Below are 57,671 nucleotides of genomic sequence, written 5' to 3'. Positions count from 1 at the left end.
CCTGCTCGACGAGGATCTGCCATACCATCCCAACGCCATGAGCTTGCACGCCATGCGGGACGAGGTCTGCCTGTTCAGCCAGACCTACTACTCGATTGGCGGCGGGTTCATCGTCGAACAGGCCGAGATCGATGCTCCGGTCAGCAATGAGGGAGCGGTGCGCTTGCCCTATGAGTTTTCCAGTGGTGCCGAACTGCTGGAGCTCTGCAAGGCGCACGGCCTGAGCGTCAGTCAGTTGATGCTGGCCAACGAGTGCGCCTGGCGCCCTGAGGCCGAGGTACGCGAGGGGCTGCTGCGTATCTGGGCGGCGATGAAGGAGTGCGTGGTCAATGGCCTGCGTAACGAAGGCGTGTTGCCGGGTGGGTTGCAGGTCAAGCGCCGTGCCGCGCGTCTGCACCGTAGCTTGCAAGAGCTGGGTAAACCGAACGTGATCGGTTCGACCCTGAGCGCCATGGAATGGGTGAACCTGTATGCCCTGGCGGTCAACGAAGAAAACGCCGCTGGCGGGCGCATGGTCACTGCGCCCACCAACGGGGCTGCCGGTATCATCCCGGCGGTGTTGCACTATTACATGAAGTTCAACGACCAGGCCTGTGACGACGATGTCGTCGCCTTCCTGCTCGCGGCAGCGGCGGTGGGCATTCTGTGCAAGAAGAACGCCTCCATCTCCGGTGCAGAGGTGGGCTGCCAGGGTGAAGTGGGGTCGGCTTGCTCCATGGCGGCTGCGGGGCTTGCCGAGGTCCTGGGCGCTACCCCGGCGCAGTTGGAGAATGCCGCGGAGATTGCCCTGGAGCACAACCTGGGGTTGACTTGCGACCCTGTTGGCGGGTTGGTCCAGGTGCCGTGCATCGAGCGCAATGCGATAGCTGCTGTGAAGGCGATCAACGCGGTGCAGATGGCCCTGCGGGGCGATGGCGAGCACTTCATCTCCCTCGATCGGGTGATTCGTACGATGCGTGACACGGGTGCGGATATGCATGCCAACTACAAGGAAACCTCGCGCGGGGGGCTGGCGGTGGCGTTCGTCGAGTGCTGAAAACAGGGCTGCCGTAGCAGCCCTGTTGGCGACAGTGACTCAGCGCGCCTTGCTCCTGAGCGCGACGAAGCTGTTGCGCATGTCACGCGCCCAGCCATCGAGCACCGGCTTGACGTCGTTCAGCGTCAACTTCTGGGTGTCGTTTTCCAACGCTTTGCCGCTGCCCTTGCGCACCACCTGGGCCAGCACCTTCTGCGTGGCGCCATCGAGGAAGGCGGCCTCTACCGCCACATCCACTTCCTGGTCACGGCCGCCAGAGGCGGTGTTGACCGCCGCCGCCACCAGGGCGATAGGGATCACCTCATAGGGCTTGAGACCCTCGTTGCTGGTGGATACGGCGGTGATCGCCGGGCGTACCACGATGGTCTTCGGCCCCGGCGATTTGACCAGCGTCAGCACGCCACCCAACTCGCGACGCAGGGCGTCGTTGAAGTAGCGGGTGATTTCCTGCAGGGTCTGCGCCGGAATCACCTCGGTGGGCTGTGGCTTGGGATAGAACTGGCTGGGCTCGATGAATACCTCGGTGTACTGGCTGGCCTTGATGCCAGGGTCGATCCAGCGCATCACCGGGGCGCCAGAGGCGCTCTTGGCGGGTTGTAGTCGACTGTAGTCCTTCAGAAAACCGGAATAGTCCTTGGGGTCGACCTGGTGGCTGGAGCAAGCGGCCAGGGCGAGCAATGCGGCGCACAGCAAAGTGATGCGAGGCAGTGGTTTCATGATCTGCAAGCGTCCATGAAGGGGTGGCCTGAACAACGCTAGCAGGCGTCTGGCGCTTGGCAGTTGCTGGCTTGAAAGTCAATTTAATGGCGAACTTTGCCGAGTGAACAGTGGATGGCGGCCGGTCGTCGTTTTATTGACTGATGGTCATGGCGGGCTTATCTCATGAACGCTACACCTAGTGGATGGCACTTTGCCTTGCCGGCATCCAGACGAAGGATTCGTTCCCATGCGCCAGGACAGTTACCGTTCCGACATCGATGGCTTGCGGGCCATCGCGGTGCTTGCCGTGTTCCTGCATCACCTGAGCCCCGGTTGGCTACCCGGTGGCTTCGTCGGTGTGGACATCTTCTTCGTGATTTCTGGCTACCTGATCACCTCCCAGGTGTTCCAGGAGCTGCGCGAAGGGCGTTTTTCGCTCAAGGGCTTTTACCAGCGCCGCATCAACCGCATCGTTCCAGCCTTGCTCACGGTGCTCCTGGCCTGCGTGCTGGTAGGAAGCGTGCTGCTGTCTCCGGTCGATCTGGTGCGCCTCTACAACAATGCATTGTTCGCGCTGCTAGGGGTGTCGAACCTGTTCATCTGGCTCAAGTACGGCAACTACTTCGCCGCCGATGCCAGTGAAGCTCCTTTGTTGCATACCTGGTCGCTGGGCGTCGAGGAGCAGTTCTATCTGGTCTGGCCGTTGATGGTGTTGCTGGTGTACCGCTTTGCACCGCGTTACCTGCTGTGGCTGCTGGGCATGGGTGTGGTGATGGCGGTGGGTTTTTCCGAATACGCCACCGGCAATTTCGCCACCGCCGCCTACTATCTGCTGCCGACCCGCTTCTTCGAGTTGATGCTCGGCGGCTGGTTGGCGATCTGGCATGTGCAGCACCGGCCGAACGTGGGGGCAGGGCAGTCGTTCATCTGCACCGTGCTGGGCTACCTGGCGATCGTCGTCCCCCTGTGGATGCTGAACGAGGAGGCGACTTTTCCAGGGTTGAACGCACTGTGGCCGTGCCTGGGCACGTTGCTGCTGATCCAGGCGGGCAGCAACGGTGCCCGCTCGCCATTGCTGGCCAGCCGGCCAATGGTGTTCGTCGGCCTGGTGTCGTATTCGCTGTACCTGTGGCACTGGCCGCTCATTGCCTACCTGAACTACCTGGAAGTGCCGATGAGCGCTGGTCTTGCAGTGCTGGTAATGGCGCTGGCGTTGCTGTTGGCCTGGCTGTCCTGGCGCTACGTGGAAAAACCCTTCCGTCGCTCGGGCCTGCAGTTGTCGTTCGCACGGGTGTTTTTCCGCCGTTTCGCCGCGCCGGTGTTGGGGCTGGCCGTGCTGGCGGGCGCCGGTCAGGCGCTGGATGGTTTTCCCGCTCGGTTCAGCCCACAGGTAAACGCCCTCGAGGCCATGACGCTGGACAAGCCGGCACAGAACCGCCGCGGCTGCCATGTGCCCAATGCCTTGTATCGCACCGAGCCGGATGCCGCCTGCCGCCTGGGAGCACAGAAGGAGGCGCTGGACGGCATCATGGTCGGCGACTCGTTCGCCAATCACTTCACCGGCATGGTCGACCTGCTGGCCAGGCCCGATAACATCAGCCTGATGGACTACACGCTTGATTCGTGTCCGCCGATCCTCGGCTACCGCGACCGCATGCCGGCGGTCTATGCAGACCACTGCGCGGTACGCAACCAGCGGGTCTTCGAGTTGATCGAACGCAACCATTACCCCTACGTGGTGCTAGCCGGCAACTGGCCGCCGGACGAAGCGTCGCAAGGGCTGGTCGAGGCCAGCCTGGAGAAGGCTGTGGCGGCCAGCGGCGAGGTCATCGTCATTCTCGACAACCCGCTGATCGAGAAGGCCGCGACCTGCCCGATCCGCCAACTGATGTTCGGCCTGGCGCGCGATTGCGCGGTCGCCCAGCGTAACCGGCCGCAGTACTGGGCCCAGGTGCGTGAACGCTTCCCGCAGATCCATTTCATCGATCCCGATGAGGTCATCTGCAAGGGTGGCAATTGTTCGCCGATGATCGATGGCAAGCTGCTGTATCTGGATCGTGCGCACCTCAATGGCGTCGGGTCGCGGTTCATTGGGCAGGCCTTGCTGGCGCGCGGATACTCCCTACTGAATGATCCTCGTAAAAAATCCATGCAGGACAATGGTTTGAAGGCCGCTCTTTAGCGCTTGTGTAATCTTTTCCGCAACTTGATGTGGATTGTTAAGAGATGCAAAAAAAACCATAAAATACAAAAGGTTGAGATTATATTCTCAAGTAGATTGTTCGGTATTAACCAAGCGCTTCCTTCAGCCGATACCACAGCATTCCCAGCGCCAACAGCGGTGACCGCAAGGCCCGGCCACCCGGAAACGTCAGGTGCGGAACGGCACTGAACACATCCAGTCCCTTGCTCTGGCCGACGGCGATCGCCTCGGCCAGCAGCTTCGCCGTCCAGTGGGTGACGTTCAACCCATGCCCAGAGTAACCCTGGGCGTAATACACGTTGGGGTGCTGGCGCAGTCGTCCAACCTGGGGGAAGCGGTTGGCGGTGATGCCGATCAGGCCGCCCCATTGGTAGTCGATGCGCACATCGGCCAGTTGCGGGAAAACCTTGAGGACCTTGGGCCGCATGTAGGCACCGATGTCCTTTGGGTCGCGGCCCGAATAGTGACAGGCGCCACCGAACAGCAAGCGGCGATCGGCGGTGAGGCGGTAATAGTCCAGCCCGACCTTCTGGTCACACAGCGCCATGTTGCGCGGGATCAACGCACTGGCGAGCGCTTCGGGCAACGGCTCGGTGGCTACCACGTAACTGCCGGCGGGGAGCACCTTGCCACTCAGACGCGGCTCAAGTTCGTCGAGATGGGCATTGCAGCCCAGCACCAGGCTTTGCGCACGCACCTTGCCGCTTGCAGTGTGCAGCGTGACGTTGGAGCCGTGCTCGATGCGCAGCACTGGGCTCTGTTCGAAGATGCGTACACCTAGGCCCTGCGCTACCCGCGCTTCACCTTGCACCAGGTCGAGCGGGTGCAGGTGGCCCGACCCCATGTCCACTAGCCCGCCGGCATACAATTCACTGGCTACCACCTCGTGCAGGCGCTCAGGGGGGACCAGTTGGGTTGCATGACGGTAGCCAAGGGCCGCCAGTTCCTCCTGCTCATGGCGCATCGCGTCGAATTGCGCAGGGGTATTGGCCAGCTCGCAGAAGCCCCAGCGCAGGTCGCAGGCGATGTCGTACTGGGCGATACGCCGGGCGACCAGGGCCACCGACTCGATGCCGGCCTGCTTCAGGTAAGCCACGCCGTCCTGCCCCACGTGCCGGGCGAAGCCGCTGACATCATGGCCGATGCCACGGATCAGTTGGCCGCCGTTGCGCCCGCTGGCACCCCAGCCGATGCGCCGGCCTTCCAGCAGCACCACCGAAAGCCCGCGCTCGGCCAGTTCAAGCGCGGTATTCACTCCGGTGAGGCCGCCACCGACCACGCACACGTCGGCCGTCAGCTCGCTGTCCAGGCTGGGGTAGGGGGAGGCGTCACGCGCACTGGCGGCATAGTAGGACGCGGTGTGTTGAGTAGCGTGGGGCATGGTGGCTCACTCGGCTCAGCGGTTGGACTTGATCTTGCTCCAGGAACGGGTCATCACCCGCATGATCTTCGGGCTCGGGGTGCTGGAGATGTACAGTTTGTCGAGTACGTCCTGAGGCGGGTAGATCTCGGGGTTGTTCACCAGCGAGGCATCCATGTAGGCCTGTGCATCGGGGTTGGCATTGGCATAGCCGACGGTGGCGCTGACCTTGGCGATCACGTGCGGGTCGAGCAGGTAGTTGATGAACGCCAGGGCCTGCTCGGGGTTGTTGGCGTCCTTGGGGATGGCCAGCAGGTCGAACCACAGATTGCTGCCTTCCTTGGGAATGCTGTACGCGACCTTGATGCCATTGTTGGCCTCGACCGCCCGGTTGGCGGCCTGGAAAACGTCGCCGGAGTAGCCGAAGGCAATGCAGACGTTGCCGTTGGCCAGGTCGGACACGTACTTGGAGGAATGGAAGTAGGTCACATAGGGACGCAGTTCGAGCAGGCGTGCCTCGGCCTTGGCGTAGTCGGCAGGGTTTTCGCTGCGTGGATCGAGCCCGAGGTAGTTGAGCATCGCCGGGAACAACTCGTCCGGTGAATCCATGAAGGCCACGCCGCATTGCTTGAGTTTCTTCAGGTTTTCCGGCTCGAACAGCACCGCCCAGGAGTCGATGCGATCGATACCCAATGCGGCCTTGACCTTTTCGACGTTGTAGCCGATGCCATTGGTGCCCCACAGATAGGGCACGGCATAGCGATTGCCGGGATCGTTCTGTTCAAGCTGCTTGAGCAGCTTGGGGTCCAGGTGCTTCCAGTTCGGCAGCTTACTGCGATCCAGCGGCATGAAGGCGCCGGCTTGCGCCTGGCGACCGAGGAAGTGGTTGGAGGGCACCACCACGTCGTAGCCGGTACGTCCGGCCAGCAGCTTGCCTTCCAGGGTTTCGTTGGAATCGAACACGTCGTACACCACCTTGATACCGCTGCTGGCCTGGAAATCTGCCAGGGTCGTGTCGCCGATGTAGTCGGTCCAGTTGTACACGCTGACGCTCGGCGCAGCCTGGGCGGCGGCTCCGAACAGCAGGGTGAATGCAGCGGGAATCAGGGCTTGCAGTTGACGCATGACGACACCTCGTTTGGTCTTGTTCTGGATGTACTGTGGCGATGGGCGGCGATCAGACACTGAGCAGAAGGAACTCACGCTCCCAGGAGCTGATCACCCGTTTGAAGTTCTCGTGTTCGGCGCGCTTGACCGCCACGTAGCCCTCGACGAACTGATGCCCGAGGTACTGGCGCACCACCTCGCAATCCTCCATGTGCTGCAAGGCATCCTCGATGGTGATCGGCAGGCGCAGGTTGCGCCGCTCGTAGGCACGACCTTGCACCGGCGCGCTGGGCTGTTGCTTCTCGACCATGCCCAGGTAGCCACACAGCAGGCTCGCGGCGATCGCCAGGTACGGGTTGGCATCGGCGCCGGGCAGGCGGTTCTCCACGCGCATCGACTCGGGGCTGGAGGTCGGCACCCGCAGGCCGGCGGTGCGGTTCTCCTCACCCCATTCGACGTTCACTGGCGCCGAGGTGTCGGGCAGGAAGCGGCGGAACGAGTTGACGTTGGGCGCGAACATCGGCAACAGCTTGGGGATGTACTTCTGCAGGCCACCGATGTGGTGCAGGAACAGCTCGCTCATGCTGCCATCGGCGTTGGCGAAGATCGGCTGGCCACTGGCGATGTCGACCACGCTCTGGTGCAGGTGCATGGCGCTGCCCGGCTCGTCGGTGATCGGCTTGGCCATGAAGGTGGCGGTGACGTTGTGCTTGAGCGCCGCTTCGCGCATGGTGCGCTTGAACACGGTGATCTGGTCGGCAAGGTCCAGCGCGTCGCCATGGCGGAAGTTGATCTCCATCTGCGCCGGGCCGTCTTCGTGGATCAGCGTGTCGAGGTCAAGGCCCTGCAACTCGCACCAGTCGTAGACATCCTCGAATAGCGGGTCGAATTCGTTGGCGGCATCGATGGAGAACGACTGACGGCCACTTTCCGCGCGGCCCGAGCGGCCCAGCGGCACTTGCAGCGGCAGGTCTGGGTCTTCACAGCGTTGGGTCAGGTAGAACTCCATCTCGGGCGCGACGATGGGCTGCCAGCCCCTGTCGGCATACAGCTTGAGCACCTTTTTCAGCACGTTGCGTGGCGACAGCGCGATCGGGTTGCCGTGTTTGTCGAAGGTGTCGTGGATGACGATCGCGGTCGGCTCGATGGCCCATGGGATCTGGTACACAGCAGCCGGGTCGGGCGGCAGACCATGTCGATGTCGGCAGCGTCGAGCAGGCCGTAGTAGATGTCGTCGTCGACGTAGTCGCCAGTGACCGTCTGCAGCAGCACGCTTTCAGGCAAGCGCATGCCTCGTTCGTGAAGGAATTTGGCGGTAGGGGCGATCTTGCCGCGGGCGATGCCGGTCAGGTCGCTGATCACGCATTCGACTTCGGTGATCCGGTGTTCTTTCAGCCAGGCGGACAGCTGATCGAAGGGGGCGTTCATACAAACCTCTTGATGTGGGTTCAGGGGCGCGGTGGGGGCGGTGGCTTCCCAGCGGACGCGCTGGAGACTATCTTGGGCGTAGCTCGCCGAAGCGATCTATCCACTTTCTCCGGATCATCAATGCACCAAAAGAGTGCAAATAGGACAGCGCGTGACAACGTCCCAGGCTTTGCAGGTCCAGGCTTTCCACACCACAGATGTGACTGAACAGATGCGTGCCACGCCCGGTTGGCAGCAGCACTATCGGCAGATGTCGCCAGGCCATTTCAGCGGCGAACTGCGCTGCTTGGGGCTCGATGGCGTGGAAGTGTACGAAGAGCGCCTGAATACCCGTGTGGAGCAATTCTTCCGCGCGCCAACAGGTTCGTTGGCGTTCTGTTTCGACCGGATCGACAACAGCCTCTACCTGCTCAACGAGCAGAGCCGCAATATCTGGATCACCCCGGAGAACTACCAGGAGGTGGCGGTGGTGTTCGACCAGGCTTTCCTGGCTCGCCATGGCCTTGACCCGCAGCGGCTCGAAGGCCTGTTCATGGTGCCGCTGGGCAGTGGGCAGAATGCCTTGTTCGGCAGCTGGCTCAGCGCCACGCTGACACGTCTGGCCCAGGCCGACAGCTCCTTGCAGGGGCAGGCGCTGGCGGAGCAGTTGCTGGAAGATTGCCTGTTCATCCTCGACAACGCCTGCCAGCGCCTGGAGGGCGGGGCCATGGGCCGGCGCGGGGAGGAGCGGGCGATCATGCAGCGGGTCAGCGAGTGGGCGGCGGACTGCCCCGAGGAAACGCTTAACCTGGCGGAGCTGGCGCAGGTGGCCGGGGTATCCCTGCGCCAGCTGCAGCAGGCGTTCAAGGCCTTTACCGGGATGCCGCCGGCACATTGGCTGCGTTTGCGCAGGCTCAACGGCGCGCGGCGCGACCTGCTGCGTGGCGGGGCGACGGTGGCAGAGGTGGCCATGCGTTGGTCGTTCTGGCATTTGGGGAGGTTTTCAGAGAGTTACCGGCAGTTGTTCAAGGAGTTTCCGAGTCAGACGCTAAGGCGTGTCAGGGGTTGATGCTTGCTGCGGGGCGAGCGGCCCTTTCGCGGGTAAACCCGCTCCTACAGGTGCGTCGCTGTCCGTGTAGGAGCGGGTTTACCCGCGAAAGGGCCCGTCCAGCCTACACTCGCCAACCATTCCCCGCGGAAAATTGCTAACCTGCCCGGCAGTTTCTACCCGAGGTCCCGATGTTCTACCTGCCTTTGCCCAGCGACCAGGCCGACCGCCTGGCCAGCGAGCCCGAATCCTGCGATTTCTTCGCCACCGCCAGCCTGCTGCAAGCGGCGGCGCTGTTGTTCGTGCAGAACCTGCCCCGCCAGCCGGCCACCGCGTCGGCCGACGCCCAGGAGCGCCGTTTCGCCGAGATCGTGCGGATCGCCCAGGAGGTCGAAAGCGCAGCGCCCGGGCGCTTCCAGGGCCAGGTGGCGCAACACTTCGACCGCGAAGCGTTCGCCATGGGCCTGGGCATGCTCGGCGAGAACGGGATTGGACTGCTCGCGGCCGAGGTCGAGTACCCGGCCGATGAACTGCTAGACGACGAAGGCCAGTGGAATTTCCTGTTCGCTCAGAGCTACCGCCAGCGTGTAACGCCCTTGCATGCGGCCTACGTGCCGGCGCTGGCCAGCGACCTGATGCTCAGCGACCAGCAGAACCGGTTGCTGCGCGAGTTTCTTTCAGGCGCCGATGAGTCGGTGGCGGTGCAGGGCTTCGCCGGCACTGGCAAGACGTTCCTGATTCACCAGTTCGCCCGCTTGCTCGACCCCCAGCGCACGCTGTTGCTGGCCCTCACCGAAGGCCAGTTGCGGGCGCTGCAGGCGCGGGTCAAGGATGCCGCGGCCTACACCGCACTGACGTTCGGCCAGTTGGCCGACGAAATCCTCAACCGCGACCTCACCAGCAACGGCTGGCGCCTGCGCGACCCGTACCGCACCAAGCTGTCGTGGCGCCCGCAGGAGGCGCAGGTAGTGAAGTGGCTGGGTATCCCCGACGTCGGTCCGCTGGCGGCGCGGGATGTGGTAGGCCTGTGCATCAAGGCCGTGCGCAGCTTTTGCCGCAGCGGCGACAGCCAGGTGCAGTTGCACCATCTGCCGTGGGCCGGTCCCGGTACTACGCCACTGGACCAGGAAGTGCTGCTGGAAAAGGCCCGCCTGTACTGGCAGGAGCTGATTCGTCCGTCCGCCCGGGAGATCCAGTTGCCGGTGCGCGACTACCATCGGGTCAAGCTGTTGTCGCTGACGTCGGAGGTGATCGACGGCCGCTATTTCCACGTCATCGTCGACGAAGCCCACGAGCTGTCGGCACCAATGTTGGCGGTGCTCGACCGCAGCCCGCAGTCGGTCATCGCCTTGGGCGACGAGCTGCAGAACCTCAATGGCCTGAGCCCGCACCATGGCAGTTTCATCCGCCAGCGCTACATCGACCACTCGTTACGTGCAGGGCCAGCCATGGACGGCGTACTGAATCCGTTGATCCAGGCGCATCCAGCCTCGATCCAGGCAGCTTTCAGCGGCAGCGCCGAGCATTACACGCGCGTCAGTTTCTTCGACACGGTGACGGTGCCCGAGCAGCCAACGGCGCTCATCGTCGATGATGAATGGGGCCTGTTCGGCTGGTTCCAGCGCCTGACTCACCAGGGTGTACCGTTCGTGCTGCTGAAAAGCGCGCGCAAGGATTTCGAACTGTTCGTCGAGGACTGCATCGAGCTGTACCGCTACGGCACCCGGCCGCGCCACCCGATGTTGTTCCGCTATGCCAGCTGGCAGGCGCTGGAGCAGGACAAGGGCGATGACAAGGCGTTCGTTGCCGTGGCCAACATGCTGCGCAAGGGCTACACCCCGGAGCACTTCGCCAAGGCCAAGAGCCGCTATCGCTGGGACAAGGCGCCCAAACTGTTCCTGGGCCGGGTGCGGGACGTGAAGAACATGGAGTTCGCCCGGGTGATGGTGTCGCCAGAGCTGATGGTGGCGCCGGTGGCTGCGGGCAATCGCAACGAGCGGGCGCGGATGTTGGCGGGGTTGTATACCGCCTGTTCGCGGGCGCGGCATGAGTTGATCGTGCCGGGGGGGATGCTCGACTGGGTCAAGGACCAGGTTCGCGATTGAAGCACCTAGGGCCGCAATACGCGGCCCCAGGTCAGCCGATCAGTTGCGATCCAGCCACACCGTCTGGGCATTGGTGAACTCACGCACGCCAAAGTGCGACAGCTCACGGCCGAAACCACTCTTCTTCACGCCGCCGAAGGCCACGCGAGGGTCGGAGGCGCAGTAACCGTTGATGAACACACCGCCAGTGTCCAGGGCCGCAGTCATGCGCTCGGCCAAGGCGTAGTCGGCCGTGTAGATGGTCGAGGCCAGGCCGAACTCGCTGTCGTTGGCCAGCTCCACCGCATGGTCGGCGTCACGTGCGGTGATGATCGCCGCCACGGGGCCAAACAGCTCCTGCTTGAATGCAGTCATTTGCGGGGTGACGTTGGCGAACACGGTCGGCGCATAGAAGTTGCCTACACCTTCGATCTTGTTGCCGCCCAGCAGCAGGGTAGCGCCTTCGGCGAGGGTCGCCTGAACCTGCCCATCGAGCTCGTCACGCAGGTCGTAGCGGGCCATTGGCCCGATGTAGGTGTCGTCCTCCAGTGGGTTGCCGACTTTCAGCTGGCGCGTTGCTTCGACGAACTTGCTGGTGAATGCCTCGACGATGCTTTGCTCGACGATCAGGCGCTTGGCCGCCGCGCAGACCTGGCCGGTGTTCTGATAACGGCCAATGACCGCCGCTTGCACTGCAGCGTCCAGGTCGGCGTCGGCGAGCACGATGAACGGGTCGGAGCCGCCCAGTTCGAGCACGCACTTCTTCAACGCTGCACCGGCTTGGGCGCCGATGGCCATGCCGGCGCGTACGCTGCCGGTGAGGGTCACGGCGGCGATGCGTGGGTCGTTGATGGCACGGGTGACGCCTTCCGGTGTCACGTTCAGCACCTCGAACACGCCTTGTGGCAAGCCGGCATCCTTGAACAGCTCACCCAGCAGGTAGGCGCTGCCCATGACGTTCGGTGCGTGCTTGAGCACGTAGGTGTTGCCGGCCAGGATCGCCGGGACCGCGCCGCGCAGTACCTGCCAGATCGGGAAGTTCCAAGGCATCACAGCCAGGATCGGGCCGAGCGGACGGTATTCGATGCGGGCCTTTTCCACCTGGGTCGGCTCGGCGGCGAGCATCGCCGGACCATGCTCGGCGTACCAACGGCACAGGCCAACGCACTTGGCGACTTCGCCGCGGGCCTGGCTGATGGGTTTGCCGATTTCGCGGCTGATCATCTGCGCGAAGGCTTCGGCCTTGGTTTCAAGGGTGCTGGCCAAGGCGAGCAGGGCTTCGCTGCGCTGCCCCAGCGACACTTGGCGCCACTGGCGATAGCCGGCCTTGGCGCGTTGCAGCGCCGCTTCCAGTGCGGCGTCGGTGTCGAAGGGGTAGCTGCCGATCTGCTCGCCGCTATGCGGGTCGACGGAGATGGCGTGGGTCAGGCTGCTGATCTCGCTCATGGCTGGGCACTCATTGTTGTCGATTCGTGAGGCCAGACTAGTGGGCTATGGCTTTATTGAAAACTGAATAATAATGAGCGAAACATTCACGTTTGGAGAATGATCGTGGACCTCGTGCAGTTGGAGATCTTCAAGGCCGTGGCAGAGCAGGGCAGCATCAGCGCCGCTGCCCTGCACATCCACCGGGTGCCGTCGAACCTCACCACCCGTATCAAGCAGCTCGAGGAAGACCTTGGCGTCGAGCTGTTCATTCGCGAGAAAAGCCGCCTGCGGCTGTCGCCGGCGGGCTGGAACTTCCTCGAGTACACCCGGCGCATTCTCGATCTGGTGCATGAGGCGCGGCTGACGGTGGCGGGCGAGGATCCGCAGGGTACCTTCGCCCTCGGCTCGCTGGAGAGCACCGCCGCTGTGCGCATTCCAGGCCTGCTGGCGGCTTACAACCAGCGCTACCCGAAGGTCGACCTGGACCTGTCCACCGGCCCGTCGGGGACCATGCTCGAGGGTGTGTTGTCCGGGCGGTTGGTGGCAGCGTTCGTCGATGGTCCGGTGTTGCATCCGACCCTTGAGGGCATGCCGGTGTTCGAGGAGGAAATGGTGGTGATCTCGCCGCTCAACCACCCGCCGGTGACCCGTGCCCAGGACGTCAACGGCGCGAGCATCTATGCGTTTCGCGCCAATTGCTCGTACCGCCACCATTTCGAGAACTGGTTCGTCCAGGACCAGGCCGTGCCGGGCAAGATCCACGAGATGGAGTCGTACCACGGCATGCTCGCCTGCGTCAGCGCCGGGGCGGGCCTGGCCATGCTGCCGCGCAGCATGCTCGACAACATGCCCGGCTGCAGCACCGTCAGCGTTTGGCCGATGTCCGAGGACTTCCGTTACCTGAAGACCTGGCTGGTGTGGCGTCGCGGCACCGTTTCGCGCAGCCTGAGCATGTTCGTCAAGCTGCTCGAGGAATGCCGCGCGGCATAGGCTTTCGACCATGTGTCCGGGCGAACACCAGCGTCAACAGGGCGTCAGATAATAGGTAAGCCATCCCCACACGGAGGGGCGAACCATGCGTAATCATCAATATGCGCTGGGCGCGGCGTTGCTGCTGACCCTGGCGCTGCCCTGGTCGCTGGCGGCCGCCGCCGACCTCGATGCACCCATCGACATGCAGGCCGTGCAGTTGCAACCCCAGGAGCAGAACGGCATCCGCTACCTGGAAGGCGGCATCGGCCAGGACGAGGCCAATGCCCTGCGCAAGACGCCTGGCTATGACCTGCACATCGAGCTCTCCACCGGGCCAGAAGGCAAGTTCCAGAGCGGTGCCTCGGTCGATATCCAGAATGCCCAGGGCCAGTCGGTGCTGAGCGTGCAGGATGCCGGACCGCTGCTGTATGTACAGCTGCGACCCGGGCACTACAAGGTGATCGGCAATGCACAGGGCACGACGGTGCAGCAGCCGGTCGTGGTGGACGGCAAAGGCCCGGCGACAGTCAATCTCAACTGGCGCTGATTGGCTGACGGCCGCCTGGAGTACATTTGTACTCAAAGCTCTGAGGAGCATATCGCCATGGGGCTGGACACGCAGTTGCAAGCGCTGGAAGAGCAGGGCTATGTGCTGCTACCCGGTGTACTGGAACCCTTGCGCATCGCGTTGCTGCGGTGCGCCATCGATGACCTGCAGCCGATCCACTGGGATTACCAGGGGCTGCTGGAGCACTACAAGTGCGTCTTCAATCGCAATCCGCTGTGGTTGCCGTTTCTCGATTTGCCACCGCTGATCGAACTGGCGGAGGCGACGCTAGGCCGCGATTGCCATGTCATCGGCCAAACTGCCTGGCGCAGCCACCCGGGCTACGTGGGGACCGCTCTGCACCTCGATCACTTGCCCATGGAGCTACCGGCATGGCTCAGGGAGCGGGGCGATTTCAGCCCGCCAGCGCAGATTCTCACGGCTCAGTTGTACCTGAGCGATATTGACCACAGCATTGGGCCGACCTGGGTGGTCCCAGGCAGCCATCGCGCGGGGCGGGCACCGCACCCTGGCGAAGACAACTGGCGCGGTCAGGACGCTCATGCCGTGCTGTGCCAGGCGGGAGATGCGCTGGTGCTGCGCAGCGATGTCTGGCACCGCGGCGGTGCCAACTGCAGTGCCGCCCGAGCGCGGGACATGCTGCAGGTGCATTACGGGCGGCGGATGGTCGCGCAGAAGTTTTCACCCTATCTCGACTGGCGCTTCAACCCGCAAGTGCTCGAAGAGGCCACGCCCCGGCAACGGCGGTTGCTGGGCGACCACGAGGAGGCGGAATACGACTGATCCGACGGCGTCGGGTGGGCACGGTAGCAATAAGGTGGCAAAACGTTTTAACTTTCTGATTATTTGGACAATAATCAGAAAAGTATTACAACGTGTGGCCGATGGGATGCAACGGTCCGCGAAGAACACGAGGGGCTCGAGCCCCCACTTGCCCTGCAGGCTCTTTCCCTGCGACGGCCTGCCCGTGACCATCAGGAGATGTCATCGATGAAAATCCGTCTTGCCGCTTCGCTGGCCGCTGTCGTACTGGCCTTCGGTGGTACCAGCCTGGCCCAGGCTGCACAAGTGTCCGGCGCCATTGGCGCCACTGGCCAGGGCGATATGACCTACCGCCTCGGCATGTCGTTCGACTGGGATACGAAATGGCTGCAAAGCGATACCGGCTATGTGACTGGCTACTGGGATGCCGGGTACACCTACTGGGAAGGCGGTGAGGCCAGCGGCGCCCACTCGCTGTCGTTCAGCCCGGTGTTCACCTATGAGTTCAGCGGCTTCACCTATACCCCTTACATCGAGGCGGGCATCGGCTTGGCTGCGTTTTCCAAGACCGATGTGGGCGACCAGCGCTTGGGCTCGGCGGTCAACTTCGAAGACCGTATCGGGTTCGGCCTGAAACTGCCGGGCGACCAGAAGATTGGGCTGCGGGCGATGCACTACTCCAATGCCGGGCTGAAGCAGCCCAACGATGGGATCGAGTCGTACTCGCTGTTCTACAGCCGAGGGTTCTGACCTTCACGGCCCATCGCCGGCAAGCCGGCTCCTACTACGGCTGAGCCATGCCTGTAGGAGCCGGCTTGCCGGCGATGGGCTGCGTGGCAGCCCCCCCATCAAAACGTGTAGGAAACCCCAGCCTGCACCGTACGTGGCGCACCCGGATACACGTAGGTATTGAACGCGCCTTCGTCATAGCCTTTGTTGAACACGTTCTTCACGTCCAGGTTCAGGCGTACGTGCTCGTTGACCTTGTAGAAGCTCAGCAGGTCGACGACGCTGTAGCTGTCCATGTCATAGGTCGACGTTGCGGTCTGGCCTGCGCGGTCATCCACATACTTGACGCCAACCCCCAGGCCCAAGCCCTTGGCCAAGCCGTCCTGGAACTCGTAGGTGTTCAGCAGGCTGAAGCTGTTGCGCGGAATGTTCGCCAGGCGGGTGCCTTTGGCCAGGGTGGTGTCCTGGGTGACCTCCGCGTCCACGTAGGCGTAACCGCCAATCACTCGCCACGCGGGGGTGAGGTTGCCGGCGATGTTGATATCCAGGCCACGGCTGCGTACTTCCCCGGCGGCGATCTTGTAGGCGTCGTCGGCGGGATCGACGGTGAGTACGTTCTCCTTGACGATGTGATAGATCGCCGCGTCGATGGCCAGCTGGCGGTCCAGCGCCTGCCATTTCACGCCCAGCTCGTACGACTTGCCTTTTTCCGGATCGAACCCCTGGTTGAGGCGGCTGGCGCCGCTATTGGGTTTGAACGAGCGCGCCGTGTTGGCGTACACCGCGACCGTGTCGGTCAGGTCGTAGATCAGCCCGAAGCGTGGCGTGACCGCATTGTCCGCGGCATCCCAGCCCTGGGCGCCGGGCAGGTAGTTTTCGTAGTGGTGTTCGAAGCGCTCAAGGCGCACGCCGACCAAGGCCTTGAGGCGCTCGGTCAGGGCCACTTGGTCCTGCACGAAGGCGGCCCAGGTCTTGAGGTTTTCCCGGTCGTCGGTCGTGGTGCGGGTGAGGGCAGGGCGCGGTTGGCCAAGCACCGGATCGAAAAGGTCGATGGGGTAGGCGCTTGCGCCGTTGGCCGAACGACGGATGAACGAGGTGTAGTGGTAGTTCTCGTACTCGATGCCGGTCAGCAGGGTATGGGCCAGGCCACCGGTGTCGAAATGGCCAGTGAGGTTGAGCTGGTAGTCGCGGTCGGTCCATTCCAGCTTGCGGTAGTTGAAGTTGCGTCCCAGGGTGCGACCATCGGCCTGCAGGGCGTTGGCCTCGACGGCGTTGCCCTTGAGCGAGCCATCGAGCCACTGCATGCCGCCGCCCAGGGTCCAGTCGGCGTTGAGCATGTGCTCGAAGCGCAACTGGGCCATGTTGTTGTCGTTGTGCAGCAGGTTGTCGCTGCCTTTCTCCCAGATGTTGGTGTCGCGCGAGGCGCTGCCACGTTGGCCGGGCAACCGGGTCAGGCCACGGTCCAGCGGATGGTTGTTGCGCATGAAGTCGCCTTCGAAGATGACCTTCGTCGTCTCGTTGACGTGCCAGCTGACTACCGGGGCGACGTCATAGCGCTCGCTCTGGACGTCGTCGCGGAAACTGTCGCCGCCTTCGCCCAGCACGTTCAGGCGATAGGCAAGCGAGCCGTCGGCATTCAAAGGGCCAGTGGCGTCGAGCGTGGCACGGTGCATACCCTGGTCGTCGAACTGGCTGCCCAGGGTGACTTGGCGCTCGGCCAGCGGCTGCTTGCTGACGACGTTGAAGGTACCTCCGGGGTCGCCACGGCCGTAGAGGCTGGTGGCCGGGCCGCGGATCACCTCGAGGCGCTCGACGGTGTTGGCGTCGGGGGCATTCGGGTAGCCACGGTTGATCGGGAAGCCGTTGCGGTAGAACTCGCCGGTGGTGAAGCCGCGCACGGTGAAGGTGGTCAGCCCCTGGCCGCCAAAATTGTTGGCGCGGCCGACACCTCCGGCGTAGTCCAGGCCATCCTGCAGGCGTGTGGCGCTGGTGTCTTCGAGCACATCCTTGGGGACCACGCTGATCGATTGTGGGGTGTCGTGCAGCGCGGTGTCGGTGCGCGTGGCGCTGGCGGAGCGGGTGGCCCTGTAGCCGTCGACCGGGCCGTCGGCGCGTTCGCTGTCGGCGCTGCTGGTGATGCTCAAGGCCTGGAGTTCGATGGAGTTACTGGAGGTTTCGGGCTCGGCCCAAGCCAGCGGGGAGACAGCATGAAGCACACAAAGCGAGACGAATGTGCGACGCATTGACGATACGATCCTGGGAAATATGCGCTAAGGGAGGGTAGAAAGCGGCTGGAAAATACTACGAATCATTATCAAATGCATTATTTTTAAATGGAGCTTGCGTGCCAGATTTGCGGGGCGGCTGATGGCCTCTTCGCGGGCAAGCCCGCTCCTACAGGATTTGTGCCGCTGCCATTAGCGGCGCCGTATCTGTAGGAGCGGGCTTGCCCGCGAAGAGGCCCGCACAGACAACGAAAATCTCAGCGCAACGCCTTGATCGCCAAGACGTTGCACAGCGGATGCTCGACCACATGCGCCGTGGTCCCGCCAAGGAAGGTGTGCAGCGCATCATGGCGATGGCTACCCATCACGATCACATCCACCCGGCTGTGGCTGACGAACTGGGCAATGGCCCGGGTCGCCGGACCTTCCAGAAAATGCCGGCGCTCGAGCGGCACCTGATGGCGATCGCCGAGGTGGTTGAAAGCCGTGCGCTGGGCCGTGCGCACACTGCCATCGAAACCTGGCATGGTGACTGTGCCGGCACCGAAGTCGGCAATGTGGGTCTTCGCCGCGTCGCACACATGCAACAGGTGCAGTTCGGCATTGCACTGCAAGGCCAGGGCATGGGCGCTGGCGATGACCTGGTCGTCCAGGTGCTCGCCATCACCGAGACTGTGCAGGTCTACCGCCGCCGCGATCTGCCGGGGCAAGGGCAGGCGGATCTCGCTGACCAGGTGGACCGCGACGGGGCTGTCCTTGAGCAGTTGCCAGTCCAGGGGGGTGACCAGCAGGCGTTTGAGTACGGGTTCGTGTTGCACATCCTTGACCAGCAAGTCGCAGCCCAATTGCTCGACTTGCTCGAGCACGCTGGCCAGGGGGTCGCGGGTCAGGCGCATCTCGGTGGAGACGTCGAGGCCGTCGTTACGCAACTGCTCCGCCTCGTCGGCCAGCCACTGACGATTGTATTCGAGCAGGCGCTCACGCTCGCGGCCATCGCCCATCAGGCCAAAGGTGTCGACATCGTCGACGAACACATTCAGGTCGAGCAGTGCGCCGCTGGTCTGGGCCAGCGCGGCAGCGCGCTGCAGGGCGGGCGTATGGCGCATCTGCGGGCCGAGCATGACGAACAAACGCTTGAACTGGCTCATCTCACACCTCCACGTGCGGCAGCCCCCCGGTTCGTTACCTGTCTGTTCAGTCTAGAGCCTGCATCGCGGGTTGTCGGGTATGATGCCTGCCTCCTCACCCATACGAGACCTGTTCCATGCCCTTGAGTGCTGTCCAGATCGGCGAATTCCGCGCCTTCGCCGAGCAACTGGCCGATGCCGCCGCCCAGGCGATCGAGCCGTATTTCCGTGCCAGCCTGGACGTCGAAGACAAGGGCGGGCGGCTTTACGACCCAGTCACCGTGGCCGACAAGGCCGCCGAGGACGCCATGCGCGAACTGATCCAGGCCCGTTACCCTGAGCACGGCATCCTGGGTGAGGAAGCCGGCGTGGCGCTGGGCAGCAGCCCGTTGACCTGGGTGCTGGACCCCATCGACGGCACCCGCGCCTTCATTACCGGCCTGCCACTGTGGGGCACGCTGATCGCCCTCAACGATGGCGAGCGCCCGGTGGTCGGGGTGATGAACCAGCCGTTCACCGGCGAACGCTTCATCGGCACGCCGCAAGGTGCCTGGCGTGGCACCACGGCGCTGAAGACTCGCGGCTGCACCGAACTGTCGGCGGCGACGCTGATGTGCACCACGCCGGACATGTTCGATACTCCGGCACGCAAGGCGGCCTTCGAGGCGGTCGCGGGTCAGGCGCGGCTGATGCGCTACGGTGGCGATTGCTATGCCTACTGCATGCTGGCGTCCGGGTTCGTCGACGTGATCGTCGAGGCGAGCCTGCAACCGTATGACGTGCAAGCGCTGATGCCGATCATCGAAGGTGCTGGCGGGGTCATCACTGCCTGGGACGGCAGCTCGGCACAGAATGGCGGGTGCGTGGTGGCCTGTGGCGACCCGGTGTTGCACGCCAAGGTGGTGCAGATGCTGCGCGACGCCATGTAGGCGATGAGACCGAAACGGTCGAACGCCTACTGTCATCGCACTTTTTTGAATTTCCGGGCTCTATGAATGGCCAGGCTGCGCCGACTCCCAGCGCAGCCGCCGATTTCGACCCGGATCAATGGTTGCAAGCAAGTCAGTCATTTCATGCCGCCTGGTCCTGGCGGCCACGCTTCTTTGCCTCGGGGCCTGCACCCAGGAGCAGGGCCGCGACATCGTCAACCAGTTCGGCAACGGCAAGCCCAGCGAACTGTTCCAGACCAGTGTCGATCGCATGGCCACCCTGGCCATGCGTGACAATCTGCAGAGCCTGTATCTGCTGATGAACAAGCTGTACCTGCGCAATCCCAATCAGTGGAAGCTTTCCGGCTTCCTCGATGCGACCACCGCCGAACGTCAGATCCGCCTGGCCATCGAACAGCAGCACCCGCTGCCACAACTCGGCGATCGCCGCGACCTCGCTGCCTTGAGCTACGCCTTGAGCCCGGAGTTCCGCGGCGACCGCGTCGGCGCCTTCATCTATGCCATCGGCAGCATGCTCGTCACCGCTCATGGCGGGCGCACCGAGTTCTACATGACCGACACCCTCGATCCACTGTTCATCAACAATGCCGCCCGCAATATCGAAAAGGCCACCTGGATGCTCAGCCAACGCCAGGACGCCAATGGCGTGTTGCTGCTGTTCTCCAACGAAATATCGGAGGAGGGCAGCAACCTGAGTTTTGCGGTGGAGTTCGGCAAGATCGTCGCGCGGCTGGACCTGTTGGCCGAGTTGCTGGATGAGCGTTACCGGCGTATCGGACTCAACTATGCGCAAAGCCTGTTGTTGATGAACTTCCTGCCAGTGCAGTGAAGAGGCTACGCAGTGGCCCAGCGACTACAGCAGGGCCTGGATCGCCTGACGATAGCGGCGCCCGCCCAGGCTCATGCTGTTGTTGTGGGTCGCGCCAGGCACCAGCAGCAGGGTCTTGGGCTCCTGGGCCGCATCGAACAGTTGCTGGCTGAACTGTGACGGCACGTAGCGATCGTTCAGGCCATGCACCAACAGCACCGGCAACCCGACTTGCTTGATCTTGCCCAGGGAGTCGAACTTTTGTGACAGCAACCAGCGTACCGGCAAGCGGGTATCGGTCAGCACGGCGGCGACGTCGCCCAGGGAGGTAAAGGTCGACTCCAGGATCAAGCCGCGTGCCGGTGCCGGGTTGCCATCGGCCTTGGCCTGGCGGCTGAGTTCGGCGGCCAGGTCCACTGCCACGGCACCGCCCAGGGAATGGCCGAAGATCAGGCGCTTTCCGGGCGCCGGTTGGAGTTGCGCAAAACGCTCCCAGGCGACGCGTGCATCCTCATAGACCGTGGCTTCCGACGGCAGGTCGCCGCGGCTCTGGCCGAATCCGCGGTAGTCCACGGCCAGTACCGAATAGCCCATGGCGTGCAGCTGCTGGATGCGGAACAACTGCCCGGTGAGGTTCCAGCGCACCCCATGCAGGTAGAGGATGGCCGGCGCATCGGCGCGCTGCGCCGGCCACCACCAGGCATGCAGGCTCTGGTTTTCGGCAAAATTGCGCGGGCGCAGGTCGAGTTCCTGCACGCCACTGGGCAGGCCATGGAACCAGCTGGCCTGGCCCGGCTCGATGCGAAACACCAGCTCGCGCTCCTTGCGCTGCAGCACGGCGCAGCCTGCCGGCAGGCCAATGACCAACAGCAGGGCGCACAGCCAGGTGAGCCAACGACGGCGCAGGTGGATGAGGAATGGGGTAAGCATGGCCAGCTTTTAGCAAATTCAGCAGCGTTGATGTCAGAAAAATTACCGAGCGGGCGCCTGCGATGGTTGCAAACTGTGTCTCAAGTCCTCCAGCAACGGCTCGAATTCATCCAGCAGCCACTCGCGCAGCCGACGGCAACTGGAGTCGTGCTCCTTGTCATCGTTGAAGGCAAGGAAGTGAAAGGTGTCCTTGAGCACCAGTTGCTGCTCGACCGGGCGCACCAGCAGGCCCTGGCTGACCAGTGGCTGCACCAGGTGGTGCCAGCCCAGTGCGACGCCACGGCCGGTGAGGGCAAATTGCACCAGCAGGTTGTAGTCGTTGGCGTTGAAGAAGTGTGGCGCGCTGCTCGCGCGGCTTTTCAGGTCGACGTCGTGGAAGGCCAGCCAGACGTTCCAGTCTACGTGCTCGGACACCTGGGAACGGCCATAGGGGCTGAGGTTGAGCAACGAGGCGTCGCGCAGGCCTTCCAAGGTGCGCAGTTGCGGATGCTCGGCGAGGTACTGCGGCGTGCACACCGGATAGATCACGTCGTGGTTGAGCGGATGGCAGCTGTAGCCGGTCTGGATCCTGCCCAGCTTGGTGATGTAGATGTCTGGGCGCACCCCCGGCTCCATGGCCAGGAAGTTCTGCGTGGTGACCAGGTTGATGTCGATGTCCGGGTTGTCGTCGAAGAAGGCTGGTAGGCGAGGGCCGAGCCAAAGTGCGGCGAACGCCGGGGAGCAGCACAGGGTGACCACGTGCTTGCTCTTGCTGTTGCTGCGGATGCGCTCGGCAGCCTGGGAGATGTTGACGAACGATAACTGCACCGCGTCGAAGAAGATCGACCCCGCCACGGTCAGCTCCACCGCACGGCCGACCCTGGCGAACAGCTCGGCTCCCAGATAAGTCTCCAATTCACGGATCTGTCGGCTGACCGCAGCCTGGGTCACGCACAGGGCCTCGGCCGCACGGGTAAAATTCTGGTATTTGGCAGCCGCCACGAAGACCTTCACCGCCCGCAGTGACGGCATCTTGATCAGCGTCTGATCGGGTTCGGAGTGTTTGACCATGGTGGTGGGGCTGAGTCCTTCGGCGGGCCTGGTGAGTCACTCTAGCCTGTCGGGCGCCTGGCGGTAAATGCGCAGCCGTCTAGCGCCGTGCTTGCGGGGCGATTGATAACTTCAGGTAATGGTTTGCGCGTTACAAATGTCGTTGGATCCTGTTCGGGTCAAGGCCTAACTTAAAAACCACGGCGCGACATTGACAACTCGATGTCGAATAACTTTGAAGCAGGACATTCTGCGTGCCGGTGTTGACTCAGGTTCGGATTTGAACCGACTGCCAAGCGTACTCGCACTGATCCCGCCTTATTGAAAGTGCGAAGTTGATGGATTGGTTAATAAGCATAATAACGAGGGTCGTATGAGCGATGCCGATGAGATTCTTTCGGTCAAGAACATCTTCAAGGTCTTCGGGCCCAACCCGAACATGGCCATGGAGATGCTCCGCAACGGAGCCGACAAGAACGAGATCTTCAGCAAGACCGGCCACGTCGTCGGCGTGTTCGATGCCAGTTTTTCCGTCAAGCGTGGCGAGATCTTCGTCATCATGGGGCTGTCCGGCTCGGGCAAGTCGACCATGGTGCGGCTGTTCAACCGCCTGATCGAACCCACCTCCGGCAGCATCCACCTCAACGGCCGGGAAATCACCGGCCTGTCCGACAAGGCCTTGCTCGACGTACGACGCAAGGAAATGGGCATGGTGTTCCAGTCCTTCGCCCTGATGCCGCACATGAGCGTGCTGGAAAACACCGCCTTCGGCCTGGAGATCGCCGGCGTGCCGGAGTCCGAGCGCCACAGCCGTGCCCGCGAAGCCTTGAGCCAGGTCGGCCTGGCCGGCCACGAGCACAGCTATCCGCACCAGCTCTCCGGTGGCATGCAACAGCGGGTGGGCCTGGCCCGCGCCCTGGCCAACGACCCGGCGATCCTGCTGATGGACGAGGCCTTCTCGGCCCTCGACCCGCTGATCCGCAGCGAGATGCAGGGCGAGCTGATCCGCCTGCAGGCCGAGCAGCAGCGCACCATCCTCTTCATTTCCCACGACATCGAGGAAGCCATCCGCATCGGCCATCGCATCGCGATCATGGAGGGCGGCCGGGTGGTGCAGATCGGCACGCCGCAGCAGCTGATCAACGAGCCGGCCAACGACTACGTGCGGACCTTCTTCAAGGCCTTCGACAGCTCGCGGGTGCTCAAGGCCGGCGATGTGGCCAAGTTCGACCCGGCGGTGGTGTGCAAGGTCAACGGCAAGGCGCCGAGCTTCCAGGCCGGCGTGCCGTTCGGCTACCTGGTCGATGACCGCGGCCAGTTGCTCGGCGTGGTCGACACCGACGCCAACGGCGCCACCGCCAGCGATCGCTACAGCCTGCACGAGAAGCGCCCGGTCTATACCGACACGCCATTGCACGAGGTGCTTGGCATCGCCGCCGACCTGCCGTACCCGGTACCGGTGCTCGACCGCGAGGGTGCCTTCAAGGGCACCTTGTCGAAGAACGAGCTGCTGCAGACCCTGAGCCGCAACTAACAGCGCCCGCTGGCCTAAAAAGAGGCAAACCCTCATGTCCGACTTCAGCCTTCTCGATCCTTTCCAGGCGGCCACCATCCCACTGGGCGACTGGGTCACCGCTACCCTCAACTTTCTCGTGCACAACTTCCGCGAGGTATTTCGCGCCATCCGCTGGCCGATCGACCAGGTGCTCAATGGCATCGAGCTCACCCTGCAGAGCATCCCGCCGACCATTGGCATCCTGCTCTCGTCACTGCTCGGCTGGCAGCTGGCCGGCAAGCGCATGGCCATCCTCTGCTTCATCACCCTGACTCTGCTCGGGCTGATCGGCGTGTGGGCCGAGTCGATGACCACCCTGGCGCTGGTGCTCACCTCGGTGTTCTTCTGCGCGGTGATCGGCATTCCGCTGGGCATCGTCTGCGCCCGCAGCAACCGCCTGGAAAGCATCATCCGGCCGTTGCTCGATGCCATGCAGACGCTGCCGGCGTTCGTCTACCTGGTGCCGGTGGTGATGCTGTTCGGCATCGGCAACGTGCCGGGCGTGCTGGTGACCATCGTGTTCGCCCTGCCGCCGTTGGTGCGCCTGACCAACCTGGGCATTCGCCAGGTGCCCGAGGACAAGATCGAGGCGGCCCGCGCCTTTGGCTGCACGCCTCGGCAGATGCTGACCCGGGTGCAATTGCCGCTGGCCACCTCGACGATCATGGCCGGCCTCAACCAGACCCTGATGCTGTCGCTGTCGATGGTGGTGATCGCCTCGATGATTTCCGTCGGTGGCCTGGGCCAGATGGTGCTGCGCGGTATCGGCCGGCTGGACATGGGCCTGGCCACGGTCGGCGGCGTCGGCCTGGTGCTGCTGGCGATCTTCCTCGACCGCCTGACCCAGGCCATGGGCGCACGCACCAGTGCCGACCCGAGCCTGCGCTGGTACCACACCGGCCCTGTCGGCCTGGTGCTGCGCCTGTGCGGCGCGGGGCAAACGCAAGGGCGGCGCAAGACTGCCTGAATTCAGCTGGACGACGTTCGATCTGCCGCACTTGAAGATAACAATCAAAAGAAGGTCCGCGACGATGCACGAATCCATGTTCACCCGCAGCATCCTGAAGTCCGCCAGCGCCCTGGCCCTGGTCACCGTCTCTCTGTTCGCCCAGGCTTCGGCGGACAAGCCGGGGGAGGGTGTCAAGGTGACGCCGATCTTCCCCTCCATCGCCGAGGAGCGCTTCCGTGGCGAAGTCGCCATGGAAGGCCTGCGTGAGCTGGGCTACAACGTTCAGGAGCCGAAGGAAACCGAGTACGGGGTGATGATGGTCGCCTTGGCCAATGGCGATGCCGACTTCACCGTGCACCTGTGGGAAAAACTCCACGACAAGTTCTACCAGCAGGCGGGCGGCGACGATGTGATGGTCAAGACCGGCAATATCCTGCCGGGCGTCGCCCAGGGCTACCTGATCGACAAGAAAACCGCCGACCAGTACCACATCCAGTCCATCACCGACCTGAAGAAACCCGAAATCGCCGAGCTGTTCGACACCGATGGCGACGGCAAGGCCGACATGACCGGCTGCAACCCGGGCTGGGGTTGCGAACTGGTGATCTCCCACCACATGAAGGCCTATGACCTGGACAAGACCGTCAACGTCAACCAAGGCTCCTACTTCGCGCTGATGGCCGACACCATCACCCGCTTCAAGGAAGGCAAGCCGATCCTGTACTTCACCTGGGTGCCGCAGTGGATCGCCAGCGTGCTGGTGGAGGGCAAGGACGTGGTCTGGCTGCAGGTGCCGAAGACCGATCTGCCTGACGGCAACAATGACGTCGATACGATGTACCACGGCAAGAACCTCGGTTTTGCCATCGACAAGGTGGTGGCGGTACTGAACAAGGATTTCGCCGAGGAGAACCCGGCGGCCACCAAGTTCCTGTCGCTGGTGCAGATCAGCACCGACGATGAGAGCAACCAGAACCTGAAGATGCAGAAGGGCGAGAAGAAGCCCGCGGACATCACCCGTCATGCCAAGGAATGGGTGGCTGCGCACCGTCAGCAGTTCGACGAGTGGCTGCAGGCATCGCGTGCGGCGGCTACCCAGGCCAGCAAGTAGTTCTGTTCCATTAGCGGTGGCTCTTTCGCGGGTAAACCCGCTCCTACAGGTATCCCGCCGTCTTGGCGATCACATTCACCCTGTAGGTGCGGGCTTGCCCGCGAAGGGGGCAGCGCCTATATCGCAGTAGAGTCATACCTCATGAGCCACTTCGAAAGCATCCTCAAGAACACCAACCTGGCCCACCTCGAGCCCGCCGGCCGCACCGTGCTGCCGCTGCCTTGCCGAAGGGTGGCCTTCGTCCTGCGCGAGCATTTCTCGATGATGGCCTTCACCGCCGCCATGGATTCGCTGGTCACCGCCAACCTGATGAGCGCCACGCCGCTGTTCCAGGTCCAGGTGGTAGGCGAGGGCCCACAGGTAATGAGCGACCTGGGCATCGCCTTGCCGGTCGACACCGCGCTGGCCGACCTGGACGTGCAGGGCCTGGGTTGCCTGCTGGTGTGCGGCGGCTTGCGCGTCCGCCTGGAGGCCGCTCCGGCGTTACGTAACAAATTGCGCCAGGCCGATCATGCCGGCTGCTTGCTCGGTGGGCTGTGGAATGGTGCATACTTTCTCGCCGAGGCCGGCCTGCTGGATGGCCATGAATGTGCCTTCCACCCTGATGGTCGGGCGATGTTGAGCGAGCTTTTCCCAAAGGTGCGCCTCAGCCGCCAGGCCCATGCGCTGGACCCAAAGCGCATGAGCTGCGCAGGGGCCAGCAGCGCCCTGGACCTCATGCTGGCATGGCTCGAGCACCAAGGCGGCCCAGGCCTGCGCCGAGCGGTGGAGCAAATGCTCGCATGTGATCGCGCACGGGTACCGAGCGACAGGATGGCTGCAGCGCCGGAAGTGGACCCGAGCCTGCCGCGCGGGGTTCGCCTGGCATTGGAGTTGATGCACGCCAATATCGAGGACCCGATCGGCATCGACGAGATCGCCGAACATGCAGGGTTGTCGCGGCGCCACCTGGAACGGTTGTTCCGCCGCCACGTGCAGGCGACGCCTCCGCGCTATTACCTGGAACTACGCCTGATCCATGCCCGGCAGCTGCTGCAACACACCAGCAAGTCGCTGACCGAGGTGGCGGTGGCCAGCGGGTTCGTCAGCTTTCCGCATTTCTACCGACGCTTTCGCGAGCTGTTCGCCATCGCTCCGCGGCAGTACCGCGCGCGCAGCCAGGGCTGGGCGGGCAGGGCGGTGGCGGTCGAGAATATGTAACTCCCTTTGACACTGCTCATCCTGTAGGAGCGGGTTCACCCGCGAACACCGGCATAGCCGGTGCCATGCGCCAAGGTGTCTGCTTCGCGGGCAAGCCCGCTCCCACAGGAATCGTGGAGGGTCGTAGATCATGAATTGTGTTCGATTATCGCCCCGGTTCAATCTGCCCCTCGTCCGTTATTCGCCCATCGAATCCCTTCGTCGCATTGCCCCTCGTTCTGCTTTTACATACTGTGTGCTCGCGTAAACTAAAAAAAAACATAAAACATAATTACAAAACCGAGTGCCTGCCTTATGGAAAGTCGCCTGCTGAGCGAGCGCAGTAGCGTGTTCCATCACGCCGACCCCTATGCCGTTTCCGACTACGTCAACCGGCATCTGGGCCAGCATTGCATCGGGTTGTCCCGCAGTACCCGCCCGCAATCCAGCCTGAGCCACCGCAAGTTCGCCGAACTCGACCTGTGCCGTATCAGCTACGGTGGCAGCGTGCGGGTAACCTCGCCCGCGCTGGAGACCATCTATCACCTGCAGATCCTGCTCAACGGCAGTTGCCTGTGGCGCGGCCACCAGCGCGAGCACCATCTGGTACCGGGCGAGCTGCTGCTGATCAATCCGGACGACCCGGTCGACCTGACCTATTCCGAAGACTGCGAGAAGTTCATCCTCAAGGTGCCGACGCACCTGCTCGACACCCTCTGCGAAGAGCAGCGCTGGCAGCGTCCGGCCGGGGGGGTGCGGTTCCTGCGCAACCACTACCGCCTGGAAGAGCTGGAAGGGTTCTCCAACCTGCTGGCCATGGTCTGCCAGGAAGCCGAGGCGTCCGACCCGTTGCCCCGGGTGCAAGGCCACTACAGCCAGATCGTCGCCAGCAAGCTGTTGACCCTGATGAACACCAACATCAGTCGGGAAGGCCTGGGCACGCCCGGCGCCAGCCTGGAGCGGATCCTCGATTACATCGACCGCAACCTCAAGCTGGAACTGACGGCCGAGGCGTTGGCTGAGCAGTCCAACATGAGCCTTCGCTCGCTGTACGCGCTGTTTGATCGCCACCTGAGCACCACCCCCAAGCAGTACGTGCGCCAGCGCAAGCTCGAGCGGGTGCACGCCTGCCTCAGCGATGCCAGCTGCGCTGTGCGCAGCGTGACCGAGTTGGCCCTGGACTATGGCTTCCTGCACCTGGGGCGGTTTTCCGAAACCTATCGCCAGCGCTTTGGCGAACTGCCGTCGGAGACATTCAAGAACCGTCGCTGAGCTTGCACAAAATGGATAGCACTCTGCACGCAGCGGATATTGCCCCAAGTCGATAATCCCTAACCTGACATGGCCTGAACAATAACAATGGAGGCCCTGGCCATGTCCCTGGGATTCGATTACCTCAATGCCATGCTCGAGGACGACCGCGAAAAGGGCGTCTACCGTTGCAAGCGTGAAATGTTTACTGACCCGCGCCTGTTCGACCTGGAGATGAAACACATCTTCGAGGGCAACTGGATCTACCTGGCCCATGAAAGCCAGATCCCCGAGAAGAACGACTTCATCACCCTGACCATGGGGCGCCAGCCGATTTTCATCGCGCGCAACAAGGACGGGGAGCTCAACGCCTTCCTCAATGCCTGCAGTCACCGTGGCGCCATGCTCTGCCGCCACAAGCGCGGCAACCGGTCCAGCTACACCTGCCCGTTCCACGGCTGGACCTTCAACAACAGCGGCAAGCTGCTCAAGGTCAAGGATCCGAGCAATGCCGGCTACCCGGAAAGCTTCAACTGCGACGGCTCCCATGACCTGACCAAGGTCGCCCGTTTCGAGTCGTATCGTGGATTCCTGTTCGGCAGCCTGAACGCCGACGTCAAGCCGCTGATCGAGCACCTGGGCGAATCGGCGAAGATCATCGACATGATCGTCGACCAGTCGCCAGAAGGCCTGGAAGTCCTGCGTGGCTCCAGCGCCTACATCTACGAAGGCAACTGGAAGCTCACCGCCGAAAACGGTGCTGATGGCTACCACGTAAGCTCCGTGCACTGGAACTACGCCGCCACCCAGAACCAGCGCAAGCAGCGCGAGGCGGGTGAAGAGATCAAGACCATGAGCGCAGGCGCCTGGGCCAAGCAGGGCGGGGGCTTCTACTCGTTCGACCACGGCCACCTGCTGCTCTGGACCCGCTGGGCCAACCCCGAGGACCGTCCGGCCTACGAGCGCCGCGACCAACTGGCCGCGGATTTTGGCCAGGCTCGCGCCGACTGGATGATCGAGAACTCGCGCAACCTGTGCCTGTACCCGAACGTGTACCTGATGGACCAGTTCAGTTCGCAGATCCGCATCGCCCGCCCGATCTCGGTGAACAAGACCGAAATCACCATCTACTGCATCGCGCCGAAGGGCGAGAGTGCCGATGCCCGTGCCCAGCGTATTCGCCAGTACGAAGACTTCTTCAACGTCAGCGGCATGGCGACCCCGGACGATCTTGAGGAATTCCGCTCCTGCCAGACCGGCTACGGCGGCGGCACCGGCTGGAACGACATGTCGCGGGGCGCCGCCCACTGGGTGGAAGGCGCCGATGAAGCGGCCAAGGAAATCGAACTGCATCCGCTGCTGTCGGGCGTGCGCACCGAGGATGAAGGCCTGTTCGTGCTGCAGCACAAGTACTGGCAGGACACCATGATCAAGGCGCTCGAACAGGAGCAGCAGCTGATTCCCGTGGAGGCCGTGCAATGAGCCTCGTTGAAACCGTGCGCGACTTCCTCTACCGCGAAGCGCGCTACCTGGATGACGCCGAGTGGGACCAGTGGCTGGAGCTGTATGCCGTCGATGCGAGCTTCTGGATGCCGTCCTGGGACGATGACGACACCCTGACGGAAGATCCGCAGAGCGAAATCTCGTTGATCTGGTACGGCAACCGTGGCGGCCTCGAGGACCGGATCTTCCGGATCAAGACCGAGCGTTCGAGCGCGACCATGCCCGATACCCGCACGTCGCACAACATCAGCAACATCGAGATCGTCGAGCAGGGGGAAGGCTACTGCAAGGTGCGCTTCAACTGGCACACCCTGAGCTTCCGCTACAAGACCACCGACAGCTACTTCGGCAGCAGCTTCTACACCCTGGACCTGCGCGGCGAGCAGCCGCTGATCAAGGCCAAGAAGGTGGTGCTGAAGAACGACTACGTGCGTCAGGTCATCGACATCTATCACATCTGATCCGAGGTAACGCGAGCCGCTCGGGGCGCCAACAGGCGCGCCGTGGCCAGGCTCGCCCGCGAGGTGCAACATGAGCTTCCAGATCGCGCTGAATTTCGAAGACGGGGTTACCCGCTTCATCGAGGCCACAGGCTTTGAAACCGTAGCCGATGCCGCCTACCGCCAGGGCATCAACATTCCGCTGGACTGCCGCGACGGCGCTTGCGGTACCTGCAAGTGCAAGGCCGAATCCGGCCGTTACGACCTGGGTGACAACTTCATCGAGGACGCCCTGAGCGAGGAGGAAATCGCCGAGGGCTACGTGCTCACCTGCCAGATGCGCGCCGAAAGCGACTGCGTGGTGCGTATTCCCGCTTCGTCGCAGGTGTGCAAGACCGAGCAGGCCAGCTTCGAGGCCGCCATCAGCGAAGTGCGCCAGCTTTCGGACAGCACCATCGCCCTGTCGATCAAGGGCGAAGCCCTGAGCAAGCTGGCGTTCCTGCCGGGGCAGTACGTCAACCTGCAGGTACCCGGCAGCGATCAGAGCCGTGCCTATTCCTTCAGTACCCTGCAGAAGGACGGCGAGGTCAGCTTCCTGATCCGCAACGTGCCGGGTGGGCTGATGAGCAGCTTCCTGACCACCCAGGCCAAGGCCGGCGACAGCATGAGCCTGGCCGGGCCCTTGGGCAGCTTCTATCTGCGGCCCATCCAGCGCCCCTTGCTGCTGCTGGCCGGCGGCACGGGCCTGGCACCATTCACCGCGATGCTGGAGAAGATCGCCGAGCAGGGCAGCGAGTATCCGCTGCACCTGATCTACGGGGTCACCAACGATTTCGACCTGGTCGAAATGGAGCGCCTTGAAGCCCTGGCCGCGCAGATCCCCAACTTCACCTTCAGTGCCTGCGTGGCCAACCCTGAGAGCCAGTACCCGCAAAAGGGCTACGTGACCCAGCACATCGCGCCGGGCCACCTCAACGAAGGCGACGTCGACGTGTACCTGTGTGGCCCGCCGCCGATGGTCGAGGCGGTCAGCCAATACATCCGTGAACAGGGCCTGACCCCGGCGAATTTCTACTACGAGAAGTTCGCGGCAGCCGCCTGAGTTTCCTTGGGGCTGCCGGCATCGTGCGGGTAAAGGCAGCCTTTTTTATTGACTGCGGGATTGTCGGGGCCGCGTTGCGGCCCTTTCGCGGCACAAGGCCGCTCCTACAGGTTCACCTCATGTGGGAGCGGCCTTGCGTCGCGATGGAGGGCGCAGCCCTCCCGACGATCTCGGATCGAGGAGAGATCAATATGAATAACCGATTCCAAGGCAAGGTCGCCCTGGTCACCGGTGCCGCCCAAGGCATTGGCCGCGGCGTGTGCTGGAGGCTCAAGGCCGAAGGTGCGAACGTCGTGGCGGTGGACCGTTCCGAGCTGGTCCACGAACTGGCCGGCGAGGGCATGCTGACCCTGACTGCCGACCTCGAACAGCACACCGACTGTGCGCGGGTGATGGCCAGTGCGGTGCAAGCGTTCGGCCGTCTCGACATCCTCGTCAACAACGTCGGCGGCACCATCTGGGCCAAGCCTTTCGAGCACTACGAAGTCGAGCAGATCGAGGCCGAAGTGCGCCGCTCGCTGTTTCCCACCCTGTGGTGTTGCCATGCCGCGTTGCCACACATGCTCAAGCAGGGCAGTGGCGCCATCGTCAACGTTTCGTCCATTGCTACCCGTGGCATCAACCGCGTGCCTTATGGCGCGGCCAAGGGCGGCGTGAACGCGCTGACCGCTTGCCTTGCCTTCGAAACCGCCGGGCGCGGCATCCGCGTCAATGCAACCGCTCCTGGCGGCACCGAAGCCCCACCGCGGCGGGTGCCACGCAACAGCGCCGAGCAGAGCGAGCAGGAGAAGGCCTGGTACCAGCAGATCGTCGACCAGACCCTCGACAGCAGCCTGATGCACCGCTACGGCAGCATCGACGAGCAGGTCGGCGCGATTCTGTTCCTGGCCTCCGACGAGGCTTCCTACATCACCGGCGTGACCCTGCCGGTAGGTGGTGGTGATCTCGGCTGAGCACCGCCCCGGCAAGGTTTTCTTTTACAACAAGAACAAGAGAGACAGATGCCATGCGAACCCTTGACGTACACCCGATCATCGATAATGCCCGCTTCACCCCGTTCCACTGGATGGTCATGGCCTGGTGCGGCCTGCTGCTGATCTTCGACGGCTATGACCTGTTCATCTACGGCGTGGTCTTGCCGGTCATCATGAAAGAATGGGGCCTGACTCCATTGCAAGCCGGCGCGCTGGGCAGCTATGCGCTGTTCGGCATGATGTTCGGCGCCCTGGCGTTCGGCAGCCTGGCCGACCGCATCGGGCGCAAGAAAGGGATCGCCATCTGTTTCGCCTTGTTCTCCGGCGCGACCATCCTCAACGGTTTTGCCAGCAGCCCCGGCGAGTTCGGCGTGTACCGCTTCATCGCCGGGCTTGGCTGTGGCGGCCTGATGCCCAACGCCGTGGCGCTGATGAACGAATACGCGCCCAAGCGCCTGCGCAGCACACTGGTGGCGATCATGTTCAGCGGCTATTCGCTGGGCGGCATGCTCTCGGCCGGTGTCGGCATCTTCATGTTGCCGCGTTTCGGTTGGGAGTCGATGTTCTTCGCCGCCGCCGTGCCGCTGTTGCTGCTGCCGGTGATTCTCTACTACCTGCCCGAATCCATCGGTTTCCTGGTACGCCAGGGCCGTATCGACGAGGCCCGTACGCTGCTCAAGCGCCTCGACCCACAGTGCGACGTGCAGGATGACGACCTGCTCCAGGCGCCCGACCGCAAGGGTAGCGGCGCCTCGGTGCTGGAGTTGTTCCGCAACGGGCTGGCTGTGCGCACGCTGGCACTGTGGCTGGCGTTCTTCTGCTGCCTGCTGATGGTCTACGCGCTCAGCTCGTGGCTGCCCAAGCTCATGGCCACCGCGGGCTACAGCCTGGGTTCGAGCCTGTCCTTCCTGCTCGCGCTGAACCTTGGCGGCATGGCCGGCGCCATCCTGGGTGGCTGGCTGGGCGACCGTTACAACCTGGTCAAGGTCAAGGTCGTGTTCTTCATCGCTGCAGCACTTTCGATCAGCCTGCTCGGCGTCAACAGCCCGATGCCGGTGCTGTACCTGCTGATCTTCATTGCCGGTGCCACCACCATCGGTACGCAGATTCTGCTGTATGCCGGTGCCGCGCAGATGTACGGGCTGTCGGTGCGTTCCACCGGCTTGGGTTGGGCCTCGGGCATCGGCCGCAACGGCGCCATCGTCGGTCCGCTGCTGGGCGGTGCGCTGATGGGCATCGACCTGCCGTTGCAGCTCAATTTCCTCGCTTTCGCCATCCCCGGCGCAATCGCCGCGCTGGCCATGGCCGTGCACCTGGCCAGTGGCCGGCGACACGCGCTGGTGGCGGCTTGAATTCATCCTTTATCGAACTGGAGCCTTACATGACGAGCCCGACTATCGAGCGGCTGGACGCGATCATCGTCGACCTGCCCACCATCCGCCCGCACAAGCTGGCCATGCACACCATGCAGCAGCAGACCCTGGTGGTCCTGCGCCTGCGCTGCAGCGACGGCGTCGAGGGCATCGGCGAGGCCACCACCATCGGCGGCCTGGCCTACGGCTACGAAAGCCCCGAGGGCATCAAGGCCAACATCGACGCGCACCTGGCGCCGGCACTGATCGGCTTGCCGGCGGACAACATCAACGCTGCCATGCTCAAGCTGGACAAGCTGGCCAAGGGCAACACCTTCGCCAAGTCGGGCATCGAAAGCGCCTTGCTCGATGCCCAGGGCAAACGCCTCGGCCTGCCGGTCAGCGAACTGCTCGGCGGCCGTGTGCGTGACAGCCTGGAAGTGGCCTGGACCCTGGCCAGCGGCGACACCGCCCGCGACATCGCCGAGGCCGAGCACATGCTCGAAGTGCGCCGTCACCGGGTGTTCAAGCTGAAGATTGGCGCCAACCCGGTCGAGCAGGACCTCAAGCACGTGGTGGCGATCAAGCGCGAACTGGGCGATCGGGCCAGCGTGCGCGTGGACGTCAACCAGTACTGGGACGAGTCCCAGGCCATTCGCGCCTGCCAGGTGCTGGGCGACAACGGCATCGACCTGATCGAACAGCCGATCTCGCGCATCAACCGTGGCGGCCAGGTGCGCCTGAACCAACGCAGCCCAGCGCCGATCATGGCCGACGAGTCGATCGAAAGCGTCGAGGACGCCTTCAGCCTGGCCGCCATTGGTGCCGCCAGCATCTTCGCTTTGAAAATCGCCAAGAACGGCGGCCCTCGCGCCGTGCTGCGTACCGCGCAGATCGCCGAGGCGGCGGGTATCGCGTTGTACGGCGGGACCATGCTGGAGGGCTCGATCGGCACGATGGCCTCGGCCCATGCCTTCCTCACCCTGCGCCAGTTGACCTGGGGTACCGAGCTGTTCGGGCCGCTGCTGCTGACCGAGGAGATCGTCAACGAGCCGCCGCAGTACCGCGATTTCGAACTGCATGTACCCCGTACACCAGGCCTGGGCCTGACCCTGGACGAGCAGCGCCTGGCGCGTTTCGCCCGTCGCTGAGCGACACGTGACCCTGTAGGAGCGGGCTTGTCCCGCGAACACGGGCGAAGCCCGGGCCATCCACGGCGGTGTCTGCTTCGCGGGCAAGCCCGCTCCTACCACAACGCACAAACGACTGATGTAAGGAGAACCCCATGCTGTTCCACGTGAAGATGACCGTGAAACTGCCGGTCGACATGGACCCGGCCAAGGCTGCGCAACTGAAGGCCGACGAGAAGGAACTGGCCCAGCGCCTGCAGCGCGAGGGCACCTGGCGTCACCTGTGGCGCATCGCCGGGCACTACGCCAACTACAGCGTGTTCGACGTGCCCAGCGTCGAGGCACTGCACGACACGCTGATGCAGTTGCCGCTGTTCCCGTACATGGACATCGAAGTGGACGGCCTGTGCCGCCACCCCTCGTCGGTCCACACCGACGACCGCTGATCCGAGCCTTTGGCACAAGAACAATTACGAGGTAACCACCATGACCGTGAAGATTTCCCACACTGCCGATGTCCAGAAGTTCTTCGAGGAAGCCGCAGGCCTTACCAATGACGCCGGTAGCCCGCGCCTCAAGCAGATCATCCTGCGCGTGCTGCAGGACAGCGCACGCCTGATCGAGGACCTGGAGATAACCGAGGACGAGTTCTGGCACGCCGTCGACTACCTTAACCGCCTGGGCGGGCGTGGTGAGGCCGGGCTGCTGGTGGCGGGCCTGGGCATCGAGCACTTCCTCGACCTGCTGCAGGATGCCAAGGATGCCGAGGTTGGCCTGACTGGCGGCACCCCGCGTACCATCGAAGGCCCGCTGTACGTGGCCGGCGCACCGCTGGCACAAGGCGAGACGCGGATGGACGATGGCAGCGAGGAGGGCGTGGCCACGGTCATGTTCCTCGAAGGCCAGGTACTCGACCCGCAGGGCCAGCCGCTGCCAGGCGCCACCGTCGACCTGTGGCATGCCAACACCCGCGGCACCTACTCGTTCTTCGACCAGAGCCAGTCGGAATACAACCTGCGCCGGCGCATCGTCACCGATGCCGAAGGCCGCTACCGCGCGCGCACCATCGTGCCGTCCGGCTATGGCTGCGACCCGCAGGGCCCGACCCAGGAGTGCCTGGACCTCATCGGCCGTCACGGCCAGCGCCCGGCGCACGTGCACTTCTTCATCTCGGCGCCGGGGCATCGTCACCTGACCACGCAGATCAACCTGTCTGGTGACAAGTACCTGTGGGACGACTTCGCCTACGCCACCCGCGATGGTCTGGTGGGCGAGGTGGTGTTCCACGAAGGCGCCGACGGCCGCCGAGCGGAGCTTAAGTTCGACTTCCAGCTGCAAAAGGCCCAGGACAGCGGTGCCGAACAGCGTAGCGGCCGGCCGCGGGCGTTGCAGGAGGTCTGATCCACCGCGAAGAAGCCGACACCCGAACAAGAGCCGACCACAAAGGCCGGCCGACGCCTTGCGAGAAGTGCCATGCCAAGCCTGATCAAGGATTGCTCCCTGTCGGCCATCGTCGCCGGCTGCATCGCCACGATGATTTCCTACGCCGGCCCACTGGTCATCATCTTCCACGCCGCCGAAGCTGCCGACCTGTCCCATGGCCTGCTGTCCTCCTGGGTGTGGGCCGTTTCCATGGGCAGCGCCGTGCTCGGCGCGCTGCTGAGCCTGCGCTATCGCGTGCCGGTGGTGATCGCCTGGTCGATCCCCGGGTCCGCGCTGCTGGTCACCGCCTTGCCGCAACTGGGTCTGGAACAGGCGGTGGGCGCCTACCTGGTGGCCAATCTGGTTCTGCTGATGATCGGCATCAGCGGAGCCTTCGATCGCATCATCGCCCGTTTGCCAGGCTCCATTGCCGCCGGCATGCAGGCCGGTATCCTGTTCAGCTTCGGCATAGAGGTGTTCCGGGCATTGCCGGTGCAACCAGCGCTGGTGTTGTCGATGTTCGTCACCTACGTATGGATGCGCCGGATGCAGCCGCGCTACGCGGTGGCCGCGGTGCTGTGCGTCGGTGCCCTGGTGACGGTGGCAAGCGGGGCATTTCGCAGCGAGGCCCTGGTGCTTGAGCTTGCTTCGCCGCAATTGATCGTGCCGCAGTTCAGCCTCTCGGCAGTGTTCAGTCTCGCCTTGCCAATGGTGTTGGTAGCCCTGACAGGCCAGTTCATGCCCGGCATGGCGGTGTTGCGCAATGCAGGCTACGCCACTGCAGCCAGCCCGCTGATCACTGCGAGCGCCGTGGGCGGCGCCTTGCTGGCGCCTTTCGGCTGCCATGGTTTGAACCTGGCAGCCGTCACCGCCAGCCTGTGCACGGGTCACGAAGCCCATGAAAACCCGCGTCGACGCTACGTCGCAGCGGTCGCCGGCAGCGTCTTGTACCTGCTGCTCGGGGTGGCCGGCGCCACGCTGATGTCGCTGTTCGCTGCGTTTCCGGCTGCGTTGATCGCAGCGCTGGCCGGGCTCGCCCTGTATGGCGCTATCAGCGAAGCCCTGGCGCGTAGCCTGGCCGAGCCTGCCGAGCGCGATGCCGGGTTGTTCACCTTCCTGGTCACCGCTTCTGGTGTTTCCTTCCTTGGCCTTTCGGCAGCCTTTTGGGGCCTGCTGTTCGGTCTGCTTGCCCACGGTCTGCTGCGCTTGCGCCGTCCAACTGCCCAGGAGGTGCTGCCCCGCACGCGATGACTTCACCGCATTCCATTCGCTTCATCCATAAAAACAAGATCCAGAGAGCTTCGGAATGAACCATACCCCTTGCGTTGCCATTGGGCTGAGCCTGCTCAGCCAACCGCTGTTCGCTGAGGAAAGCGGCTTTTTCAAGGACGCCACCGCGACCCTGAGCGCGCGAAACTACTACTTCAGCCGCGATTTCTCCGACATCGTCGGCGCCAACCCGCAATCCAAGGCCGAGGAGTGGGCCCAGGGTTTCATCCTCGACTTCAAGTCCGGCTACACGCCGGGCACGGTGGGCTTCGGCGTGGACGCCCTGGGCCTGCTGGGCATCCGTCTCGACAGCAGCCCGGACCGGGTCAATACCGGGCTGCTGCCAGTGCATGGCGACGGACGTGCTGCAAGTGAGTACAGCCGCATCGCGCCCACCTTCAAGGCCCGGGTGTCGAAGACCGAGCTACGCGCGGGCGAACTGCAGCCCAACCTGCCGGTACTGACCTTCAGTGACATCCGCCTGCTGCCGCCCACTTACCAGGGCGTCAGCATCAGCTCGGCCGAGTTGCAGGGCCTGACCGTGCAAGCTGGTCACCTGAGCTCGACGCATCTGCGCAATGAGGCCGGCGAGGGCAAGATGAACGCCATGCTCGGCCACGTCCCGATGCGCCAAGCCCAAAGCGATGCCTTCAACTACGCAGGTGGCGAATATGCCTTCAACGCCAACCAGAGCAGCGTGAGCCTGTGGTATGGGCAACTGGAGGACATCTATCACCAGGGCTTCGTCGGCCTCAAGCACAGCAAACCCGTCGGCGACTGGGTGCTGAGCACAAACCTGGGTTACTTCAATGCCCGCGAGGATGGCGATGCCTTGCTCGGCAGGATCGACAACCAGGCCTTCTACTCGCTGTTCACGGCCAGGCTTGGCGGCCACAGCATCCATGCCGGCTATCAAGGCATCTACGGCGATAGTGCGTTCCCCAGGGTGTTCGCCAACATCGCGCCGCTTGGCAACGAGGTGCCGACCTACGAGTTCGCTTCCGCCGACGAGCGCTCCTACCAACTGCGCTATGACTACAATTTCGCGGCCATGGGCGTACCGGGGTTGACCGCCACGGTGCGTTACCTCAAGGGCAACAACGTCGACACCGGACAGGGCTTCGAAGGGCGCGATCGCGAACGTGACCTGGAGCTGGGCTATGCGGTTCAGGGCGGCGTGTTCAAGGGACTGGGCATCCGCGTGCGCAACGCCATGGCGCGTTCCAACTACCGCAGCGACATCGACGAGAACCGGGTGACCCTGGTCTATACCTGGAAGCTGTTCTGAGGTTAACGCTGGCCCAATCGCCGCCACAAGTTTTGCCACACACCGTATTTGCGCCAAAGGGCTTCGAGGGTTAGGTTTCCAACACTGAATACTCAGGAAGCCTAACCTTGGACTCCATCACTCAAGCCGTGCTCGGTGCCGCCCTCCAAGGCACCGTGCTCGGCCGCATCCAGGGCCGCCGAGCACTCGCCTATGGCGCCGCGCTGGGCAGCGTGCCGGACCTCGATGTGATCATCCGCTATGCCGACCCGGTGTCGCAGATGACCTACCACCGGGGTTTTTCCCATTCCATCTTCGTCCTCACCGGCCTCGCGCTGCTCCTCGCCTGGCTGGTCAACTGGCTTGGACGCACACGCTGGCCCGACAAGGGCTACACGTTCACCAGGCTGTTCCTGGCCTTCTGGTTGGTGTTGGTGACGCATCCGATACTGGATTCGTTCACGGTGTATGGCACCCAGCTGTTCTGGCCGTTGCAGGTCACGCCCCTCAGTTGGGCGGCGGTGTTCATCATCGATCCGGTGTACACCGTGCCGCTGCTGATAGCCGTAGCCTACGCGGCGGTCAGGGGCGTCTGCGCCAAGGCGTTGCGCGGGTTGAGCCTGGCGCTGCTTTTCAGCACCGCGTACCTGGGCTTCGGGCTGGCCGGGCGCATCCTTGTCGAGCAACGCCTGCAAGCGGCGCTCGACCAACAGGGCATCGCCACCCGTGAGGTGCGTGCCGTGCCCATTGCCTTCAACAGCCTGGTCTGGCGCGTGCTGGCCAAGACGCCGGATGGCGATTACTACGAGGCCATCAGCAGCGTGTTCGACCGAGAACCTGCGGAGATGTTGCACCTGCCGCGCCATCTGGACGCCGCGCGCGCATTGGCCGGGAACCCGTTGCACGAGCGCCTGCGTTGGTTCACCGACGACTGGCTGCGTTATGACGAGGTCGGTGACGCGTTGGTCGTGACCGACCTGCGGATGGGCCTTCCCGGCAGCTATACCTTCCGCTTCGCCATGGCCCAGCGCGATCCGCAGGGACACTGGGTTGCCCAGACGCCCACGGCCTGGCCCCGTGGCGGCGGATTGTTCAATGGCCAGGACATGCTGTTGATCTGGCAGCGCATCTTCGATCAGCAGCCACCGTTGCCCCTGGCGACCTGGGCCGCACGCCAGGACCAACCCGGGCTTGTCCGCAGCCACGCGAAACAAGGGCGTTGAAGATGCGTTCGGCGGGCCTGGACCTGGTCAAGTGGACCGCGATCGTGACGATGGTCGCCGACCACCTTCGCTATCTGTGGCCTGGCGCCGATGGCCTGTTCATCCTCGGCCGCCTGGCGTTTCCGCTGTTCTGCCTGGCAATCGCGATCAATCTTGGGCGCAATCCGGCCGAGCAGTCAGGCAGTCCAGGCGGTCTGCGTTACCTGGGCTGGATGCTGGCCTTCACGCTGCTGTCGGAGATTCCCTACCGTTGGCTCGACAACGGCTCGCCGACCTTCAGCGTGATGCCGACCCTGCTTCTGGGGCTACTGGTGGCGGAGGGCGTTCACCATCGGCAGTGGTCCGTTCGTTGCCTGGGGCTGGCCAGCGCAGCCCTGGCCGCGTGGTTCAGCCCGCAATTGATGTATGGTTTGCCCGGTGTGCTGCTGCCGGCGGCGTGTCTGTTGGCGCGCAGGCAGGGAGGTATGGCTTGGACATTGCCATGCCTGTTGGCCATGGCCGGCAACTTGACCAACAGTTGGCTCAGCCAGCACCTCCTGGCACCTATCACCCTGTGCGCGCTGGGTGCTGCGGCGCTGGCCGTACCTGTGGGGTGCCTGCTGCTCCAGGCCCGGGCGACGTGGGTGCCCAAGGTCGGGCGCTGGGGCTATTTCTTCTATCCTGGGCATCTGGCATTGATCAAACTGCTGGTCTGAGACGCGCCTGGGCCTTGCAATGGCGAGGATCGCACCCATCTAAGCGGGTCTCGATGACTCGCAGGAGCTGTAATGGAACCCAACCGCTTTGGCGATATCGCCGCCTTCGTCAGTGCCGCCAAGGCTGGCAGTTTCACCGCGGCGGCGGCGAGTCTGGGCCTGACGCGTTCGGCGGTGGGCAAGAGTATCGCCCGGCTGGAGGCCCGCATGGCGGTGCGCTTGTTCAATCGCACCACGCGCAAGCTAAGCCTGACAGACGAAGGGCAGGTGGCCTACGAGCGCTGGCGGCAGATCCTCGACGACCTGGACGAGGTCGAAACCACCATGGCGCAGCGCCGTGGCAAACCCACCGGTACCTTGCGCCTGACTGCGCCGCTGTCGTTCGGCCAGCGCCATGTCCTGCCGATTCTCGATGCCTACCTCAAGCAGTGGCCGGAGCTACGCGCCGATATCCGCTTCACCGACCGTTTCGTCGATCTGGTCGAGGAGGGCGTCGATGTGGCGGTGCGCATTGGTGCGCCGAAGGAAGACTCGCAGTTGCTGACCCGCACGGTCGCCTGGCAGCAGTTCGTTACCTGCGCCTCTCCCGATTACCTGCGCGAGCATGGTGTGCCGCAAGTGCCGGCCGACCTCTACGGGCATGACAAGATCGCTTTTCTGATGGGCGAAAAGTCCATGCCCTGGCGCTTCCACACCGCCGAGGGGCTGCACCTGTGCGAGGAGCCAGGTCGGCTCAATATCGACAGCTCCGAGGCCATGCTCGACGGCGCGCGGGCCGGTTTCGGTCTGATCCACCTGCCTACCTACATCACAGGCGACGACCTGCGCGCGGGGACGCTGGTGGAGGTGCTGCACAGCTTTCGTCCGCCTGCGGACCCGATTCGCGTGGTGTACCCGAGCAAGCGACACTTGTCGCCGCGGGTGAGAGGGTTCATCGACCTGCTTGTCGACAGTTGGGAGCATGGTGTGCCCTGGGAAGTCTGATTGGGGACTATCAGGACCGTATTTGGGGCCTGATACAGGGTTTATCACTGACGGCCGAGCCTGGAAACTGGCACCCCTGATAATCCATCTGGAGCCCCCATGACAGCCCTGTCCGTACTGGATCTGGTCATGATCGGCGAAGGCAAGACCTTCGCCGACGCGATCGAAGAATCCCGCCAGCTCGCCCGCCACGTCGAGCAGCACGCTTACAGCCGCTACTGGATCGCCGAACACCACGACATGCCCGGCATCGGTTCGGCCGCCACTTCGCTGGTGATCAACGAGATCGCCAATGCCACCCGTCACATTCGTGTCGGTGCCGGTGGCATCATGCTGCCCAATCATGCCCCGTTGGTGATTGCCGAGCAGTTCGGCACCCTCGACACCTTGCACCCTGGTCGTATCGACCTGGGCCTGGGCCGAGCGCCCGGTACCTCCGGCCCGACCGTGCGAGCGTTGCGGGGTGCGGCACCGGAACGTGATTTTGCCCAGGACATCGCCGAGTTGCGCGACTACCTGGCCGATAATGGCAAGCGCCAGGTGCACGGCGTGCCAGGCCGCCACGACGTTCCGGTGTGGATCCTAGGTTCGAGCCTGTTCGGCGCCGACCTCGCGGCCAAACTGGGCTTGCCCTATGCCTTCGCTTCGCATTTCGCGCCGCGTTACCTGTTGCAGGCCGTCGCCCACTATCGGGCCAACTTCCAGCCCTCTGAACAGTTGGCCAAGCCCTATGTGATGGTCGGGGTAAACCTGTTCGCCGCCGACAGCGATGCCGAGGCCGACTATCAGGCCAGCTCGCACCGCAAATGGATGCTGGACTTGCACGTCGGGCGCTTCGGCCTGTTGCCCAAGCCCCAGGAAGGTTATGTCCAAGGGCTGCCAGGGCATGAGCGGGCAGTGCTGGATCAGGTCATGGCGTGCACCGTTGCTGGCGGTCCGGAGCGAGTCAGGGAAGGGCTGCGGTCATTGATTGCACAGACTGGCGCGGATGAGTTGATGATCGATTGCCGGATCCACGATCCACTGGCACGGTTGCGTTCGCATGCCTACGCGGCGCAGGCACTGGCAGAGCTGGGTTGAACCCTGTGTTCCTATCGTCGGCTGGCCGGCGATGGGAGCATTACTGGCGTATGGCCAACCTAGTAAAAATGCCAGTAGCGGCTTTCATGCAAACACCACGAACATTCAGCGAAATGGCTTCAGTCTCGCGAGGAACGAAGGGGGTGGGCATGTCTGAAAAGCTTTTGGGAACGGTGAAGTGCTTCAACGATGACGAAGGCCATGGGTTCATCACCCCCGTCGACGATTCGGACGACGTCTTCGTCCATTTCACTGCTATTGAAACGAAAGGGTTCAGGACCTTGCTGCCAGGTCAGGCGGTGAGTTTCAGGAAGGTATCTGGCCCGAGGGGAATGGAAGCCGGGGAGGTGCAACTTGCGGAGTAGATCGGGCGCTGGATCCGAGGAAACGTCCTGCAAATGCAGCCACGACAAACTCAATACCAAGCCAGCCCACATTGTCCATTCTTGCCCTGTAGATAGGGGCTTTCACGATCATTGTGGGAGCGGCCTTGTGTCGCGATGGGCCGCAAAGCGGCCCCAATGCGGGCGATGGAGAGCTTAAATGAACAGCGTTAGGACATGGACGCCCCTTCGTACGTCGTTCAGGCGCGTTTGAGCGTCGGGTAATCGGTATACCCCTGCGCCCCATTGGCATAGTCGAACTGCGCCCGGTGCTCATTCAGCGGAGCCTTTTCGCGCAACCGTAATACCAGGTCCGGGTTGGCGATGAAGCTGCGGCCAAAAGCCACCGCGTCGATCAAACCACGGCCAATCAAGTCTTCGCCTTTTTCGGCGGTATAAGCGCCCGCTGCGATGATCACCCCTGGATAAGCAGCGCGAATCGCCTCGCGGAACTCATCACGCAGTGGTTTGCCACCGGCCCAGTCCGGTTCGGACAGGTGCAGGTAGGCGAGGTTGCGCTTGGCAAGCTCCTTGATCAGGTACAGGCCGGCCGCCTCCTGGTCTTCGCCATTGTCCACGCCGTTGAAGCCGCCCAGCGGGAATACGCGGATACCTACGCGCTCGGCACTCCAGGCGGCTACAGCTGCATCGACCGCCTCGAGGACGATGCGCGCCCGATTCTCCACGCTACCGCCATAGTGGTCCTCACGCTGGTTGGCGCTCGGGGTGAGGAACTGGTGCAGCAGATAGCCATGCGCAGCGTGCAGTTCGATGAAGTCGAAGCCAGCGTCGCGGGCGTTGACGGCCGCCTGGCCGAAGTCGGCGACGATACCTGCGATTTCATCGGTGCTAAGGGCGCGTGGCATGGACGTCTCGACGCGAAACAGGTTGCCTTGCTCGTCGCGCAGAGTCGTGCGGGCATCGGCGGCCAGCGCTGAGGGGGCCACCGGGGCTTCACCGCCTGGCTGCAACGTGGTGTGCGATACCCGGCCAGTGTGCCAGACCTGTACGGCACTGTGGCCGCCGGCGGCATGGATGCCTTCGTTGACCATGCGCCAGGCGGCGATCTGCTCGGCGCTGTGGATGCCTGGTGAACCCGAGTAGCCCTTGGCCTGGAAGGAAATCTGCGTCGCTTCGGTGATGATCAGGCCGGCGCTGGCACGCTGACGGTAGTATTCGGCCATCAGTGGCGTCGGCACATCGCCCGGCTCCAGGCTGCGCAGGCGGGTGAGGGGGGCCATGAACACCCGGTTGGGCAATGTCAGGGGGCCGATCTGCAGGGGGTGGAAGAGTTTCATTGCAGCTCCAGAGAGGGATAAACCGTTGGCGCGCACGATACCGGGATGATTCGGGAAAGGGGGGACCGGGATCCTGTCGTTCGAGTCCCCAATGGTCCGAGCCACGAGGGCCGCTGACACAGTTGTGCCAATCACGCATCACCTGTGCCGCCGCTGACCCAGGAAGGCGTTTGCATCGCAGGCTGGAGTACAGCCGCAGATCCGTCTATTTCGGGGCTTTCAGGTGCTCCAAGGGTCTCTGGCACAGCCATTGCTCTCGATCTTGGCGACGTCTCGCACCGTCGCCATAACAAGAAACGGAGAGCCCCCATGAAACGATCAGGTCCGCACCGCCGGCCCCTGTCCACTGCCCTGAGCTGCCTGACCCTGGCCCTTGCCTGTATCGCCCCTGCGCTTGCCGCCGAGGTCGACGGCAAGCGCATCATCGATGCCGACAAGGAACCCGGTAACTGGATGAGCCATGGTCGTACCTACGACGAGCAGCGCTACAGCCCGCTCAAGGCGATCAACCAGGACAACGTCAACCAGCTGGGCCTGGCCTGGAGCTACAAACTCGACCTCGACCGCGGCGTGGAAGCCACGCCCATCGTGGTCGATGGTGTGATGTACACCACCGGCCCCTTCTCGGTGGTGTATGCCCTGGATGCACGCAACGGCAAGCTGCTGTGGAAGTACGACCCGCAGTCAGACCGCCATCGGGCGGGCGAAGCCTGCTGCGATGCCGTCAATCGCGGGGTCGCGGTGTGGCAGGGCAAGGTCTATGTCGGCGTGCTCGATGGCCGCCTGGAGGCGATTGACGCCAAGACCGGCAAGCGCGTCTGGTCGGTCGACACCCGCGACGACCATAAGCGCAGCTACACCATCACCGGCGCGCCGCGCGTGGTCAACGGCAAGGTCATCATCGGCAACGGCGGCGCCGAGTTCGGCGTGCGTGGCTACGTGACCGCCTATGACGCCGAGACCGGCAAGCAGGCCTGGCGCTTCTTCACCGTGCCCGGCGACCCGAAGCTGCCGCCTGAAGACAAGGCCATGGAAATCGCCAGCAAGACCTGGCATGGCGACGCCTACGTCGAGTGGGGCGGTGGCGGCACGGCCTGGGACTCGTTCGCCTACGACCCGGAACTGAACCTTCTGTACATCGGCGTTGGCAACGGCTCGATGTGGGACCCGAAATGGCGTAGCCAGGCCAAGGGTGACAACCTGTTCCTGTCGTCGATCGTGGCGGTCAATGCCGACACCGGCGAATACGCCTGGCACTACCAGACCACCCCAGGTGACGCCTGGGACTTCACCGCTACCCAGCACATGATCCTCGCCGAGCTGCCAATCGACGGCAAGCAACGCAAGGTGCTGATGCAAGCGCCGAAGAACGGCTTCTTCTACGTGCTCGACCGGGCCACGGGCGAGCTGTTGTCGGCCAAGAACATCGTGCCGGTGAACTGGGCCAAGGGCATCGACATGAAGACTGGCCGCCCGATTCTCGACGAGGATGCCGCCGCGTATTGGAAAGACGGCAAGCGCAAGCTGGTGACGCCGGCGTTCTGGGGCGCCCATGATTGGCACCCGATGTCCTACAACCCCAACACCGGATTGGTGTACATCCCGGCGCACATCATGTCGGCCTACTACGAGCACATCCCCGATGCGCCCAAGCGCAATCCGTTCAAGAGCGTGTACCAGCTGGGCCTGCGCACCGGGATGATGCCCGAGGGCGCCGATGGCCTGCTGGAGATGGCCAAGACCTGGTCTGGCAAGCTGATCGCCTGGGACCCGGTCAAGCAAGCCCCGGCCTGGGAGGTGCCGTACATCACCATTTTCAATGGCGGCACCCTGAGCACCGCTGGCAACCTGGTATTCGAAGGCAGCGCCGATGGGCGGGTGATCGCGTATGCCGCCGACGACGGCAAGAAACTGTGGGAATCGCCAGCCGCGAGTGGGATAATGGCCGCGCCCATCACCTATTCGGTGGACGGCGAGCAGTATGTGACCTTCATGGCAGGCTGGGGCGGGGCGTTCTCGACCTTCGCCGGGGCGCTGTCGCTGCGCGCCGGGGTCCAGCCGTTCTCGCAGGTGCTGACCTACAAGATCGGTGGTACTGCCAAGCTGCATGAACCCGCGCCACCGGCCGACGCGCCAGAGCCGCCAGCGCTGACCGGCGATGCCCAGGCCGTTGCCGCTGGCGCGGCGCTGTACGACGGCAACTGTTCGCAGTGCCATGGCATCCATGCCGTCAGCGGCGGCGTGTTGCCTGATCTGCGCAAGCTCAGTGCGGAGAAACACCAGATGTTCCTCGGCATTCTCTATGGCGGGCGGGTGCCCGACGGCATGCCGTCGTTTGCCGACAACCTCAAGCCCGAACAGGTGGAACAAGTGCACCAGTACCTGATCAAGCGCGCCCACGACCTCAAGCGCGAAGGCAACGCCTGGCAGCAATTCAGCGCCAAACCGGCCGCCCAGCCGCCGTTGGCCGATAACCATGCAAAGGAGTGAAACGACCATGAGCGATGCGACCTACCAGAACTTCATCGACAACGGCTTCGTCGGCAGCGAGTCCCTGATCGAGGTCTACAACCCGGCCAACGGCAAGTTGCTCGCACGGGTGCCGGAGTCCCCGGCCGAACAGGTTGAGCGCGCCATCGCCGCAGCACGCAAGGCACAGCGCGGCTGGGCGGCGAAAACCGCCATCGAGCGTGCGGGGTACTTGCGTCAGATCGCAGCAAAAGTGCGGGCCAACGCCGATCGCCTGGCACGTATCATCACCCAGGAAGGCGGCAAGGTACCGGCCCTGGCTCAGGTCGAGGTCAATTTCACCGCCGATTACCTGGACTACATGGCCGAATGGGGGCGGCGCCTGGAGGGCGAGGTGCTGACCAGCGACCGCGCCGGCGAGCACATTTTCCTGATGCGCAAGCCGCTGGGCGTGGTGGCGGGCATCTTGCCGTGGAATTTCCCATTCTTCCTGATTGCGCGCAAGATGGCCCCGGCGTTGATCACCGGTAATACCATCGTGATCAAGCCCAGCGAAGAAACACCGATCAACTGCTATGAATTCGCCCGTTTGGTGGCCGAGACCGATCTGCCTGCGGGGGTCTTCAATGTGGTCGGCGGCAAGGGCGCCAGTGTTGGCCATGGCCTTTCCAGCCATGCCGGAGTGGACCTCGTGAGCTTCACCGGCAGCGTCGCCACCGGTGCGCGGATCATGGCCGCAGCGGCGCCGAACATCACCAAGCTGAACCTCGAACTCGGCGGCAAGGCGCCGGCAATCGTGTTGGGCGATGCCGACCTGGACCTGGCGGTGAAGGCCATCGTCGCCTCGCGGGTGATCAACACCGGGCAGGTGTGCAACTGCGCCGAACGGGTGTACGTGGAGCGCAAGGTAGCCGACGCCTTCGTCGACAAGGTGGCCCAGGCCATGGCAGCGACCCGCTATGGCGACCCCTCGCAGCAGGCGGACCTGGACATGGGGCCGCTGATCAACCAGGCCGGGCTCGACAAGGTCGCGCAGATGGTCCGCACTGCGGTCGGGCAGGGTGCCCAGGTGGCCACGGGCGGGCAGGTGGCCGACCTCGGTGCGGGCTTCCATTACCAGCCGACGGTGCTGGCTGGCTGTTCTGCCGACATGGAGATCATGCGCAAGGAAATCTTCGGGCCGGTGTTGCCGATCCAGGTGGTGGAGGATCTCGATGAGGCCATTGCGTTGGCCAATGACAGCGAGTACGGCCTGACTTCGTCGCTGTACACCCGGGATCTCAACGCGGCGCTCAAGGCCTGTCGTGAGATCGATTTTGGCGAGACCTACATCAACCGGGAGAATTTCGAGGCCATGCAGGGTTTCCACGCCGGGGCGCGCAAGTCCGGGATCGGCGGGGCCGATGGCAAGCATGGGTTGTATGAGTACACGCGGACCCAGGTGGTGTATATCCAGGGTTGAGGGGGAGGCGGGATAGGCCCGTCTGAAGAGCATCTTTGCTCATGAGATCGAGCGCCGCCCGCGCGGCGCATCGCGACGCAAGGCCGCTCCCACATCTGTTTCGGGCCAATTATGTAGGGTAGGCCATGGTTGTCAGCCTGGTGGGCCGGCGCGATATCTGTGCTGTCCCCCAAGGCAAACACCATGGCCTGCCAGACAGTGGCACGTTGCAACAAATGTGGGAGCGGCCTTGCGTCGCGATGCGCCGCGCGGGCGGCGCTCGATATAGGCGGCACCACATATCCATCGTCAAGCGCTCGAAGCCCCAAGCAGTCCCCGTGCAATCACCCCACCAGGTTCGGCTGTACAATCCCATACCGCTTCATCTTCCGATACAACGTCGAACGCGAAATCCCGGCCGCTTCGGCCGCCGCGCTCATGTTCCACCTTTCGCGCTTCAGCACCTCAAGCAGATGCCGTGCCTCGGCATTCTCGACCTGCAACTCCAGCGCCGAGTGCGTTGCTGGGCCAGCCTGGTCCAGCAGCTCTTCCGGCAGATCGGCCAGTTCGATCACGCCATCCTCAGCCAATGCCACCGCATAGCGCAGCGTGTTGAGCAACTGCCGCACGTTGCCCGGCCATGGATGGTGCAGCAGGCAATTGCGGGCCTCGCTGCTCAGGCGCAAGCCGGCGCCACTGGGCAATCCCGCCAGCAACTGCTCGATCAAATCGGCTCGGTCGCTACGCTCGCGTAGTGCCGGCAGCACCATGCGCATGCCGCACAGGCGATAGTACAGATCCTGGCGAAAACGCTTGTCGGCGATCATCGCCTGCAGGTCCTGGTGCGTGGCGGAGATCACCTGGATGTCCAGCGCCACGGGCGTATCGGCGCCCAGAGGCAACAACTCGCGCTCGGCCAGCACGCGCAACAGGCGCGTTTGCAGGTGCGCCGGCATGTCGCCGATTTCGTCGAGGAACAGCGTTCCGCCATTGGCCAGCTCCAGCTTGCCCTTCATGCCCTTGCGGTTGGCGCCGGTGAAACTGCCGGCGCGATAGCCGAACAGTTCGCTCTCGATCAACGACTCGGGAATCGCCGCGCAGTTGAGCGCCACGAATGGCCCTGCCTGACGCCGGCTGGCCTGATGCAGGGCGCGGGCGAACGCCTCCTTGCCGGTGCCGGTCTCGCCATGCAGGAGAATGGCGATTTCCTGGTCCAACACCTTGCGCAGCCGCCGGACGCCTTGCTGCAGCTGCGGGTCACTGCCGGCCAAGCGCTCCAGGCTCGGGTGACGGATGCCGGGAGCGACGCCGGGACGTGCCGGGGCTTGGCGGTATCCGGCAGGCACGCGCAGGCCGACGTCCAGCAACTGCTCATCCTGGCTGCGCAGATGAGCACCTCGGGCGCCGCCGCGCGTAAGGTCGAGCAGGGCATCGACGTTGGCCGGCAGCAGTTGGTCGATGCGTCGCCCCAGCAAGGCATGGGGGTACGCGGCGAACGCCGCCTGGTTGGCACCGATCACCCGGCCGCTCGGGTCCAGGGCCAGCAGCTGTTCGTTGGCCAGGTCGGCGAGGTCGTCACGGGGCGTGACCGCCAGGGTCAGGCAGTCGCGATAACGCTGGCGAAAATGGGTGTTCTCGATCAGCCGGGCGTACAGCGTCACCAGTTGCAGGGTGAGCTGCTGGGCTTGCTTGGGACCCTCGTTTTGCAGGCAGGTGGCGTTGAGGCAGCCAAGCAGTTGGCCCTGGGCGTCGAACAGGGGCGCCACCGAGCAGCTGAGCCTCGCGTTGGCCGAAAGGAAATGCTCCTGGCGGTGAATGGTCAAGGCTTGGCGCGACGCCAGGGCGGTGCCGATGCCGTTGGTGCCGGCGATCGACTCGTCCCAGCGGGCGCCCACGCGCAACCCTGAGCGGGTATAGCGCTGCTGGTCGGCAGGCAGGCGTGCGTCCAGGGTGATGCCGTCGGCATCGCTGAGCAGCACGGCGAAGCCGGCATCCACCACACGCCGGGCCAAGCCGCTGACGCCCTGGCTGGCTATCGCCAGGTAGGCCTCGTGCTGGGCCTGGTGCTGACGTACCTCGGCGGCGCTGAGAATGTTGTCGACGTGGCGCAGCTCGGGGTCCAGGCGGTGCTGGTTGATGCTGCGGTACCATGACTCGGCGATCACCGCCTCGGGCTGCAGGCCGCGGTCGGCGAAGTGGCAGTCGATGAAGGCCGCCAGCTCGCTGGGGCGGGGTGTTCCTGGATACGCAGGCATGAGCGGTCCATGGCTTGTTATTGTGGTGTGCCAACCATAGCTGGTTTTTGCCTGGGTAGCCTGGTCGCAGGTCAGATCAATGCCAGGGCATCGGCCAGGCTCAGGGGGCGTTTCATTCGCTGCGACAACTGTGCCATGGCGTCGGAATAACCTTTGGCGATCACCGCTTCGACCTGATCGCCCACGCACTGCAAGGCAATGAAGTCACCTTGTTCAGGCTCGCCGACGAACTCGATATGGTCCCAGTCCCGCGCATGGCCCAGCACTTCATAAGTACGGCCATGTTGATACGTCCAGAAAAACGGCACGTCGTCGTACTGGCGCTGCTCGCCGAGCATGTTGGCGGCGGCGATCACGGCGTGCTGCTGGGCCAGGCGCCAATGTTCGATGCGTATCGGGCGACCGGCCAGGGGGAAGGTCGCAATGTCGCCTGCGGCCCACAGGCCATCGGCGACGCGCAGCTGCGCGTCGGCCTTCACCGACTGGTCCTTTGCCAGGTCCAGCCCATGAAGGAAGGCGGTCGCCGGGCTGACCCCGGTGCCCAGTAACACCAATGGCGTGGCCAGCCGCTCGCCATTGGCCAGTTGCACGGCCTCGACCTGGCCCTGGCCCTCGAAACGCAGTACTTCGGTGGGGCCATGGAACGTCACGCCCTTGCGCTCGTGCAACTGACGGATGCTGCGACCGATCCGTTCGCCCAGTTGCTTGGCCAGTGGTACCTCATGGCGGCTCACCACGTGTACCTGCAAGCCATATTTGTGAAGCGCCGCAGCGGCCTCCAGGCCAATGAATCCGTCGCCAACGATCACCACCGGTTGCCCGGGCTCGGCCGCATCGAGCAGGCGCTCGGCATCTTCGCGCGAGCGCAGGGTCAGCACGCCGGCAAGGTCGGCACCGGCAATATCCGGGCGGCGAGGCTTGCCGCCGGTGGCCAGCAACGCCGCGTCGTAGTCGATTCGCTGGCCGTCGGCGAGGGTGATGCTGCGCTTTTTCACATCCAGCCCGCGCACCTTGGCCTGGCGCCGCTCCAGCCGACCCTGGCGCAGGACGTCGGCCTCAAGCAGCGTGGGCACCTCATCGGGTGGCATCTCCCCGGCGATGACGAATTTGCTCAGCGAGGTACGGTCATAGGCGGGCTGACGCTCCTGGTCGAGCCACAGCAGGTGGCCGTTGAATCCATGGTCCAGCAGGGTGGCGACCGCCGCCGAACCCGCAGCGCCGGCGCCGATCACCACGAAGCGACGGGCATCGCTGTGGCGCGGTGTCGTGGGTGTGGGCAAGGGCTGGTCGTCGACCCAGACCTGGCCATTTTCGACCCAAGTGCGATAGCGCCGCAGATCGGCCAGGGCAGGGGGTTCGCAGACGGTGCCTGAGTCGGCGGCGAAAGCCGCTTTGTGCCACGGGCAGACCATCAGGCCGTTGCAGATCACGCCTTCGTCAAGGGGCGCGCCGGCGTGCGGGCAGTTGGCCTGGTAGGCGTGCACCCGGTCGCCCTGGTGGACGAGGACGACTTCTTCGTTACCGGCCTGCACGCGCAGGGGGCGTTTGCTGTCGAGTTGGTCGAGGGTAGCCACGGCATGGCGGGTCATGGGCTTCTCCAAAGGGGCCTTTGGAACCATTTGACGCCTGGGAGGTGAAGGGGATGCGTTGATCTGACGATCGGAGGGGAATTTGCAGGTTTCGGGTGGTCTGGGAAGGACTATTCGCGGGCAAGCCCGCTCCTACAGGGTTAGCGGTGATCCTGTAGGAGCGAGGGGGTCAATTGGCCCGGGCGGTTTTCAGTGCGCCCGCGCGCGTGACGCGCAGGGCTACCAGGCTACCGACGATGATCAGACCTGCCAGCGAGTACAGTGCGGCATCGGTGGAGCCAGTCTGGTCCTTGATGAAGCCGACCAGGTACGGGCTGAGGAAACCGGCCATCTGCCCGACCGAGTTGATGATCGCAAGGCCCGCGACGGCCGCGCCGGCGCTGAGCAGGGCGGTCGGCATCGGCCAGAACATCGGCAGGCCGGTCAGCGCGCCCATGGTGGCGATCGACAGGCCGAGGATGGCCACCGGTGGGTTACCGGCGAAGTTGACCGCGATCAGCAAGCCGATGGCGCCCATCAGCATCGGTACCACCAAATGCCAACGGCGTTCGTTGCGCAGGTCGGCAGAGCGGCCGCAGAGGATCATGAACACACCGGCCAGCAGGTACGGAATGGCGCTCAACCAGCCGATCAGCAGCGGGTTGTCGAAGCCCATGTTCTTGATGATCGACGGCAGCCAGAAGTTGATGGCGTACACGCCACTCTGGATGCAGAAGTAGATGAAGCCGAAGGTCCAGATCAGCGGGTTGGTCAGCACGGCGAGGATACCGTCGCCCATGGTGTTGGGCTTGCTGGCGGCATCGGCGTTGAGGTCCGCTTCGATCAGTTGGCGCTCGGTCGGGCTCAGCCAGGCAGCCTTCTGGTAGCCGTCGCTGAGCAGGCCGATGGCCAGGACGCCCAGGGCCACGGTTGGCAGGCCCTGGATCAGGAACATCCATTGCCAGCCGGCCAGGCCGTGCTGGCCCGCCGCGAAGTGATCGAGGATCCAGCCGGAGAACGGCCCGCCAAGCAGGCCCGAAACCGGAATCGCCGACATGAACAAGGCCATGATGCGACCACGACGGTCTGCCGGGAACCAGCGCGAGAGGTACAGCACCACGCCCGGGAAGAAACCGGCTTCGGCGGCGCCGGTGAGCAGGCGCAGGGTGTAGAACTCGGTGGGGGTGGTGACGAACAAAAGGCAGGTCGACAATGCGCCCCAGGCGATCATCATCGCGGCGATCCAGCGCCGTGGCCCGAAGCGGTTGAGCGCCAGGTTGCTGGGCAGGCCACAGAGCACGTAGCCGATGAAGAAGATGCCGGCACCCAGGCCGTACACGGTTTCGCTGAACTTCAGTGCGTCGAGCATCTGCAGCTTGGCGAAGCCCACGTTGACGCGGTCCAGGTAGTTGAACAGGTAGCAGATGAAAATGAACGGAATCAACCGCAGGGTAATGCGCCGATACAGCGCGTTGCGGGTGGTGTCGTTGCCTTGGTCAGCGGCAGGGCTGTGTGCCATGATCGAAATCTCTGTTGTTATGGTTGTCGCCGCGTCGCCTGTGCCGGCGCTCGCCCTGACGAGTCTCGGGGAGTGCGACGCGCCTGTCTTTGTGCTTTTGCACAGCCGAGGCGCTACGATGCTGTGCTACCTCACAAAACCTAACCTCTCAAGGATCCGCTGAATGTTCGAACTGGACCATGACCTGGCGCAGGATATCGTTGATCGGGCCATGGCCATCCTGCCATGCAACGTCAACGTCATGGACAGCCAGGGCTTGATTCTAGGCAGTGGCGAGCGCGAGCGCATCAATACCCGGCATGAAGGGGCGCAACTGGTGTTGGCCAATGGTCGTATCGTCGAGTTGGACACCGATGCCGCCAAGTGCTTGAAGGGCGTGCAGCCTGGGGTCAACTTGCCGTTGATGCTCGATGGCCGGTTGATCGGGGTGCTGGGGCTCACGGGCGATCCCGTGCAACTGCGCACCTATGGCGAACTGGTGCGCATGACTGCAGAAATGCTGCTGGCCCAGCGTCACCTGCAGGTGGAGCAGCAGTGGCGGCGCCAGCGTTGCGATGACTTGCTGGCCTTGCTCCTGGGTGGCAGCGGCGACTCCCCAAGGCTGCTCGACGAGGCCCAGCAGCTTGGCCTGAAGCCGCAATTGCCGCGTGTTCCCTGCCTGTTCGAACTGCGCGCCGGGCCGCCCGCCGAAGCGCTTTCGGCGTGGCTGCTCAGCCGCTACCCGGAAAGCTGGTGCGTCAGCCCATCGCGCGAGTCGCTGCTGTGGTGTCGTCCCGCCAGCGTGGCGCTGGATGAAAGCCGTTTGTTCGAGCGCCTGCAGCGCCATGGCTGGGAGGTCGAGCGCCTGGCCCTGGGTAGCGTGGCGCAGAGCCTGGAGCAGTTGCGTCGCGGCTATCGGCGGGTGCGCGACCTGCTGGCGTACGGCCGCGAGGTGCTCCCTGACGAACGTCTGTTGAGCCTGGCCCGCTACCGCTTGCCGGCGTTGCTGTGGCGCCATCGCAACGACGATGCACTGGATGAACTGTTGGAGCCGTTGCTGCGCATCCGCGCCAAGGATGGCAGCGGCCAGTTGCTGCCGACCCTGCGCGCCTGGTGTGCGCACGATGGTCAGAGCCAGGCCTGCGCCGATGCCTTGGGCATCCACCGCAACAGCCTGCGCTATCGGCTCGAGCGCGTGGCCGAACTGGGCGAGGTCGATCCGCTGCGGCTGGAGGGCATGCTCAGCCTCTACCTGGGCCTGCAACTGTTGCCGGCGGGCTGATCCGTCTTGGCACGGGGTGGGGAATGGTTATTCACGGATTGTCGGGGACTTGGCTTGGCTTGGCATTTAGATCGTGAGCTAATCCAATGTGTGTAGCGGCGCTACTGGCCCCTTCCGCCTTTACGGCGGGTCCCTTTTTTCTTGGAAAAAGGGACGCAAAACCGCTTGCTCCTGCATCCGGCCCTCCGCTGCGCTACGGGTCCCCTCGCTACGGCGCCTTCCGGGCCCGCGCGGCCTACGACTTGCTCCGCAAGTCTACATCTCGCGCCTTCGGCTACGCCGAAGGGTGCTGCGCACCTGGCCCTACAGGCGCCTACGCTCGGCCTCCTGACGTCGCAAAGTTAGCGGCGGTGCCTGCACGGGCGTTATCTTCGAAAGACACACCGCGTTATCCGCTCCAACACAAAACGATAGGTAGAGGGAAAAGCGAGAGCGCAGCGATTCGCCTGCCGTTGCTCTGGCTCTTGATCTGGCTCTTGATCTTGATCTACCCGCGACCTCAGGAGGCCGAGCGTAGGCGGCTGGAGGGCCAGGTGCGCAGCACCCTCCGGCGTAGCCGGAGGCGCGAGATGTAGACTTGCGCAGCAAGTCGTAGGCCGCGCGGGCCCGCAAGCCGCCGGAGCGAGGGAACCCCGAAGCGCAGCGTAGGGGCCGTATGTGGGAGCAAGCGGTTTTGCGCTCCTTTGTCCAAGAACAAAGGAGCCCGCCGTAAAGGCGGAAGGGGCCAGTAGCGCCGCTACACCCCTCGGATCAGCCCCCCAATCCCAACGCCCAAACCCAAACCCAAACCCAAACCCAAACCCCACTAATCCATGAACAACCTGAAAAATGCATTTGCCCAAACAAGCACCGCAGCCTTTTGTGCATTCGACCGAGGCTAGCCTGCAGCGCAGCTGTCAGCATGCGATCATCTGGACAGGAGAATCCCCATGAAAATCGTCATCGCCCCCGACTCGTTCAAGGACAGCCTGGACGCCGCTGGCGTGGCCCAAGCCATCGCCGACGGCCTTGCCGAGGCCTGGCCGGGCGCCGAGCTGATCGAGTGCCCGATGGCGGACGGCGGCGAAGGCACACTGGACGCTATCGTTGCCGCCAGCCAGGGCGAGCTGCGTCGCCAGGTGGTGCGCGGCCCGCTGGGACAGAGCGTCGAGGCCGGCTGGGGCTGGCTGGCGGACAGCCGTACCGCGGTGATCGAGATGGCCCAGGCCAGCGGTATCCAGCTGGTGCCCCAGGGCCAACGCGACGCTTGCCGCAGCAGCACCTGGGGCACTGGCGAATTGATTGCCGCCGCTTTGGCCGCCGGGGCCCAGCGTATCGTCCTGGCCATCGGCGGCAGCGCCACCAATGATGGCGGCAGCGGCATGCTGCGGGCGTTGGGCCTGCGCCTGTTCGACGCCGAGGGCCAGGCCCTGGCGGAAGGCGGCCTGGCCCTGGCCGACCTGGCGCGCATCGATGCCAGCGACCTCGACCCGCGCCTGGCCGAGGTCTGCGTCGAGGTCGCTGCGGATGTCGACAACCCCCTGTGCGGCGTCAATGGCGCCTCGGCGATCTTCGGCCCACAGAAAGGCGCCAGCCCCGAGCAGGTGCAGGCCCTGGACCAGGCGCTGGGCCATTTCGCCGACCACTGTGCGCAACTGCTCGGTGAAGATCTGCGCGATGCCCCAGGCTGCGGTGCTGCCGGTGGCATGGGCTTTGCCGCCAAGGCATTCATGGGCGCGCGGTTCCGTCCTGGTGTCGAGGTGGTCGCGGAACTGGCCGACCTCGACACGCAGGTACGGGGCGCAGACCTGGTGATCACGGGCGAAGGGCGCTTCGATGCCCAGACCCTGCGTGGCAAGACCCCCATGGGCGTGGCCAAGGTCGCCAAGCGCCATGGCGTGCCGGTGGTGGTGCTGGCTGGCACCCTGGGCGAAGGCTACCAGCAGCTGTATGCCCATGGCATCGATGCCGCTTTTGCCCTGGCCAGTGGACCGATGAGCCTGGAACAGGCCTGTGGCGATGCTGCCGCGCTGTTGCAGGCCAGGGCCAGTGACATCGCCAGGCTCTGGCAGGTCGCCCGCAAGGCCTGAAGTACCGGGGCGCCCGGTCAGCGGCTGTTCGAGGCGTCCATCAGGCGCTCCAGCGGGGCGTATTCGGCCTGGCTGACCGGTACCAGGCCGCTGGCATCCTGCGAGGCGACGAAGCCTGCGAGAGCCTGCGGGTCATCCAGCATCGCCTTGCGCAATCGTTGCTTCAGCGCCGGGCACAGTGTCGCGCTGAACACATAAGGGTCGTAGTAGATCGGTTTCGAGCGCCAGAGCGCCTTGAACCGCTCAGCCGGCAAGTGGTGATCGGCCAGGTAGGCGTCGGCCCGCTCGCTGGCGACGAATGCCGCGTCGACGCGGCCAGCCAGCAGTGCTTCCAGCGCCTTGTCGTGGGTGCCGGCATAGACCAGGGCGCCAAAGTAGCTCGATAGCGGGCCCCCGACCTGGGCGGCGAACTCCACTTGCGGCACCAGGCTGCCCGAGGTGCTGGCCGGG

Annotated in this window: 46 protein-coding genes and 2 pseudogenes (2 of these 48 only partly in view); 34 read left to right on the top strand and 14 right to left on the bottom strand. The window is 64.0% G+C overall.

The annotated features are described in order from the left end of the window. On the top strand, positions 1-1,036 hold the 3' portion of the coding sequence (locus E6B08_RS14950; protein ID WP_136914742.1) for an L-serine ammonia-lyase. Its footprint begins 341 nt before the window's first position; 1,036 of the gene's 1,377 nt are visible here — the last part of the coding sequence; the start codon falls outside the window, past its left edge; the stop codon is at positions 1,034-1,036. Between the two features lie 39 nt (positions 1,037-1,075). Here the strand turns inward: E6B08_RS14950 and E6B08_RS14945 are convergent, their stop codons facing one another. After that, complete coding sequence (locus tag E6B08_RS14945) at positions 1,076-1,753, bottom strand: DUF3313 domain-containing protein (protein ID WP_136914741.1); 678 nt, start codon at positions 1,751-1,753, stop codon at positions 1,076-1,078. 229 nt (positions 1,754-1,982) lie between these two features. Between E6B08_RS14945 and E6B08_RS14940 the strand changes: the two genes are divergently transcribed. Next, complete coding sequence (locus E6B08_RS14940) at positions 1,983-3,917, top strand: acyltransferase family protein (protein WP_136914740.1); 1,935 nt, start codon at positions 1,983-1,985, stop codon at positions 3,915-3,917. 106 nt (positions 3,918-4,023) lie between these two features. Here the strand turns inward: E6B08_RS14940 and E6B08_RS14935 are convergent, their stop codons facing one another. From E6B08_RS14935 to E6B08_RS14925, 3 genes and pseudogenes are all read right to left on the bottom strand, one after another. Further along, the gene (locus tag E6B08_RS14935) at positions 4,024-5,319 is read right to left on the bottom strand and encodes an NAD(P)/FAD-dependent oxidoreductase (protein ID WP_136914739.1); all 1,296 of its coding nucleotides are present in this window, start codon (positions 5,317-5,319) and stop codon (positions 4,024-4,026) included. A 15-nt stretch (positions 5,320-5,334) separates the two neighbouring features. Beyond that, positions 5,335-6,423 (bottom strand): polyamine ABC transporter substrate-binding protein, encoded by a 1,089-nt coding sequence (locus E6B08_RS14930; protein ID WP_136914738.1) that lies wholly within the window; start codon positions 6,421-6,423, stop codon positions 5,335-5,337. Between the two features lie 52 nt (positions 6,424-6,475). Beyond that, positions 6,476-7,833 (bottom strand): annotated as a pseudogene (locus E6B08_RS14925) (glutamine synthetase family protein). A 151-nt stretch (positions 7,834-7,984) separates the two neighbouring features. Between E6B08_RS14925 and E6B08_RS14920 the strand changes: the two are divergent. Beyond that, entirely contained in the window at positions 7,985-8,881 is an 897-nt protein-coding gene (locus E6B08_RS14920) for a helix-turn-helix domain-containing protein (RefSeq protein WP_136914737.1), read from the top strand. A gap of 170 nt (positions 8,882-9,051) precedes the next feature. Continuing rightward, on the top strand, positions 9,052-10,965 hold the full coding sequence (locus E6B08_RS14915; protein ID WP_136914736.1) for an AAA family ATPase: 1,914 nt from the start codon (positions 9,052-9,054) through the stop codon (positions 10,963-10,965). Positions 10,966-11,004: 39 nt separating this feature from the next. Here E6B08_RS14915 and E6B08_RS14910 read toward each other — a convergent pair whose 3' ends face one another. After that, on the bottom strand, positions 11,005-12,390 hold the full coding sequence (locus E6B08_RS14910; RefSeq protein ID WP_136914735.1) for an aldehyde dehydrogenase family protein: 1,386 nt from the start codon (positions 12,388-12,390) through the stop codon (positions 11,005-11,007). A 105-nt stretch (positions 12,391-12,495) separates the two neighbouring features. On the opposite strand from E6B08_RS14910, the gene ptrR reads away from it, so the two are divergent. The 4 genes from ptrR to E6B08_RS14890 all read left to right on the top strand — a co-directional run bounded on the left by ptrR (position 12,496) and on the right by E6B08_RS14890 (position 15,424). Continuing rightward, positions 12,496-13,362, top strand: coding sequence for a putrescine utilization regulator PtrR (gene ptrR, locus E6B08_RS14905; RefSeq protein WP_136917408.1), 867 nt, complete (start codon positions 12,496-12,498; stop codon positions 13,360-13,362). Positions 13,363-13,447: 85 nt separating this feature from the next. Beyond that, positions 13,448-13,891 carry a carboxypeptidase regulatory-like domain-containing protein gene (locus E6B08_RS14900; protein ID WP_136914734.1) on the top strand — a complete coding sequence of 148 codons (444 nt, stop codon included), beginning with the start codon at positions 13,448-13,450 and terminating at the stop codon, positions 13,889-13,891. Positions 13,892-13,948: 57 nt separating this feature from the next. After that, complete coding sequence (locus tag E6B08_RS14895) at positions 13,949-14,695, top strand: phytanoyl-CoA dioxygenase family protein (protein WP_136914733.1); 747 nt, start codon at positions 13,949-13,951, stop codon at positions 14,693-14,695. Between the two features lie 207 nt (positions 14,696-14,902). Then, positions 14,903-15,424: an acyloxyacyl hydrolase gene (locus E6B08_RS14890; RefSeq protein WP_136914732.1), complete on the top strand. Its 522-nt coding sequence runs from the start codon at positions 14,903-14,905 to the stop codon at positions 15,422-15,424. A 98-nt stretch (positions 15,425-15,522) separates the two neighbouring features. Here the strand turns inward: E6B08_RS14890 and E6B08_RS14885 are convergent, their stop codons facing one another. Together E6B08_RS14885 and E6B08_RS14880 are read right to left on the bottom strand one after the other, a co-directional pair. Then, complete coding sequence (locus E6B08_RS14885; protein WP_136914731.1) at positions 15,523-17,646, bottom strand: TonB-dependent siderophore receptor; 2,124 nt, start codon at positions 17,644-17,646, stop codon at positions 15,523-15,525. 239 nt (positions 17,647-17,885) lie between these two features. Continuing rightward, on the bottom strand, positions 17,886-18,776 hold the full coding sequence (locus E6B08_RS14880) for a universal stress protein (RefSeq protein ID WP_136914730.1): 891 nt from the start codon (positions 18,774-18,776) through the stop codon (positions 17,886-17,888). Between the two features lie 116 nt (positions 18,777-18,892). Here E6B08_RS14880 and hisN point away from each other — a divergent pair, with 116 nt between their 5' ends. Beyond that, positions 18,893-19,684 (top strand): histidinol-phosphatase, encoded by a 792-nt coding sequence (gene hisN / locus E6B08_RS14875; protein ID WP_136914729.1) that lies wholly within the window; start codon positions 18,893-18,895, stop codon positions 19,682-19,684. Positions 19,685-19,802: 118 nt separating this feature from the next. Further along, positions 19,803-20,534 carry a hypothetical protein gene (locus tag E6B08_RS14870; RefSeq protein ID WP_192938668.1) on the top strand — a complete coding sequence of 244 codons (732 nt, stop codon included), beginning with the start codon at positions 19,803-19,805 and terminating at the stop codon, positions 20,532-20,534. A gap of 24 nt (positions 20,535-20,558) precedes the next feature. On the opposite strand, the gene E6B08_RS14865 is transcribed toward E6B08_RS14870, so the two are convergent. Together E6B08_RS14865 and E6B08_RS14860 are read right to left on the bottom strand one after the other, a co-directional pair. After that, on the bottom strand, positions 20,559-21,443 hold the full coding sequence (locus E6B08_RS14865; protein WP_136914728.1) for an alpha/beta hydrolase: 885 nt from the start codon (positions 21,441-21,443) through the stop codon (positions 20,559-20,561). Positions 21,444-21,485: 42 nt separating this feature from the next. Beyond that, the gene (locus E6B08_RS14860) at positions 21,486-22,493 is read right to left on the bottom strand and encodes a LysR family transcriptional regulator (RefSeq protein ID WP_136914727.1); all 1,008 of its coding nucleotides are present in this window, start codon (positions 22,491-22,493) and stop codon (positions 21,486-21,488) included. A 352-nt stretch (positions 22,494-22,845) separates the two neighbouring features. Here E6B08_RS14860 and E6B08_RS14855 point away from each other — a divergent pair, with 352 nt between their 5' ends. The 20 genes and pseudogenes from E6B08_RS14855 to E6B08_RS14760 all read left to right on the top strand — a co-directional run bounded on the left by E6B08_RS14855 (position 22,846) and on the right by E6B08_RS14760 (position 43,323). Further along, positions 22,846-24,006 (top strand): quaternary amine ABC transporter ATP-binding protein, encoded by a 1,161-nt coding sequence (locus E6B08_RS14855; RefSeq protein ID WP_136914726.1) that lies wholly within the window; start codon positions 22,846-22,848, stop codon positions 24,004-24,006. Between the two features lie 16 nt (positions 24,007-24,022). Further along, positions 24,023-24,994: pseudogene (proW, locus tag E6B08_RS14850) on the top strand (glycine betaine/L-proline ABC transporter permease ProW); the annotation flags it as partial. Between the two features lie 64 nt (positions 24,995-25,058). Continuing rightward, positions 25,059-26,087 carry a glycine betaine/L-proline ABC transporter substrate-binding protein ProX gene (proX, locus tag E6B08_RS14845; protein WP_136914725.1) on the top strand — a complete coding sequence of 343 codons (1,029 nt, stop codon included), beginning with the start codon at positions 25,059-25,061 and terminating at the stop codon, positions 26,085-26,087. Between the two features lie 141 nt (positions 26,088-26,228). Further along, positions 26,229-27,287, top strand: coding sequence for a GlxA family transcriptional regulator (locus E6B08_RS14840; RefSeq protein ID WP_136914724.1), 1,059 nt, complete (start codon positions 26,229-26,231; stop codon positions 27,285-27,287). Positions 27,288-27,581: 294 nt separating this feature from the next. Then, entirely contained in the window at positions 27,582-28,538 is a 957-nt protein-coding gene (locus E6B08_RS14835) for an AraC family transcriptional regulator (RefSeq protein WP_136914723.1), read from the top strand. Positions 28,539-28,640: 102 nt separating this feature from the next. Continuing rightward, a complete protein-coding gene (gene benA / locus E6B08_RS14830) occupies positions 28,641-29,999 on the top strand; it encodes a benzoate 1,2-dioxygenase large subunit (protein WP_136914722.1) in 1,359 nt (452 codons plus the stop codon). Further along, a complete protein-coding gene (benB, locus tag E6B08_RS14825; protein ID WP_136914721.1) occupies positions 29,996-30,481 on the top strand; it encodes a benzoate 1,2-dioxygenase small subunit in 486 nt (161 codons plus the stop codon). The genes benA and benB overlap by 4 nt, the downstream gene beginning before the upstream one ends. Positions 30,482-30,551: 70 nt before the next feature. Continuing rightward, the gene (gene benC / locus E6B08_RS14820; RefSeq protein WP_136914720.1) at positions 30,552-31,562 is read left to right on the top strand and encodes a benzoate 1,2-dioxygenase electron transfer component BenC; all 1,011 of its coding nucleotides are present in this window, start codon (positions 30,552-30,554) and stop codon (positions 31,560-31,562) included. Between the two features lie 191 nt (positions 31,563-31,753). Then, a complete protein-coding gene (locus E6B08_RS14815) occupies positions 31,754-32,515 on the top strand; it encodes a 1,6-dihydroxycyclohexa-2,4-diene-1-carboxylate dehydrogenase (protein WP_136914719.1) in 762 nt (253 codons plus the stop codon). A gap of 53 nt (positions 32,516-32,568) precedes the next feature. Beyond that, a complete protein-coding gene (locus E6B08_RS14810; protein ID WP_136914718.1) occupies positions 32,569-33,888 on the top strand; it encodes an MFS transporter in 1,320 nt (439 codons plus the stop codon). A 29-nt stretch (positions 33,889-33,917) separates the two neighbouring features. Further along, positions 33,918-35,039, top strand: coding sequence for a muconate cycloisomerase family protein (locus E6B08_RS14805; RefSeq protein ID WP_136914717.1), 1,122 nt, complete (start codon positions 33,918-33,920; stop codon positions 35,037-35,039). Positions 35,040-35,173: 134 nt separating this feature from the next. Beyond that, positions 35,174-35,464, top strand: a complete 291-nt coding sequence (gene catC / locus E6B08_RS14800) for a muconolactone Delta-isomerase (protein ID WP_136914716.1) — start codon at positions 35,174-35,176, stop codon at positions 35,462-35,464. Between the two features lie 40 nt (positions 35,465-35,504). Continuing rightward, positions 35,505-36,419 (top strand): catechol 1,2-dioxygenase, encoded by a 915-nt coding sequence (catA, locus tag E6B08_RS14795; RefSeq protein ID WP_136914715.1) that lies wholly within the window; start codon positions 35,505-35,507, stop codon positions 36,417-36,419. 72 nt (positions 36,420-36,491) lie between these two features. Further along, complete coding sequence (locus tag E6B08_RS14790) at positions 36,492-37,691, top strand: benzoate/H(+) symporter BenE family transporter (protein ID WP_136914714.1); 1,200 nt, start codon at positions 36,492-36,494, stop codon at positions 37,689-37,691. Between the two features lie 55 nt (positions 37,692-37,746). After that, positions 37,747-38,997: an OprD family porin gene (locus E6B08_RS14785; protein ID WP_136914713.1), complete on the top strand. Its 1,251-nt coding sequence runs from the start codon at positions 37,747-37,749 to the stop codon at positions 38,995-38,997. A gap of 107 nt (positions 38,998-39,104) precedes the next feature. Beyond that, positions 39,105-40,199, top strand: coding sequence for a metal-dependent hydrolase (locus E6B08_RS14780; protein ID WP_136914712.1), 1,095 nt, complete (start codon positions 39,105-39,107; stop codon positions 40,197-40,199). A 2-nt stretch (positions 40,200-40,201) separates the two neighbouring features. Beyond that, positions 40,202-40,894 carry a TraX family protein gene (locus tag E6B08_RS14775; RefSeq protein WP_136914711.1) on the top strand — a complete coding sequence of 231 codons (693 nt, stop codon included), beginning with the start codon at positions 40,202-40,204 and terminating at the stop codon, positions 40,892-40,894. A 72-nt stretch (positions 40,895-40,966) separates the two neighbouring features. Beyond that, the gene (locus E6B08_RS14770) at positions 40,967-41,878 is read left to right on the top strand and encodes a LysR family transcriptional regulator (RefSeq protein WP_136914710.1); all 912 of its coding nucleotides are present in this window, start codon (positions 40,967-40,969) and stop codon (positions 41,876-41,878) included. 99 nt (positions 41,879-41,977) lie between these two features. After that, a complete protein-coding gene (locus E6B08_RS14765; RefSeq protein WP_136914709.1) occupies positions 41,978-42,958 on the top strand; it encodes an LLM class flavin-dependent oxidoreductase in 981 nt (326 codons plus the stop codon). Between the two features lie 149 nt (positions 42,959-43,107). After that, on the top strand, positions 43,108-43,323 hold the full coding sequence (locus E6B08_RS14760; RefSeq protein WP_136914708.1) for a cold-shock protein: 216 nt from the start codon (positions 43,108-43,110) through the stop codon (positions 43,321-43,323). Positions 43,324-43,541: 218 nt separating this feature from the next. Here the strand turns inward: E6B08_RS14760 and E6B08_RS14755 are convergent, their stop codons facing one another. Beyond that, positions 43,542-44,639 (bottom strand): alkene reductase, encoded by a 1,098-nt coding sequence (locus tag E6B08_RS14755; RefSeq protein WP_136914707.1) that lies wholly within the window; start codon positions 44,637-44,639, stop codon positions 43,542-43,544. 309 nt (positions 44,640-44,948) lie between these two features. Between E6B08_RS14755 and E6B08_RS14750 the strand changes: the two genes are divergently transcribed. Both E6B08_RS14750 and aldA read left to right on the top strand, forming a co-directional pair. Then, positions 44,949-47,129 (top strand): PQQ-dependent dehydrogenase, methanol/ethanol family, encoded by a 2,181-nt coding sequence (locus E6B08_RS14750; RefSeq protein WP_136914706.1) that lies wholly within the window; start codon positions 44,949-44,951, stop codon positions 47,127-47,129. Positions 47,130-47,136: 7 nt separating this feature from the next. Beyond that, positions 47,137-48,570 (top strand): aldehyde dehydrogenase, encoded by a 1,434-nt coding sequence (gene aldA, locus E6B08_RS14745; RefSeq protein WP_136914705.1) that lies wholly within the window; start codon positions 47,137-47,139, stop codon positions 48,568-48,570. A gap of 323 nt (positions 48,571-48,893) precedes the next feature. On the opposite strand, the gene E6B08_RS14740 is transcribed toward aldA, so the two are convergent. The 3 genes from E6B08_RS14740 to E6B08_RS14730 all read right to left on the bottom strand — a co-directional run bounded on the left by E6B08_RS14740 (position 48,894) and on the right by E6B08_RS14730 (position 53,891). Beyond that, on the bottom strand, positions 48,894-50,804 hold the full coding sequence (locus E6B08_RS14740) for a sigma-54-dependent Fis family transcriptional regulator (RefSeq protein WP_136914704.1): 1,911 nt from the start codon (positions 50,802-50,804) through the stop codon (positions 48,894-48,896). A 71-nt stretch (positions 50,805-50,875) separates the two neighbouring features. Then, positions 50,876-52,393: an FAD-dependent oxidoreductase gene (locus E6B08_RS14735; protein ID WP_136914703.1), complete on the bottom strand. Its 1,518-nt coding sequence runs from the start codon at positions 52,391-52,393 to the stop codon at positions 50,876-50,878. 169 nt (positions 52,394-52,562) lie between these two features. Next, positions 52,563-53,891: an MFS transporter gene (locus E6B08_RS14730; protein ID WP_136914702.1), complete on the bottom strand. Its 1,329-nt coding sequence runs from the start codon at positions 53,889-53,891 to the stop codon at positions 52,563-52,565. A gap of 163 nt (positions 53,892-54,054) precedes the next feature. Here E6B08_RS14730 and E6B08_RS14725 point away from each other — a divergent pair, with 163 nt between their 5' ends. After that, positions 54,055-55,152, top strand: a complete 1,098-nt coding sequence (locus tag E6B08_RS14725) for a sugar diacid recognition domain-containing protein (RefSeq protein WP_136914701.1) — start codon at positions 54,055-54,057, stop codon at positions 55,150-55,152. 929 nt (positions 55,153-56,081) lie between these two features. After that, positions 56,082-57,221 (top strand): glycerate kinase, encoded by a 1,140-nt coding sequence (locus E6B08_RS14720; protein WP_136914700.1) that lies wholly within the window; start codon positions 56,082-56,084, stop codon positions 57,219-57,221. A 17-nt stretch (positions 57,222-57,238) separates the two neighbouring features. Here E6B08_RS14720 and E6B08_RS14715 read toward each other — a convergent pair whose 3' ends face one another. After that, on the bottom strand, positions 57,239-57,671 hold the end of the coding sequence (locus tag E6B08_RS14715; protein ID WP_136914699.1) for a phosphate/phosphite/phosphonate ABC transporter substrate-binding protein. Its footprint extends 437 nt past the window's final position; only the last 433 of its 870 coding nucleotides appear in the window; the start codon falls outside the window, past its right edge; the stop codon is at positions 57,239-57,241.

The sequence above is a fragment of the Pseudomonas putida genome, from assembly GCF_005080685.1.
Taxonomy (GTDB): Bacteria; Pseudomonadota; Gammaproteobacteria; order Pseudomonadales; family Pseudomonadaceae; genus Aquipseudomonas; species Aquipseudomonas putida_V.
This window is presented reverse-complemented; position numbering and strand designations above follow the sequence as displayed.

Bases quoted from the DNA above. Each gene is read 5' to 3' on its own strand.
- E6B08_RS14890 (WP_136914732.1), top strand. From the start codon at position 14,903: ATGAAAATCCGTCTTGCCGCTTCGCTGGCCGCTGTCGTACTGGCCTTC.
- catC (WP_136914716.1), top strand. From the start codon at position 35,174: ATGCTGTTCCACGTGAAGATGACCGTGAAACTGCCGGTCGACATGGAC.
- catA (WP_136914715.1), top strand. From the start codon at position 35,505: ATGACCGTGAAGATTTCCCACACTGCCGATGTCCAGAAGTTCTTCGAG.
- E6B08_RS14785 (WP_136914713.1), top strand. From the start codon at position 37,747: ATGAACCATACCCCTTGCGTTGCCATTGGGCTGAGCCTGCTCAGCCAA.
- E6B08_RS14865 (WP_136914728.1), bottom strand. From the start codon at position 21,443: ATGCTTACCCCATTCCTCATCCACCTGCGCCGTCGTTGGCTCACCTGG.
- E6B08_RS14750 (WP_136914706.1), top strand. From the start codon at position 44,949: ATGAAACGATCAGGTCCGCACCGCCGGCCCCTGTCCACTGCCCTGAGC.
- E6B08_RS14765 (WP_136914709.1), top strand. From the start codon at position 41,978: ATGACAGCCCTGTCCGTACTGGATCTGGTCATGATCGGCGAAGGCAAG.
- E6B08_RS14760 (WP_136914708.1), top strand. From the start codon at position 43,108: ATGTCTGAAAAGCTTTTGGGAACGGTGAAGTGCTTCAACGATGACGAA.
- E6B08_RS14945 (WP_136914741.1), bottom strand. From the start codon at position 1,753: ATGAAACCACTGCCTCGCATCACTTTGCTGTGCGCCGCATTGCTCGCC.
- E6B08_RS14730 (WP_136914702.1), bottom strand. From the start codon at position 53,891: ATGGCACACAGCCCTGCCGCTGACCAAGGCAACGACACCACCCGCAAC.
- E6B08_RS14815 (WP_136914719.1), top strand. From the start codon at position 31,754: ATGAATAACCGATTCCAAGGCAAGGTCGCCCTGGTCACCGGTGCCGCC.
- E6B08_RS14790 (WP_136914714.1), top strand. From the start codon at position 36,492: ATGCCAAGCCTGATCAAGGATTGCTCCCTGTCGGCCATCGTCGCCGGC.
- benC (WP_136914720.1), top strand. From the start codon at position 30,552: ATGAGCTTCCAGATCGCGCTGAATTTCGAAGACGGGGTTACCCGCTTC.
- hisN (WP_136914729.1), top strand. From the start codon at position 18,893: ATGCCCTTGAGTGCTGTCCAGATCGGCGAATTCCGCGCCTTCGCCGAG.
- E6B08_RS14725 (WP_136914701.1), top strand. From the start codon at position 54,055: ATGTTCGAACTGGACCATGACCTGGCGCAGGATATCGTTGATCGGGCC.
- E6B08_RS14915 (WP_136914736.1), top strand. From the start codon at position 9,052: ATGTTCTACCTGCCTTTGCCCAGCGACCAGGCCGACCGCCTGGCCAGC.
- E6B08_RS14900 (WP_136914734.1), top strand. From the start codon at position 13,448: ATGCGTAATCATCAATATGCGCTGGGCGCGGCGTTGCTGCTGACCCTG.
- E6B08_RS14805 (WP_136914717.1), top strand. From the start codon at position 33,918: ATGACGAGCCCGACTATCGAGCGGCTGGACGCGATCATCGTCGACCTG.
- E6B08_RS14810 (WP_136914718.1), top strand. From the start codon at position 32,569: ATGCGAACCCTTGACGTACACCCGATCATCGATAATGCCCGCTTCACC.
- E6B08_RS14855 (WP_136914726.1), top strand. From the start codon at position 22,846: ATGAGCGATGCCGATGAGATTCTTTCGGTCAAGAACATCTTCAAGGTC.
- E6B08_RS14885 (WP_136914731.1), bottom strand. From the start codon at position 17,646: ATGCGTCGCACATTCGTCTCGCTTTGTGTGCTTCATGCTGTCTCCCCG.
- aldA (WP_136914705.1), top strand. From the start codon at position 47,137: ATGAGCGATGCGACCTACCAGAACTTCATCGACAACGGCTTCGTCGGC.
- E6B08_RS14740 (WP_136914704.1), bottom strand. From the start codon at position 50,804: ATGCCTGCGTATCCAGGAACACCCCGCCCCAGCGAGCTGGCGGCCTTC.
- E6B08_RS14880 (WP_136914730.1), bottom strand. From the start codon at position 18,776: ATGAGCCAGTTCAAGCGTTTGTTCGTCATGCTCGGCCCGCAGATGCGC.
- E6B08_RS14840 (WP_136914724.1), top strand. From the start codon at position 26,229: ATGAGCCACTTCGAAAGCATCCTCAAGAACACCAACCTGGCCCACCTC.
- E6B08_RS14930 (WP_136914738.1), bottom strand. From the start codon at position 6,423: ATGCGTCAACTGCAAGCCCTGATTCCCGCTGCATTCACCCTGCTGTTC.
- E6B08_RS14735 (WP_136914703.1), bottom strand. From the start codon at position 52,393: ATGACCCGCCATGCCGTGGCTACCCTCGACCAACTCGACAGCAAACGC.
- E6B08_RS14940 (WP_136914740.1), top strand. From the start codon at position 1,983: ATGCGCCAGGACAGTTACCGTTCCGACATCGATGGCTTGCGGGCCATC.
- E6B08_RS14770 (WP_136914710.1), top strand. From the start codon at position 40,967: ATGGAACCCAACCGCTTTGGCGATATCGCCGCCTTCGTCAGTGCCGCC.
- E6B08_RS14870 (WP_192938668.1), top strand. From the start codon at position 19,803: ATGGTTGCAAGCAAGTCAGTCATTTCATGCCGCCTGGTCCTGGCGGCC.
- E6B08_RS14720 (WP_136914700.1), top strand. From the start codon at position 56,082: ATGAAAATCGTCATCGCCCCCGACTCGTTCAAGGACAGCCTGGACGCC.
- E6B08_RS14860 (WP_136914727.1), bottom strand. From the start codon at position 22,493: ATGGTCAAACACTCCGAACCCGATCAGACGCTGATCAAGATGCCGTCA.
- benA (WP_136914722.1), top strand. From the start codon at position 28,641: ATGTCCCTGGGATTCGATTACCTCAATGCCATGCTCGAGGACGACCGC.
- proX (WP_136914725.1), top strand. From the start codon at position 25,059: ATGCACGAATCCATGTTCACCCGCAGCATCCTGAAGTCCGCCAGCGCC.
- E6B08_RS14755 (WP_136914707.1), bottom strand. From the start codon at position 44,639: ATGAAACTCTTCCACCCCCTGCAGATCGGCCCCCTGACATTGCCCAAC.
- E6B08_RS14895 (WP_136914733.1), top strand. From the start codon at position 13,949: ATGGGGCTGGACACGCAGTTGCAAGCGCTGGAAGAGCAGGGCTATGTG.
- E6B08_RS14775 (WP_136914711.1), top strand. From the start codon at position 40,202: ATGCGTTCGGCGGGCCTGGACCTGGTCAAGTGGACCGCGATCGTGACG.
- E6B08_RS14910 (WP_136914735.1), bottom strand. From the start codon at position 12,390: ATGAGCGAGATCAGCAGCCTGACCCACGCCATCTCCGTCGACCCGCAT.
- E6B08_RS14835 (WP_136914723.1), top strand. From the start codon at position 27,582: ATGGAAAGTCGCCTGCTGAGCGAGCGCAGTAGCGTGTTCCATCACGCC.
- E6B08_RS14935 (WP_136914739.1), bottom strand. From the start codon at position 5,319: ATGCCCCACGCTACTCAACACACCGCGTCCTACTATGCCGCCAGTGCG.
- benB (WP_136914721.1), top strand. From the start codon at position 29,996: ATGAGCCTCGTTGAAACCGTGCGCGACTTCCTCTACCGCGAAGCGCGC.